The sequence below is a fragment of the Pedobacter cryoconitis genome (genome assembly GCF_014200605.1).
Classification (GTDB): domain Bacteria; phylum Bacteroidota; class Bacteroidia; order Sphingobacteriales; family Sphingobacteriaceae; genus Pedobacter; species Pedobacter cryoconitis_B.
The window spans coordinates 230687-288357 of record NZ_JACHCE010000006.1; the positions used below are offsets into that span (position 1 = coordinate 230687).

The 57671-nt window shown below is 37.3% G+C and carries 57 protein-coding genes and 1 riboswitch (2 of these 58 running past the window's edge); of the genes, 11 read left to right on the forward strand and 46 right to left on the reverse strand.

What is annotated here, in order from left to right:
• The 15 genes from HDE68_RS18575 to HDE68_RS18645 all read right to left on the reverse strand — a co-directional run.
• Positions 1–389 carry the start of a tetratricopeptide repeat protein gene (locus HDE68_RS18575; protein ID WP_183883726.1) on the reverse strand. 526 nt of this gene lie to the left of the window's left edge, so the window shows 389 of its 915 coding nt (coding positions 1–389); the start codon lies at positions 387–389; the stop codon falls past the left edge of the window.
• A 38-nt stretch (positions 390–427) separates the two neighbouring features.
• Entirely contained in the window at positions 428–634 is a 207-nt protein-coding gene (xseB, locus tag HDE68_RS18580) for an exodeoxyribonuclease VII small subunit (protein ID WP_183883727.1), read from the reverse strand.
• Positions 612–1985 carry an exodeoxyribonuclease VII large subunit gene (gene xseA / locus HDE68_RS18585; RefSeq protein WP_221300798.1) on the reverse strand — a complete coding sequence of 458 codons (1374 nt, stop codon included), beginning with the start codon at positions 1983–1985 and terminating at the stop codon, positions 612–614. The genes xseB and xseA overlap by 23 nt, the downstream gene beginning before the upstream one ends.
• Positions 1986–2090: 105 nt before the next feature.
• Complete coding sequence (locus HDE68_RS18590; protein ID WP_183883728.1) at positions 2091–3029, reverse strand: phosphatase PAP2 family protein; 939 nt, start codon at positions 3027–3029, stop codon at positions 2091–2093.
• On the reverse strand, positions 3004–3651 hold the full coding sequence (locus HDE68_RS18595; protein ID WP_183883729.1) for a sterol desaturase family protein: 648 nt from the start codon (positions 3649–3651) through the stop codon (positions 3004–3006). The genes HDE68_RS18590 and HDE68_RS18595 overlap by 26 nt, the downstream gene beginning before the upstream one ends.
• 99 nt (positions 3652–3750) lie before the next feature.
• Positions 3751–5076 (reverse strand): DUF4833 domain-containing protein, encoded by a 1326-nt coding sequence (locus tag HDE68_RS18600; RefSeq protein ID WP_183883730.1) that lies wholly within the window; start codon positions 5074–5076, stop codon positions 3751–3753.
• Between the two features lie 20 nt (positions 5077–5096).
• Complete coding sequence (locus HDE68_RS18605) at positions 5097–7658, reverse strand: DUF5686 and carboxypeptidase-like regulatory domain-containing protein (protein ID WP_183883731.1); 2562 nt, start codon at positions 7656–7658, stop codon at positions 5097–5099.
• Between the two features lie 5 nt (positions 7659–7663).
• The gene (locus HDE68_RS18610) at positions 7664–8035 is read right to left on the reverse strand and encodes a GtrA family protein (protein ID WP_183883732.1); all 372 of its coding nucleotides are present in this window, start codon (positions 8033–8035) and stop codon (positions 7664–7666) included.
• Positions 8036–8037: 2 nt separating this feature from the next.
• On the reverse strand, positions 8038–8490 hold the full coding sequence (locus HDE68_RS18615) for a phosphatidylglycerophosphatase A (RefSeq protein ID WP_183883733.1): 453 nt from the start codon (positions 8488–8490) through the stop codon (positions 8038–8040).
• 26 nt (positions 8491–8516) lie between these two features.
• Complete coding sequence (locus tag HDE68_RS18620; protein ID WP_183883734.1) at positions 8517–9506, reverse strand: NAD-dependent epimerase/dehydratase family protein; 990 nt, start codon at positions 9504–9506, stop codon at positions 8517–8519.
• A 239-nt stretch (positions 9507–9745) separates the two neighbouring features.
• On the reverse strand, positions 9746–10951 hold the full coding sequence (gene spt / locus HDE68_RS18625; protein ID WP_183883735.1) for a serine palmitoyltransferase: 1206 nt from the start codon (positions 10949–10951) through the stop codon (positions 9746–9748).
• 291 nt (positions 10952–11242) lie between these two features.
• Positions 11243–11839, reverse strand: a complete 597-nt coding sequence (locus tag HDE68_RS18630) for a TetR/AcrR family transcriptional regulator (protein WP_183883736.1) — start codon at positions 11837–11839, stop codon at positions 11243–11245.
• A gap of 151 nt (positions 11840–11990) precedes the next feature.
• Positions 11991–12338 carry a helix-turn-helix domain-containing protein gene (locus tag HDE68_RS18635; RefSeq protein WP_183883737.1) on the reverse strand — a complete coding sequence of 116 codons (348 nt, stop codon included), beginning with the start codon at positions 12336–12338 and terminating at the stop codon, positions 11991–11993.
• Positions 12339–12624: 286 nt separating this feature from the next.
• Entirely contained in the window at positions 12625–13953 is a 1329-nt protein-coding gene (locus HDE68_RS18640; RefSeq protein WP_183883738.1) for a hypothetical protein, read from the reverse strand.
• A complete protein-coding gene (locus HDE68_RS18645; RefSeq protein WP_183883739.1) occupies positions 13940–14500 on the reverse strand; it encodes an RNA polymerase sigma factor in 561 nt (186 codons plus the stop codon). The genes HDE68_RS18640 and HDE68_RS18645 overlap by 14 nt, the downstream gene beginning before the upstream one ends.
• Positions 14501–14787: 287 nt before the next feature.
• Here HDE68_RS18645 and HDE68_RS18650 point away from each other — a divergent pair, with 287 nt between their 5' ends.
• The gene (locus HDE68_RS18650; protein ID WP_183883740.1) at positions 14788–15504 is read left to right on the forward strand and encodes a DUF4397 domain-containing protein; all 717 of its coding nucleotides are present in this window, start codon (positions 14788–14790) and stop codon (positions 15502–15504) included.
• Positions 15505–15562: 58 nt separating this feature from the next.
• Here HDE68_RS18650 and HDE68_RS18655 read toward each other — a convergent pair whose 3' ends face one another.
• On the reverse strand, positions 15563–15772 hold the full coding sequence (locus tag HDE68_RS18655; RefSeq protein WP_183883741.1) for a hypothetical protein: 210 nt from the start codon (positions 15770–15772) through the stop codon (positions 15563–15565).
• Positions 15773–15843: 71 nt separating this feature from the next.
• Positions 15844–17262 carry a glycoside hydrolase family 125 protein gene (locus tag HDE68_RS18660; RefSeq protein WP_183883742.1) on the reverse strand — a complete coding sequence of 473 codons (1419 nt, stop codon included), beginning with the start codon at positions 17260–17262 and terminating at the stop codon, positions 15844–15846.
• 191 nt (positions 17263–17453) lie between these two features.
• Between HDE68_RS18660 and HDE68_RS18665 the strand changes: the two genes are divergently transcribed.
• Positions 17454–18674: a dicarboxylate/amino acid:cation symporter gene (locus HDE68_RS18665; protein WP_183883743.1), complete on the forward strand. Its 1221-nt coding sequence runs from the start codon at positions 17454–17456 to the stop codon at positions 18672–18674.
• Here the strand turns inward: HDE68_RS18665 and HDE68_RS18670 are convergent.
• Positions 18661–19473, reverse strand: coding sequence for a hypothetical protein (locus HDE68_RS18670; RefSeq protein WP_183883744.1), 813 nt, complete (start codon positions 19471–19473; stop codon positions 18661–18663). The genes HDE68_RS18665 and HDE68_RS18670 overlap by 14 nt on opposite strands.
• 366 nt (positions 19474–19839) lie before the next feature.
• Between HDE68_RS18670 and HDE68_RS18675 the strand changes: the two genes are divergently transcribed.
• The gene (locus HDE68_RS18675) at positions 19840–20655 is read left to right on the forward strand and encodes an MOSC domain-containing protein (protein ID WP_183883745.1); all 816 of its coding nucleotides are present in this window, start codon (positions 19840–19842) and stop codon (positions 20653–20655) included.
• Here the strand turns inward: HDE68_RS18675 and HDE68_RS18680 are convergent.
• From HDE68_RS18680 to HDE68_RS18740, 13 genes are all read right to left on the reverse strand, one after another.
• Positions 20609–21160 (reverse strand): histidine phosphatase family protein, encoded by a 552-nt coding sequence (locus tag HDE68_RS18680; protein WP_183883746.1) that lies wholly within the window; start codon positions 21158–21160, stop codon positions 20609–20611. The two genes, HDE68_RS18675 and HDE68_RS18680, sit on opposite strands and share 47 nt — an antisense overlap.
• Positions 21145–21942, reverse strand: a complete 798-nt coding sequence (locus HDE68_RS18685) for an adenosylcobinamide-GDP ribazoletransferase (RefSeq protein WP_183883747.1) — start codon at positions 21940–21942, stop codon at positions 21145–21147. The genes HDE68_RS18680 and HDE68_RS18685 overlap by 16 nt, the downstream gene beginning before the upstream one ends.
• Entirely contained in the window at positions 21942–22946 is a 1005-nt protein-coding gene (cobT, locus tag HDE68_RS18690; RefSeq protein ID WP_183883748.1) for a nicotinate-nucleotide--dimethylbenzimidazole phosphoribosyltransferase, read from the reverse strand. The genes HDE68_RS18685 and cobT overlap by 1 nt, the downstream gene beginning before the upstream one ends.
• A gap of 35 nt (positions 22947–22981) precedes the next feature.
• The gene (locus HDE68_RS18695; RefSeq protein ID WP_183883749.1) at positions 22982–23488 is read right to left on the reverse strand and encodes a bifunctional adenosylcobinamide kinase/adenosylcobinamide-phosphate guanylyltransferase; all 507 of its coding nucleotides are present in this window, start codon (positions 23486–23488) and stop codon (positions 22982–22984) included.
• Positions 23489–23490: 2 nt separating this feature from the next.
• On the reverse strand, positions 23491–24084 hold the full coding sequence (locus tag HDE68_RS18700) for a cob(I)yrinic acid a,c-diamide adenosyltransferase (RefSeq protein ID WP_183883750.1): 594 nt from the start codon (positions 24082–24084) through the stop codon (positions 23491–23493).
• A 193-nt stretch (positions 24085–24277) separates the two neighbouring features.
• Positions 24278–26467 (reverse strand): TonB-dependent receptor, encoded by a 2190-nt coding sequence (locus HDE68_RS18705; RefSeq protein ID WP_183883751.1) that lies wholly within the window; start codon positions 26465–26467, stop codon positions 24278–24280.
• Between the two features lie 42 nt (positions 26468–26509).
• On the reverse strand, positions 26510–27517 hold the full coding sequence (locus HDE68_RS18710) for an ABC transporter ATP-binding protein (protein WP_183883752.1): 1008 nt from the start codon (positions 27515–27517) through the stop codon (positions 26510–26512).
• The gene (locus HDE68_RS18715) at positions 27517–28545 is read right to left on the reverse strand and encodes an iron ABC transporter permease (protein ID WP_183883753.1); all 1029 of its coding nucleotides are present in this window, start codon (positions 28543–28545) and stop codon (positions 27517–27519) included. Before HDE68_RS18715 ends, HDE68_RS18710 begins: the two co-directional genes overlap by 1 nt.
• 12 nt (positions 28546–28557) lie before the next feature.
• Complete coding sequence (locus HDE68_RS18720; protein WP_183883754.1) at positions 28558–29727, reverse strand: ABC transporter substrate-binding protein; 1170 nt, start codon at positions 29725–29727, stop codon at positions 28558–28560.
• 26 nt (positions 29728–29753) lie between these two features.
• Positions 29754–29938, reverse strand: a riboswitch (cobalamin riboswitch).
• A gap of 26 nt (positions 29939–29964) precedes the next feature.
• Positions 29965–30501 carry an AAA family ATPase gene (locus tag HDE68_RS18725; protein WP_183883755.1) on the reverse strand — a complete coding sequence of 179 codons (537 nt, stop codon included), beginning with the start codon at positions 30499–30501 and terminating at the stop codon, positions 29965–29967.
• 37 nt (positions 30502–30538) lie between these two features.
• Positions 30539–31474, reverse strand: coding sequence for an adenosylcobinamide-phosphate synthase CbiB (cbiB, locus tag HDE68_RS18730; protein WP_183883756.1), 936 nt, complete (start codon positions 31472–31474; stop codon positions 30539–30541).
• Entirely contained in the window at positions 31459–32472 is a 1014-nt protein-coding gene (locus HDE68_RS18735) for a pyridoxal phosphate-dependent aminotransferase (RefSeq protein WP_183883757.1), read from the reverse strand. The genes cbiB and HDE68_RS18735 overlap by 16 nt, the downstream gene beginning before the upstream one ends.
• A 4-nt stretch (positions 32473–32476) precedes the next feature.
• Positions 32477–33955, reverse strand: a complete 1479-nt coding sequence (locus HDE68_RS18740; RefSeq protein ID WP_221300799.1) for a cobyric acid synthase — start codon at positions 33953–33955, stop codon at positions 32477–32479.
• A gap of 177 nt (positions 33956–34132) precedes the next feature.
• Between HDE68_RS18740 and HDE68_RS18745 the strand changes: the two genes are divergently transcribed.
• Entirely contained in the window at positions 34133–35623 is a 1491-nt protein-coding gene (locus tag HDE68_RS18745; protein WP_183883758.1) for a glycoside hydrolase, read from the forward strand.
• 37 nt (positions 35624–35660) lie between these two features.
• Here HDE68_RS18745 and HDE68_RS18750 read toward each other — a convergent pair whose 3' ends face one another.
• Positions 35661–36023, reverse strand: coding sequence for a type II toxin-antitoxin system HigA family antitoxin (locus tag HDE68_RS18750; protein ID WP_183883759.1), 363 nt, complete (start codon positions 36021–36023; stop codon positions 35661–35663).
• Between the two features lie 304 nt (positions 36024–36327).
• Here HDE68_RS18750 and HDE68_RS18755 point away from each other — a divergent pair, with 304 nt between their 5' ends.
• Together HDE68_RS18755 and HDE68_RS18760 are read left to right on the forward strand one after the other, a co-directional pair.
• Entirely contained in the window at positions 36328–36846 is a 519-nt protein-coding gene (locus tag HDE68_RS18755) for a GNAT family N-acetyltransferase (protein ID WP_183883760.1), read from the forward strand.
• 97 nt (positions 36847–36943) lie between these two features.
• A complete protein-coding gene (locus HDE68_RS18760) occupies positions 36944–38176 on the forward strand; it encodes a peroxiredoxin family protein (RefSeq protein ID WP_183883761.1) in 1233 nt (410 codons plus the stop codon).
• A 113-nt stretch (positions 38177–38289) separates the two neighbouring features.
• Here HDE68_RS18760 and HDE68_RS18765 read toward each other — a convergent pair whose 3' ends face one another.
• Positions 38290–39483, reverse strand: a complete 1194-nt coding sequence (locus HDE68_RS18765; protein WP_183883762.1) for an inositol-3-phosphate synthase — start codon at positions 39481–39483, stop codon at positions 38290–38292.
• 387 nt (positions 39484–39870) lie between these two features.
• Between HDE68_RS18765 and HDE68_RS18770 the strand changes: the two genes are divergently transcribed.
• Positions 39871–40245, forward strand: coding sequence for a VOC family protein (locus tag HDE68_RS18770; RefSeq protein WP_183883763.1), 375 nt, complete (start codon positions 39871–39873; stop codon positions 40243–40245).
• A gap of 35 nt (positions 40246–40280) precedes the next feature.
• On the opposite strand, the gene HDE68_RS18775 is transcribed toward HDE68_RS18770, so the two are convergent.
• Positions 40281–40862 (reverse strand): DUF4136 domain-containing protein, encoded by a 582-nt coding sequence (locus HDE68_RS18775; RefSeq protein ID WP_183883811.1) that lies wholly within the window; start codon positions 40860–40862, stop codon positions 40281–40283.
• 361 nt (positions 40863–41223) lie between these two features.
• Between HDE68_RS18775 and HDE68_RS18780 the strand changes: the two genes are divergently transcribed.
• Positions 41224–41910: a DUF4397 domain-containing protein gene (locus HDE68_RS18780; RefSeq protein WP_183883764.1), complete on the forward strand. Its 687-nt coding sequence runs from the start codon at positions 41224–41226 to the stop codon at positions 41908–41910.
• Positions 41911–41999: 89 nt separating this feature from the next.
• On the opposite strand, the gene HDE68_RS18785 is transcribed toward HDE68_RS18780, so the two are convergent.
• The 7 genes from HDE68_RS18785 to HDE68_RS18815 all read right to left on the reverse strand — a co-directional run bounded on the left by HDE68_RS18785 (position 42000) and on the right by HDE68_RS18815 (position 49292).
• The gene (locus HDE68_RS18785) at positions 42000–44306 is read right to left on the reverse strand and encodes a TonB-dependent receptor domain-containing protein (protein WP_183883765.1); all 2307 of its coding nucleotides are present in this window, start codon (positions 44304–44306) and stop codon (positions 42000–42002) included.
• A gap of 156 nt (positions 44307–44462) precedes the next feature.
• Positions 44463–44831 (reverse strand): hypothetical protein, encoded by a 369-nt coding sequence (locus HDE68_RS18790; RefSeq protein ID WP_183883766.1) that lies wholly within the window; start codon positions 44829–44831, stop codon positions 44463–44465.
• 18 nt (positions 44832–44849) lie between these two features.
• On the reverse strand, positions 44850–45635 hold the full coding sequence (locus HDE68_RS18795; RefSeq protein WP_183883767.1) for an SDR family oxidoreductase: 786 nt from the start codon (positions 45633–45635) through the stop codon (positions 44850–44852).
• Between the two features lie 25 nt (positions 45636–45660).
• Positions 45661–46512: a fumarylacetoacetate hydrolase family protein gene (locus HDE68_RS18800; protein ID WP_183883768.1), complete on the reverse strand. Its 852-nt coding sequence runs from the start codon at positions 46510–46512 to the stop codon at positions 45661–45663.
• 8 nt (positions 46513–46520) lie between these two features.
• A complete protein-coding gene (locus HDE68_RS18805) occupies positions 46521–47285 on the reverse strand; it encodes an SDR family NAD(P)-dependent oxidoreductase (protein ID WP_183883769.1) in 765 nt (254 codons plus the stop codon).
• An 8-nt stretch (positions 47286–47293) separates the two neighbouring features.
• Complete coding sequence (locus HDE68_RS18810; protein ID WP_183883770.1) at positions 47294–48958, reverse strand: UxaA family hydrolase; 1665 nt, start codon at positions 48956–48958, stop codon at positions 47294–47296.
• Between the two features lies 1 nt (position 48959).
• The gene (locus HDE68_RS18815) at positions 48960–49292 is read right to left on the reverse strand and encodes an L-rhamnose mutarotase (protein ID WP_183883771.1); all 333 of its coding nucleotides are present in this window, start codon (positions 49290–49292) and stop codon (positions 48960–48962) included.
• A 606-nt stretch (positions 49293–49898) separates the two neighbouring features.
• Here HDE68_RS18815 and HDE68_RS26720 point away from each other — a divergent pair.
• Positions 49899–50336, forward strand: coding sequence for a helix-turn-helix domain-containing protein (locus tag HDE68_RS26720; protein ID WP_411267946.1), 438 nt, complete (start codon positions 49899–49901; stop codon positions 50334–50336).
• Here the strand turns inward: HDE68_RS26720 and HDE68_RS18825 are convergent.
• Positions 50320–51009 carry a lipid-binding SYLF domain-containing protein gene (locus HDE68_RS18825; protein ID WP_183883773.1) on the reverse strand — a complete coding sequence of 230 codons (690 nt, stop codon included), beginning with the start codon at positions 51007–51009 and terminating at the stop codon, positions 50320–50322. The genes HDE68_RS26720 and HDE68_RS18825 overlap by 17 nt on opposite strands.
• A 431-nt stretch (positions 51010–51440) precedes the next feature.
• Here HDE68_RS18825 and HDE68_RS18830 point away from each other — a divergent pair, with 431 nt between their 5' ends.
• Positions 51441–52508: a sensor histidine kinase gene (locus HDE68_RS18830; protein ID WP_183883774.1), complete on the forward strand. Its 1068-nt coding sequence runs from the start codon at positions 51441–51443 to the stop codon at positions 52506–52508.
• Between the two features lie 5 nt (positions 52509–52513).
• The gene (locus HDE68_RS18835) at positions 52514–53236 is read left to right on the forward strand and encodes a LytR/AlgR family response regulator transcription factor (protein ID WP_183883775.1); all 723 of its coding nucleotides are present in this window, start codon (positions 52514–52516) and stop codon (positions 53234–53236) included.
• Here the strand turns inward: HDE68_RS18835 and HDE68_RS18840 are convergent.
• The 4 genes from HDE68_RS18840 to HDE68_RS18855 form a co-directional block, all read right to left on the reverse strand.
• Positions 53220–56213: a lantibiotic dehydratase gene (locus HDE68_RS18840; protein ID WP_183883776.1), complete on the reverse strand. Its 2994-nt coding sequence runs from the start codon at positions 56211–56213 to the stop codon at positions 53220–53222. The two genes, HDE68_RS18835 and HDE68_RS18840, sit on opposite strands and share 17 nt — an antisense overlap.
• 186 nt (positions 56214–56399) lie before the next feature.
• Positions 56400–57035 carry a helix-turn-helix transcriptional regulator gene (locus HDE68_RS18845; RefSeq protein ID WP_183883777.1) on the reverse strand — a complete coding sequence of 212 codons (636 nt, stop codon included), beginning with the start codon at positions 57033–57035 and terminating at the stop codon, positions 56400–56402.
• Positions 57035–57346 (reverse strand): SUF system Fe-S cluster assembly protein, encoded by a 312-nt coding sequence (locus HDE68_RS18850; protein WP_183883778.1) that lies wholly within the window; start codon positions 57344–57346, stop codon positions 57035–57037. The genes HDE68_RS18845 and HDE68_RS18850 overlap by 1 nt, the downstream gene beginning before the upstream one ends.
• Before the next feature lie 11 nt (positions 57347–57357).
• On the reverse strand, positions 57358–57671 hold the 3' portion of the coding sequence (locus HDE68_RS18855; protein WP_183883779.1) for a SufE family protein. 106 nt of this gene lie beyond the right edge of the window; 314 of the gene's 420 nt are visible here — the last part of the coding sequence; its start codon lies off the right edge, out of view; its stop codon occupies positions 57358–57360.

Below are 57671 nucleotides of genomic sequence, written 5' to 3' on the forward strand. Positions count from 1 at the left end.
AAAATACTGTTTTTACCCAAACCATGAGCAATTTTAAAATACGCCCTGGCTTTATCCAGCTCACCCATAGCATAGTAAATACTGCCAGTGGTAATAAAATGGCCAAAACTTTTAATAGTTTCAGTTTTCATTTTTTCCTGAAGATATTCAGTTTCTTTTAAAAAATGAGGCAATGCCTTTTCAACCTGACCGGTCTGCTCATAAAAAGAGAAAATGCTATCCAGCAATATGCCACCAACACTACAATTCTCTTTAGGATGAGGGATGGATCCATCAATTTCCAATAAAAGCTGCTCAGCTTCTTCTAAATTTTGTGACTCTGTCAGTGTATAAACCTGATCAATCTGATCAAAAAATACTTCTTCTTCTTCCGGACTATAAACTAACATGGCTGATTTTTTTTAAATTAAACGGTATACGAAGGTAGTTATAAGGGTTGGTTTTCCATCTGCTTTATAATTTTGTTGACTTCGGTCTCTGTAGACCGCAATTTAGTCTGACAAAAAGCAATCAGCTCAGAAGCCCGTTTTACTCTTTCGGCAAGTACATCAACAGAAACAGCTTCAGTTTCTATTTCCTGAGCGATTTGGGTCAGCTCCAGATATGCTGCCTCATAATTCAAATTCTTTTCCATTGCGGGGTATTTTAGATAAAACTTTTGTGTTAATTTCCGTCGAAGCCAGGCTTACAGTCAACTCTGTACCAGGCAGAATAGCATCAGCATCACTTACAATTAAACCATTCACCTTAACAATTGCAAAACCTTTATTCAGAATATTCTGCGGGCTCATCATCCTGACCACCGATTCAAAATGACCAATATAACGTATATGATTTGTAAAATACATACGGTTAAAAGATTTGAAATTTGCCAGTACATTTTTCAGGTCTTTACTTCTGTTAGAAATGATAATCTTAGGGTTGGTAAGTATCATACCTGATAAGTTCAGTATGTTCCTGTGTTTTTCATGCAGCATATTCTTAGCTGAATTAATGATAACCTGATTCAAGCGGGTCATCTGCTCCTTATGCTGGTTCATCATTTGAAAAGTCCGGATAACCAAATGCTGCTGGATTGATAAAACAGATTCCTCAAAATTTCTGTTATGGGCAATCAGCATTTCTGCTGCCTTAGTTGGAGTTTTTGTAGAAGTATGTGCCATTAAATCGGCGATAGTTTCATTTTTCTGATGTCCTATACCGGTGATCACTGGTATGGGGAATTTAGCGATCGCGCGATTCAGCTCATAATTATCAAAAATAAGGAAATCAGTCTGTGCGCCACCTCCCCTGATAATCACCAGTGCATCATAAGTTTTGCCCGATCCAAATACCTGGATAAGCTTAGCTAAAAACTGTCCGGCATTTCCCTCCCCCTGAACCAGGGCAAAATAATCATCAATCTCAAAACGATAACCAAAAGTGTTATTTTCAAGTGTATGTTTAAAATCGTGATAACCTGCAGAAGTATCAGAAGAGATTACTGCTATTCGTTGCAATACGCTGTTTAAAGCCAGTTCGTTGTTTCGGGTATGGTATTTTCCATCTATAAACCTGATAAAAGAAGGATTCTCTCTCACCAGTCTGTCCAATGTTTCCTTCCGCTGCTGTTCAAACCGCCCCAGCGTAAAATTAGTATCAATATCCAGCAGGTTTAACTGTAAACCAAACGATGGATTATATTGTACAGCAACCTGAATTAATACATTGATATCATTCTTAAATTGCTGTCCTGTGGCTTTCTCGAAGTTTGAAATATTTACTGAAGCATTTCCCCAGGCTCTCCCTCCTATTTTTGCCAGAATTTTTGCAGAAGATTTATCTTTTTCTACTAATTCAAAATAATGAAAATTACTCTGCGGCTTATATGTATAATTAGTGATATCAGCAATTACCCAAAAAGTCTTTGATCCGAAAACACTATGAATAGTATCATGGATCTGACGGGTAAGTTCCGATAATTTTATAGAAGGTATAGCTGCCAAAATTTCTTATGTTTAAATAAGAGAATGCTTAATTTTTTTACAGACTCTTAAGTAAAATTATACATTTTGAAGCAGAATCAATCTTCAAATCAGGAATACAGCTAACTAAATGACTACAGTGTACATTTTTTCAAGAAATACCTTTAATACACTATGTTTAGCCAGCCAGTTAAAAAGACTGATTCCAACAGCTGCACAGGTAATTCCGGATAATACATCCAATACATAGTGATGGCTTGTATAGACTGCTGTAAACCAAATACCCAGTGTTACAATACCAAAGAAAATATTGACAAGCCCTAATCTGTTTTTTAACCCATAATACAGTACAATTACCGGATAAGAAGAATGTAAAGAAGGCATTGCAGCAAAAACATTAGATCCGTTACTATAAATCGATTTGAAGATAGGTGCATTAAAGAAACGGTCAAATTTAACCAATCCGGCAGTATTTCCGGCTGTATGTGCCTCAAATACAAACCCGTGATACTGGACATACCAGGGTGGTGCAGCAGGATAAAGATAATAGATTACAAAACCGATCAGGTTGACCAGAACAAACGTTACCAGAAACTGGATAAATTGTTTTCTATTTGCAAAAAAGAGATAACCAGCAAATATCATAGGCACAGGTATCCACATAAGGTAAAATATTCCACCTATAACGTCCAGTGCTGTATTACCATGTATTCTCCAGTATTCATTCGGTGTCAATACACGACCATCAGAAAAAATCCCAAAAACATGTTTTTCTAGATTATATAATTCTGCAATGTGTACTCTATTGAAGGCATAATTAGGAAATGCCTTCATATAATCAAAAATTATCCAGTAAACTATAAAGATGGAGAATCCAAGGATAAACTTTCTTGTTATTGTAGAGGCGTAATATAAAGAGTTGAAAATTACCAGTAGTACAACTTGCTGGCTCTTAAATCCAATTAAGAAATAAGAGATCAGCAAATAAGCAAGAGAAATCAAAGTAGTCGCAATGATGTCTCTTACCGAAAAAAATGGTTTATTCAGCCGTATCTGGTCTGTCATTTACTTTTTTTATAAAATCTGATCCCAAAACTTTATCCCAGATTGCAGAGCTTACGCCATACCCTTTGGTAGAATCAGAATAATGATGTAACATATGGTGTTGCTTTAGTTTTTTCCAGAACGGGCTTTTAAAATTTGCATGATGTAAAGCATAATGCACCATATCATAAAATAAATATCCTATCAGAAACCCTGCAAAGAAAGCAAAAATAGTACCAGCAGGCAAGATATAAAGAAATAAAAAGTACAGGGCCAGAGCCATAGGAATACTTGCCGACGGCGGCATTACCAATCTCTTCGCATCATTAGGATAATCATGATGAACACCATGAAAAATGAAATGTATCCTTTTACCAATTTTTGAACTTGGATAAAAATGAAAAATATAACGGTGCATAATATATTCCGTTATCGTCCATATAAACAAACCAAGAACAAGCCATCCTGCAAATCCTAAGAAACTCATTTGTATATCTACAAAAGCTTTCCATATTAAAAATGCAATAACAGGTATAAAAACTATAAGTGGCACATAGAAATCAACTTTTGATAATTTTTCTAATAAACCACTCTTGAACATCCTGATAGATTCAGAGGAGTTCGATATAAAATTCTTTTTCATGAGAGTATTTTTTGTTTAAAAAAACTGTTATGAAGCTATCATAATCTTATATTCTATGAAAATATAAGATAAGATCATCATGGCTTCATGAGCGTATACTTAAATTTTAATCCGTTCGGTAATTAACGTGTTGTTTGAAGTATTCAAACCCTTAATTTCGACATACTTTACATTGGGCAACCAGAACGATCCGCCTTCTATCCGCAAAAATATGCGTTCTACCTGAATTTTCTTATTATTCACTGTCACATAAACATGATATTTTTTATCATCTTCATCTTTCGACAAATACAAAGGCAATTTCTTATGAGAAACAAAGCGCAATTCAAACTGATCGTTAGGTAATGCTTTCGACTCTATTCCGTAAGCAAATTTGCGTTGAATATATCCCAGCTCTTTTCTTGATTCATCTTCTGTGTAACGAATCCAGTAAACATGAACAGGATTATCTTTATCTACCTGACCTTTGGCATTTACATTTAACTCACAAATGATTGTATTGGTATTAGGGTCACGCTGTACATAAAAAAGTTGGTTTGCTATGCCTTTTGGAACAGGGAATTTTATCGGCGAAGGATTACTTACATCCTGCGTTTGTGCAGCAGCAGTAGTTGCCGATCCAAAACTGAATAAAGCAGTCAATAGAAACAATCCGGTGATAACAATTGTTAAAGGGTTGTTTTTATCAGCGCTTAAAGCTTCTTCTTTTTTCTCATTAAGTTCTTGTGCGTCTAATGCTTTCTTAGCATCCCTTAATCTGTTTATAGCTGTAATATTGGTCATAAAAGCCATTACTGTAATAGGGATTGTAAAAATAGAGATTGTCTCAAAAATATGGAAAGAGATACCTGGTACATAGACCTTATAATCACCACCAATATAGTGTCCCGCAATACCTGCCGCCATTGCACAGATACCAATAGTGACAACCCGTTCAGGCCGTTGCATTAATCCCCCTTTACTCTGAACACCTAATCCCTCTGCTCTGGCACGCGTATAACTTACCATCATAGAACCAATCAAAGCAATGAAAGCGAATAATGAGCTTAAGAAATAATGATGAGAAACCAGGTAATAACAAATACCAAGAAACATAATCAGCTCACTGTAACGATCCAGTACTGAATCATAAAGGGCACCAAATCTTGAACTCATATTCCCCAGACGGGCAACCTGACCATCAAGCATATCAAATAGTCCGGCAAAGAGGACAAGAGCCCCACTCCAGCCTACAAATGAAAGGTCTCCCCTGTTACTGCGTTCTGCACCGAAAACAAAAATAACAGCAACCCCAACATTTAATAAAAGACCAATAGTAGTCACAGCGTTGGGTGTCAGGCCCATTCGGATCAGCCCTTTTACAAAAGGGTTAATGACCTTATAAATCGTTTGCTGTAAACGATCACGAAATGATAATGCTTGCATAAATACTTCTTTATTCTTTTTTAAAAATCAAATTTAACCCTTGCCCTTATTCCCCACTGCGAAACTACCGGATTATCCAGGTAATTGAAACGCTTCACCAAATCTACACGCAATAGTTTAAAAATATTACCAATCCCCACACTACCTTCCATATATGGCTGGCTGCCTAATACAAAAGTAGTTTGCTCACCTGCTGCGTTTCTAGGGAATTGCAGCAATGAGGCATCATAATTTGGATTATTCTGATCCCTTAAGCCGCCCCATAAAGCTTTGAAAGATACGGATTCTCTAAGTTTAAGCTTCTTGATCAATGGTATCTTATTAAAAAAGAACCCATTAAAATTATGATCAATATTGATACTTGCATAATGATCACTCACAAACTCCAGGAAGTTCATTAAGTTATAAGAATTCAGCTGATAAGCATAAGTCTGATTCGCTCTGTGTATATCCAGCAAAGGGAAAGGGACCTTACCAAAAATATATCCGCCTTCTACAGTCACATCGGTATAACCTAACTGAGAAACATAGAAACGTTTATCAATACTTCCCATCAGATTCTGATAATTATATTGTCCGCCAAACACTCCTTTCAAACCAGCTGTATATCTCAGGTTAAAGATCGGATATTTATCAAAAATAGGTACCCTGTATATTTTACCCTGGTAAAATTTCTCATTTGGTGCATAACGCAGATTCACACTTAATTCAGAAGTATTAATCAGATCAACCGGATTAACTGTATTGTTTAATGTATTATTAAAAAACAGCGTACCACCCGGACGCTGTGTCCATTTACGGAATGATACCGCATAAGAAAAGTGGTTCTCAAATTCTTTTACATAATCAATTTTATAAAAGTCATTATACAAAAGCATATCATTCTCACCACGTTTGAATGACAGCAGGAAGTTATCTTCCTGAACAAACTGAAGTTCCTGACCTGGAATCTTAGTATCTCTCTGGAAACTTCCTCTGATATAATTCTGAGGGAAAGCATAGATAGATTTATTATTCAATGAATAAGTTCCGCTTAAGAAATACTTCCATTTCTCATCCTTAAATCCATAAGCAGCATAAGTTTCAAAATAATATCTTTTGCTTAAAGCCGGAGTTGTACGTCCGCCTAAACGCAGACGGAATCCTTCAACATTGTTAAAACTATAAAATGTATTTACTGGTCCTGCTTCAAATGGTCCGAAATCTTTGTACCCTGCAAACAACAGTGTAACCATATCCATTGTCCTTTTAAAAGAAGGGATCGTTTGTAAAGTATCAATATTCTTATAGATTCTCAGTTTTGAGCGTACTGATGTATCCTGTCTCTGCTCATTCCAAAACTGATCTGAACGCAAACCAGCCTGTGGTGTCGTCACTAAAGACGGACCTGCATAAGTCGTATCACCTTGTGGTTTATTGATTTGATAATCGTTGATGACAACCGTACGCTGACCTGTAAAACCACCTCCCTTATTTTTATTGATACCAAAATCAACGATCAGGTTAGTTTTTGACAAATGGTATCTGCCATCTTCATTCTTTGCAAAATCAAGCTTGGCTTCCAAAGCTCTTACAAAATTCAGGTTAATATTTTTATTTACAGTCAAAAAGGCATCCTGAACGGCATAGTTACCATCCATAGTAATATACATTTTCCCTTCAAACAAAAGATCAGTATTATTTCTTGGGATAAAAGAAAGCTCAATCAGATTTGGTGTATGGGTTTTAATCGTATCTGTAATGAAAAACTTATAAAATGTAGGAGATGCATCTGCAATAGGACTCAAAAACTGATTACTCATTAAAGAGATATTTCCGTCATAGATGTTAATATCCGCATACATTCTTTCAAAGTATTTGGTTAATCCTTCAGTATCTATGAATTTACTATCATAGTTAACGTGTTTATCACCAACTACTATAGTCTTCTTTTTACCTGGATTTTTCTGGAGATAGTTTTGCGTAACCTTTTCTTCCATATATACAGGCAACAATAATTTACCACCGATTTTTGTAGAATCCTGCTGTTCAAAAAGGAATTGATAATTTCTGAATATTCTTTTGTTTTTAAATTTATCTGATAGATTACTCAATGAAAAAACCAGTTGTTCATATTGCTTATATTCAACATGATCATAGCTTTTACTCTGATTTTTATTTTTGTTCTCAATAACTTTTCTAATCAGTTCAACCGCAGGATTGTTCTTATTTCTATACGCTGGCCTTTTATTGGAACTAATGACTACTTCTGTCAGACTCTGTGATTCAGACTGCAAACGTATATTGACAACCTGTGTTTCTCCTGGCTTAACAGTCGCATAATTACTTTTATACCCTACATAGCTAAACTGCAGCTGGTCATGCACCTCACTGGTCGAAATACTGTATTTACCATCAGCATCAGTTTTAGTAATAATGTTAGTACCCTTGAAAAGAACGGTTACATAAGGTATAGGATCTTTGTCCGCGGCATCTGTAACCACACCGCTGATCACAGTATGCTGCTGAGCTGATGCTTTAACGGCAAAAAAAGGTAGTGCTAAAGCACAGATGAGTATGATTGTTTGAATGCGAGTTCTCATAAAAATTATATAAATACAAACTTCTTTTGCATCAGAAAGTTATAACCAATTCCAACTGTACAAGAGACTATGATTTTTGATAAAATGTAATTAACATGTAGATAATGGGTAACCAGGTAGACCCCTGCTGTTGTTAACAGCAAATTTCCTACCCAAACTATAATATATTTAAAGATTTGATGATTGATATTTCTCTCCTTTGCACCAAACACCCAATTACGGCCCATCATAAAGTTGACCATTCCGCCTGCTGTCGTACCTATCACACTTCCAAGCACATACCACACATGAAACACCTGCGTACAGACTAATGTGGTAAGAAAGTCAATAATTGAGGCCGACAATGAAGCAACCTGAGCCTTTACAAAAGTCGCCATAATTAACGTATAATAAATCTTACAATAACCTGCAACACGATGTTTGCATATATACCCGCAAGCATATCATCAAACATCACTCCCCAACCCCCTGGTAAATTCTCCAGGCGTCTGATAAAAAGTGGTTTTACAATGTCAAAAAAACGAAAAAGAATCAATCCTATGAGGATATTTACCGGAGTAACCGGAATCCACAAAAGTGTGATACACATTCCCACTACCTCATCAATTACTACCCGGTTATGGTCTTTACCCCATATTGCCTCAACGATATTCCCAGACCAGATTCCCAGTGCAGTGAGTAAAACAGTAATAATTACAGCAGGAATAAAATTAAATCCATCAGGATGCACAAAATACCAGACCAGGCAGGTAGCCACAGCAGCAGCAGTTCCTGCTCCTTTGCCGATGTACCCGATACCCAGGCTTGTGGATGTGATTTTATGAAATAACATTTTCCTTTATAATTATTGCTTGCTATTTATAGCCATTTATTATTCCTGTACCAGTTAACCGTTTCTAATAATCCGTTTTCCAGATTATAAGCAGGTTTAAAGCCAAGGTCTGTTTTTAGTTTTTCAATACTGCATGCCCAGTTAATGGCAGTCAGCTCATTCATCTTTTCTTTATTTAGTGCAGGTGCTGCTGCAGAGTTTTTATAAATCCTCTCCATCAGAGCCGCTAATACTGCAACTGCTGAAACAGGCAAATGGAATTTCCATGTCCGTTTATGCATTGCTTTCTTTACTCCTTCTGCAAGGGCATACCTGTCATAGATACCACCATCAGACACATTATAATGCCTATTTGTTACTTCAGAAAACAATGCGTCAATAATAATTTTAGCCAGATCTTTCACATAAATGAAACTGATTTGCTGTTTAAAACTACCAATATGAGGCTCTAGTCCTTTATTAATGGTTTGCAGTAAAATAAAGATATCTTTTTCACGGGGTCCGTAGACAGCAGTAGGACGTATAACAATAAGTGGTAAATGATTTATTTCCGCTAAATATTGTTCTGCCAATAACTTACTTGCCCCATAATTGGTTACAGGGTGAGCCGGAGAATTATCTTCAATCAGACCGGATAAATCGTTTAAAGGTCCTAAAGCGGCAAGACTGCTGACAAAAATGAATTTTTCCAAACTGATGTTTGCTTCAACAGCTGCTAATGCAAGATTCCTGGTATATTCAGCATTAATCTTATTGTACTCTTCCTGGGTTTTAGCTTTGGTAATACCAGAAGCATGTATAATATAATTATACTGCTTCTCTTCCAGCTCCTTTTTTAGTAAATCAATATTACTGAAATCAGGATTAGTATATTGTATATCAAATTCTTCAAGATGTTTAATATTGCTGCTGGGTCTCACTGCCGCAAACACCTCTAAACCAGAGGATATAGCTGCTGTAATCAAATGATATCCAACAAAACCACTCGCCCCTGTTATTAATACACGCTTTTTCATCAGTATATTAATTGCTTGTTAATGGCGATGAAGCTATCATGTGCTACCTGGTTTCTATTCATTTCAGTTTGTGTTATACTGCACATGATGGTTTTATATCGTTTTTTTAAATAACTGCAGGGTGACGCGCTCACAGCAAAGGTGCTTGTCAGAGACAAGCTTATGTTCCTGAGTTATAAATAAATCAGGAACATAACTAAAATCCTTTTTGCCACAAGCAGCAACAATATAATTCATATCTAGATACTAACCTTAACCGGGGTTAGCTGAACTTCTTTAAAAGCAGCATAAAGTTTATCCACCGCTTCCTCAATTTGAGCAAATGTATGCGTAGCCATCAAAGAGAATCTGATTAAAGAAGAATCTGATGGTACAGCTGGTGAAACAACAGGATTAACAAATATCCCGTTCCTGTGTAAGATATTAGTGATCAGGAATGTTTTATCGTTATCTCTGATATAAACAGGAATGATTGGACTATCTGTATGTCCTATATCAAATCCGGCATCTAAAAGTAGTTTTTTTGCATAGTTCGTGTTATCCCAAAGTTTATCAATACGTTCTGGTTCTGATTCTATAATATCCAGGGCTGCGATTACACTGGCAACTGCAGATGGAGGCATACTTGCACTGAACATTAATGAACGTGCCCTGTGTTTAATGTATTCTATTGTTTCTTCTGTTCCCGCAATAAATCCGCCTAAAGAGGCAAGTGATTTACTGAAGGTACCCATGATCAGATCCACATCATTTGTCAGATTAAAGTGAGAAGCTACACCCGAACCGTTAAATCCGATCACCCCTAAACTGTGTGCATCATCCATCATAATGTTCGCTCCGAACTCATCTGCAAGCTGTACAATTTCCGGAAGTTTAACAATGTCCCCTTCCATACTGAAAATACCATCTGCAACGATCAGCTTTGCTGAATCTTCTGGTAACCTGCTTAATTTCTTACGCAGATCTTCCATATCGTTGTGTGCATATTTTATAGTACGTGAAAACGAAAGACGACTACCATCTATGATAGAAGCATGATCATACTCATCAAGAATCAAATAATCGTTTCTTTCCAGTAAGCAGGAAATAACCCCAAGGTTAACCTGGAAACCTGTACTGAATAATACAGCCGCCTCTTTACCTACATATGCAGCAAGTCTTCTCTCCAGTTCAAGATGAATATCAAGTGTTCCGTTCAAAAACCTTGATCCGGCACAACCTGTCCCGTATTTATCAACAGCAAGTTTCGCAGCTTCTTTAATCTTCGGATGATTAGTTAACCCTAAATAAGAATTTGATCCAAACATCAAAACTTTTTTCCCTTCAATGATGACCTCAGTGTCCTGTGCCGACTCTATCGATCTGAAATAAGGGTATAATCCTTTTTCCTTAATTGCATTAGCATCTTTAAACGCTGCAATCCTATCGCCCAATTTTTTACGCATGCCTGAATTGTATAATGTTTACTTCAGATAGATTCATAGATTTATTTTATTCATAAACAGCTTAATACTGAAAATACCGCAATGAAACATGATCTAATATATTAAAAATATGTTAATTTTAAGATAGACAAAAGTAAATTATTCTTAGACCATAACCGTATTTTAGTCTATAATATTATTGTCAAATAAATAATTCAACCTTTTATATCTTATTTTATTGTTTAAATCTTTCTTATATTTCCAGTTAAAATATTGAAATATAGTTCAGATTAATTGTCAGTCTACCTTCTTTTACGGTTTGCCTTTACCTATCCCAATAATCAGCATATCAATCATTTCATCAAAATATTCATGCGTCCGCTGCTCTGAGAGCTCAATAGATAAAGGGAAATGAAGTCCACGAAAAACAGTCACCATTACAAACGATATTTTGTTCATTCGCTCCAGTGTCATTTCTTTAAATTCACCTGACTGGCTCCCGCCAATAAGGATTTCAGTAATCATGTCTATCTGAATCTGCTCATATCTGGATTTAATACAAATCAGCATTCTCATGCTATCAACTACATCATCAAATAATACCTCCCTAAAGCTATGAAAACCTATTATGGAGGTGATTTGTGCTTGCAAATAAGCTTTTAACTTATCTTTTGCAGTTAATGAAATATTTACAGCTTCACGAATACGCTTAACCACGTTCTTCATTTCGTCTTCTACAACCGCCTCGAAAATCTCAATTTTGCTTGGAAAATAATAATAGAGCGTACTCTTTCCTTTACCAGCAGCAGTTGCTATTTCTTCCATAGTTGTTTTTTTCAAACCATGTTTACCGAATAACTTCTTTGCTCCTGATAATATCTCCTCTATTACAATCTCATCCTTTTCCATTCAAAACTACTAATAAATAATTAGACCGAAATTCAATTATGGTCCAAAAGTATTGCAAATATTTCATTCCACAATTTTTAAGTATCAAATCAGACATTGAAATGATACTTATATTAAATTAAAAACAAGAAAAGCTAAGCTGATAATTGGTTTATTTTGATTGTCCTGGCTTAGTTCTCAGGTCTTCTTTATCATAAAGATCAATCAATTTCCCTTGCAAACGGATTACGCTTGATTCCAGTTCAAGAACTTTTTGCTTTAAACGTTCGTTCTCTTCGCCTACTTCACTTTTATCATCTTCACCAGTATTTAACAGCTGTCTGATATCTAAACCATGCACGCTGGCTATCTGATGAATTCTGCTGAAATTTGGATCTGTAATTCCTGTTTCCAATTTAGAGTATGCAGGAATAGATACTTTTAATAATTCAGCCATAGTTTTTTGATTAAGGCCTTTTTTTTGACGGAGAATTTTGAACTTCTGTCCCAGTGTTTTCATTATTATTTTTTTTAGTGGTGAGTGTGTTTAGAAATAAAATTAGAAATTATTTAATACAAATTTTACGTCATTAACTAATTTTTTAAGCTAAAACATTATAGCTTTTTACAGATAATGACAAATAAATACATCTGTTAGAAAAAAAGGTTGTTTTTTGCAGATTGCTTAAAAACATTAAATTCCAGAAAGAAAATCAAGTTTTCACAAACCAAAAATATCTGACAGCGCATATATCCCGCAACAATCCTCAAACATCAAGCCATAAAAAACAAAATTAAGAGGATTATCAGAATGAGAGTTGAAATTTTATACCGCTGTTTGTCAATTTCAAATCTTCGGACGAAAGTTTTCCAACTGGTATTTTAACAAATGGCTCGATACGGATTTTGTATTTATTGAAAAGATTTTGCTGACGACCTATAGAGAAATTAAAGAAACCAATATAACTATTTCCTTTTAAATGCTTTTCAGAAACCGGTTCATCCACCTGTTCCACAGACACCGCTTTAAAAGTAGAAGGATGACCTGTTTCCGGATCGAAGCTTGCTTTATCTACAGAAGCGTTCTGCTCAAAAGTGTTACTGCGTCTTTCACTGACTACATTGAAGTATGATACTCCTGCACTCGTATAATAATTTTTGTTCAACCTGTAAACCAAGGCAATAGGAATATCTATCGCTTTAAGATTGGCATCTACAGCTAACACTTTTTTCTCAGAAAAAGCACTAACTCCTGCTATACCTGCTCCTCCCTGGGGAGGAACAATGCCTCCTGCTTCCAATTGAAAATAAGAAATTCCTGTGCTTAGTGAGAACTTATCTGAGAGCCTGTAAGCAGTGGTCACGCCTGCCCCGATATTCACATTAGCACTCGTTGCTGCAGGCATGACTTCCAGACCAAAATCCCAATTAGAACCAGATTCTTTCTTTTTCAAAACTTTACCTGCATTCTTTGATTCTGCCATAAGGAATTCGGCAGTAGTCAGCCGCTCACGTTTAACATGGGCAACTGTATCTTTATTGCCAGTTCCGGCAACAGGTTTTACAACCTCTGGCTCTATAATAGATTTACTATTTGCTTTAGCATATTGTCCCTGGGAACCTTTCTGCTGTATATTTTGTACATTTAATGCCAATTCTGTGCCTTTCTGTTTTGCCCTATCAGAAACAATTGTATCAGGAATAGAAAAACCGGTATTTAAAGGAGATGCTATCCTTTTATCTTTTACAGCAACTGCCGCATCAGCCAAACCTGATTTCAATTCTCCGGAAAAACTATTACTGATTTTTCCTGACGTGATTGCAGCAGCTGTATGATCATCAGATATATTACTGCCTGCATCAGCAGCCGGACTGTCAGTACCGCTTTTAACAACAGGTTTTACCACCGCAACCGTATTGTTTTTTTCCTGGCGGAATATTTTTTGAAATACAACCGGAAGTACTGAGGCCATTAACAGAAAAACAGCAGCAATTCTGATCCAGTTTGAGAAAAACGGATATTTTTTCTTTTTTGTTTTTGAAAATGATTCCCATTCTCCCGGCACATAGGTTTCCTGATAATCTTCGAAAAGATCAGCAATCTCCTTTATCAATTCTTTCTTAGAATGTTCCATCAGTGATTTCAATACTTTTTTTATAGAGTTCCCGTAGCTTCTGCTTTGCCCTTGTGAGATAAGTCCGGCTTGAGCTAACCGGTATGGTTAATAAAGAAGAGATTTCATCATGACTGAAACCTTCAATCTCATAAAGATTAAACACAGTACGGTGTAAATCAGGAATACTGTGCAGTAGTTTTAAAATATCCTCAGCAAATAATTTTTCCTCTACTTCAACATACCCTGCTGTCCCTTCTTCATATTCATCTATATAGGTCAGCGCAGATTTATTTGCCCTGATTTTATCCAGTGCCGTACGAACGGTAATTTTAGCGAGCCACGCCTTAAAGGTTTTCTGAAAATCTATCAGATTATGGTCATGCCTGAAGTCATACATTGTTTTAAATGCCTTCATAAAACTATCATTTACCACCTCCTTTGCAGCATTTCTATCTTTAAAATAACGGGTTGATATCCCCATAAGATAACCCCAGTAATGGACATAAATACGTTCTTGTATGCGCTCATCACGCGCAGCAAGGCCCGCAATGATCTCCTGGAACATTGTATCTTTATTATCCACGCTTCGCTAAACCTATCTTGTAAGTCAATATATCTATTTTACCCCCTGCTTAACCGCAGATTACAACCTTATCTATCATTTAACAGAACCGGATTAACAGCATAAACGCTTCTCGCCGGAATAACGCTACAGTACTTTTCATTTAAATTCATAAATATCGGATTTTTCCTGAAATTTCAAATTTATCTAAAAACGTTGTAGCGTTATCGTAATCCGCCACGTTTTACCTTCAAAAAACAACTAATAATTTTTATAAAAACAATTAAGACATGAAATCAAATCGTACTTTATTCCCGAAAAACATTAAAAGCTCTATAGCACTTATCGCGTTGATTGGTACTGCGCTTTCATTCACTTCGTGTAAAAAGAGTGATCCTATTCAAAGAGATGCTTCTGCATTATCAATTACCAATGCTTCACCACTAAGAGATTCTGTTGATTTTTATCAGGGCAGCCAAAGACTTAACAGCGCACCTTTACTTTATGGAATAACCTACAATTATTTAGCATTTACCCCAGGAACAATAAATGTTGGAGTATCAAGACCAAATAATCCGAAAACATTTTATAATACAAATATCACGTTAACAAACGCTATGTACCAGTCACTATATATTATCAATAAAGGTGACTCTACTTCTTTCCTGCTTTTAAAGGATAACTTTATAGCACCTGCGGCAGGACAAGGTAAAATTCGTTTTGTCAATCTTTCTTCAGATTCACCAGCTTATGACCTGGTATTGGAAGGAGATACTACTGCTTTCAAAAACAGAGCTTTCAAAGAATTTACCGAATTTAAAAGTATTAAACCAGCTAAATACAAAGTATCACTGGTTAACACAACAACTAAAGCAGTTGCAGCTACACTTACAGATGTTGAAATCGCAGCTGGAAATTTCTATACTATCTATGCTAAAGGTTTATTAGGCTCAACTGTTGACGCCAAAAAGATCAGCCTGAAATCAAGCTTACACAGACTTCAGTAATTAAAATTAATCCGCTAAAATATAAACCATCTGAGCTTTTAAATTCAGGTGGTTTTTTTTATCTGCTACCCTGACGTAAAATAAATGCACCAAGCATTAATGCAACGGCAACACCTGATATACCAGGGAACAAAATAAAAAGATAAAGTATAGCACTTATACCTGCGACAGCAAGAATAAACAATAACCCCTTCACAGGAGTTTCCATTTTAAAAGCAGCTATAATTGTAAACAAGTAGAATGTGGCAGCGAGGATCGGTAAGAACATTTACAAATATGCCAACCTAATGTTAAGTTAATGTTAAGCGTTCTTCATAATTTCATTTCAATGACATTATTTTATGCCAGCAAATAAGGTCTTTCCTGATATGTTTTCCATAAAAGCTCTGCGAACAGACTATTTGCCCTTGCATAAGGTGAGCCAGTGAATTGTTTTGGATTATCAGGATCGAAGGATTCATGTAAGAATCCTGTTTCTCCATGACATTTCTGCAGCATTTTCAAACAAAGTTTAATTTCTTCGTCATCAGTACTGGTAAGTGCCCTTGCAATGATACTCATTGGCCAGATCATATGTTTGGTAATACGCGGACTCCCTATTCCTTCAGCGAGCTTACCTTTATAAAAAAACGGATTATCTTCAGAATGAATCATTTTTCTTGTATTCAGATATACTTCATCTGTCATAGATAAAGCACCCAGATAAGGTAAAGACAGCAAGCTAGGAATATTTGCATCATCCATCAGGTTATAGCTTCCCATTCCATTAATCTCATAGGCATATATTTTACCGTAAACAGCATGGTCTACAATTGCATATTTTTGTAATGCCTGTCTGACTTCTAACGCCAGTGCATCCATATCTTTAGCAACCTGCTCATCGGCTTTAATTACCCTGAATAATTCAGCGGCCTGACGCAGGCTCACCACCGCAAAAAAGTTAGAAGGAACAAGAAAAGAGAAAACAGTTGCATCCTCACTCGGCCTGAAAGCAGAACAGATTAGCCCTACCGGTTTCACAGGATAACCAAAACCTTCCATAGGCAAACTATCTGTTGCCCATAAAGTAGTACGTTGAAAATGATAAGGACCATTATTCTCTTTGCGCTGCTGCTCTTTAAAAGTCTTTAAGATTGTCCTTATTGCGTCCTGCCATTTTGCATCAAAGAAACTTGTATCTTTAGTTTGCTGCCAGTACCGATAAGATAAACGTATTGGATAACAAAGTGAATCCAGTTCCCATTTACGCTCATGAACTCCAGGCAGCATAGTTGTCAGGTCATCTTTCATCGCTCCTACTTTAGCAGGGTCATTATAAAAAGAACTCGCATAAGGATCTTTAAGAATATAGCTTACCTGCCTGCTGATGACTCCGCCAACCAGGTTCCTCAGCCCTTTATCTCTTCTTAAAAATGGCAGATAAGCCCACATATGGACACTGCTATCTCTCAGCCACATCGCATCGATGTCCCCGGTATTGATATAGGTATCAGATTTTCCATTGAGCTCAGAATAGCTAACCAGATTATCAAGTGCATTTGGAAAGCAATTATTGAATAACCAGGCCAGTTCTTTATTTTTCACTTTATCGGTAAACTCAGTAATCGCATTTTCAACTGCTTTACTTGTAAAACGACGTAGTTCTATTGGTTTTCTCACTACAGGAAATTCTGGTTCGGCAGCGAATGACAATAGCTTACCCGACATCATTGCAGCCGTCAAAAGCCCGGCTTTCTGCACAAAAGATCTTCTTCTCATTTAATATACATATCAGTTCAACTCAGCACTCTGTGAAATCAACAAACAAATGCCTCTATTGTTAAAAGAATCCAATATTATATATTTTTTTTAGATTTCTTCCCCTGTTTATGCATATATTAAATGAAGGACAAGATAAATGTCTAGTATTTTAATAGTTCTTTTATTTCAATAAAAACTATATTAGCCCCATGGACAGCTTCTACAAAAATTATAAAGGGATAATCTGGCTGATAGCTGGCATCATAGCAGGAAGTATAGCTGGTTTAATATTTGGCGAGCGTGTCAAAGTGCTTAAACCAATAGGAGAAATCTTCCTTAATCTTTTGTTCACAGCTGTTATCCCCCTAGTATTTTTCTCTATTTCTTCAGCAATCGGAAGCCTGAAAGAAACGAATAAACTAAGTAAAATGATGGCTGTCATGGTTTTGGTATTTCTCTCTACTATACTAATCTCTGCATCGCTGACAATCCTTGCCGTTAAAATATTCCCTGTTCACGAACATATGACCAACACTCCGTTAACAGAAACCATAGTTAAGAAGCCATTTGGAGACCAGATTACACAACTGCTTACAACCAGTGAATTCTTTGAGCTTCTTTCCAGAAAAAGTATGCTGGCTATGATTATATTTTCCGTACTTACCGGTTTCGCAACACTCCGTTCAGGTGAATATGGAGCAGCATTTTCAAATTTTCTGAATGCTGGCAATGAAGTTTTCAAAAATGTATTTATCATTATCATGAAACTGGCACCTGTAGGATTAGGCGCTTATTTTGCCTATCAGGTGGGCGTTTTTGGTCCGCAGCTATTTGGCAATTACGCCAGATCTCTGGGATTGTATTATGGAACAGGAGCTTTCTATTTCGTTTTTATTTTTACCTTTTACGCTTTTATAGCAGGTGGTGTGAAAGGCATAAAAAAATACTGGAACAACAATATTATTCCATCAGCCACTGCAATAGGTACCTGTAGCAGCATTGCGAATATACCTGCTAATTTAGATGCCGCGGAAAAAATTGGTATTCCTGGTTATATAGCTAATGTAACAATTCCATTGGGTGCAACTCTGCATAAAGACGGATCAAGTATTTCATCCATCATTAAAATGGCCGTTGTATTTGCCATGTTCGGCAAAGGCTTTGATAATATGGAAACGATAATGATTGCTCTGGGTATGACTGTATTGGTCAGTATTGTCGAAGGGGGTATTCCTAATGGGGGTTATGTAGGTGAATTACTTTTTATTTCCGCTTATGGTTTTCCTCCCGAAGCTTTGCCACCGGCGATGATCATCGGAACATTAGTAGATCCGATGGCCACCTTATTAAATTCAACCGGCGATACCGTAGCTGCAATGTTAGTTGCAAGATTTACGGAAGGTAAAAAATGGCTTTCTACAAAGGCATAAAACCATTTTCGATATTATCATCATGTAATCCGATTACAGAATAGTGTCTTGGCAGATACCATGTAACCGTTTGCATCATATTTCTATAGTGAGTTTCTGTTTCAAAACGATCCGGAGTAATATTAAAAGCCAGATCCTGCTTCAATTCCTCTCCAATCTTGCGTGCCATCAACAGGACTTTAGGCCCTTCTATACCATTCAGTTCAAAGAAGTCCTTTAATAATTTTCTGGTTTCAGATGGAAGTATAGTTTCTGCAGGTTGTCCGACCATAATTTCTTCACCCTCAGCAACTACTTCTTCGGTACTGCTGCTAATGCTGAACTGACTGTCTTCTGCTGTGAAGAAACTACCATTCAAATGATAGTTTAAGAGATCTCCATAAGATAATACCCAGTCTGGCTGCCCTTCTCCAGGATTAATTACCACACCGTATCCTCTTTCCAGCAGGAAATCACTAATCATTCTTTCAATATAAAAAGATTGGTACTCTTCACCTGGTTCAGGAACAAATAATTGAAAATAAGGGAAACCATCTGGCCCGGCTATAATCTGTGGTGTACCGCATCGCAGACTCGCAAGAGGCAAATCAGCCAGAAAGCGGCTTACCCAGTCTTCGTCCCTTTGCTCCATTGGTACAGCTAAAAGTACAGAAAGCATCTGTGTTTTTTCTAAATCTCCAAGATACTCTTCAGGCACCTTTTGTTTTTCTGATTTAACAACAGACTCTGTTCCAACAACTTTCCCAGTTTCCGTTTCCTTTGCTGCATCAGTCTTTTTGAAAATATCGAATAATCCCATGTAATATAAAATTGCTAACCCGTCAGGTGTATCCTTTAAGCGCAACCCAAATTTAACAAAATATAGATAAATAGGGCGCTAATTGTACATATTGTATCAATATCCTGGTTCTCTTCAGAATAAAATTCTTTAAAAGTGCCATTCAGATCTTCATTAGATTTTGGAAAGCCGATTGAGTATTAGCGTATAAGCAGGAGATAAATCCGTATCAGCAAAGAAATAGCAGCTTGTTTATGATCTGAATGGCATAACTAATTTACAGGTAAATCCGCTTCTAAAACAGGGCCAGCTGACTCAAAATCAATCAGGCAGGATTATAGCAATTTTTCAGGAAAGCCGTATGTGTTTATTTATTAACTTTGGATTATGAGTAAATTCTTTTTATCAGAGCTCCATATTTATCCCATAAAATCTCTTGCAGGTATTAGTCTGACAGAATCACTTATCGAAGAAAAGGGTCTGAAATATGACCGGAGATGGATGCTGATTGACAATGAAGGCACGTTTATCAGTCAGCGTAAATATCCAGGATTAGCTTTACTCCAAATCAGTTTGGGAGAAGAAGAAATGACAATTACCCATAAAAACAATCCTCTGCAAACCATTTCTTTTTCTTACGGGACCAATACAGGTCAGCACATTGCCGTCAGCGTCTGGGGTACAGCATGCACTGGCATCGAAGTCAGTATAGCTGTCAGCAAATGGTTTTCGGAATTTCTAAAGACAGATGCCCGTTTAGTGCAGATGCCAGAATCCGAAAGAAGGCTTGTTGATCCCCGGTATGCAACAAATAATGAAATAGTAAGTTTTGCAGATGGCTATCCCTGCCTGATTATTAGCCAGGCCTCATTAGATGGACTAAACGACCGTCTTAACGATAGGGTGCCAATGGATCGTTTCCGGCCTAATTTTGTCTTTACCGGAGGAGAACCTCATATAGAAGATAACTTTGACACCTTTTCTATTGGGGACTTATCTTTTAAAGCAGTAAAACCATGTTCCAGATGTGTGATGATTACTGTAGATCAGCAGAAAGCCACCAAAAGTGCCGAGCCTCTGAAAACTCTTGCAGGCTACCGCACTATAAACAAGAAAATAATGTTTGGCCAAAACCTTGTCCATAAAGGCTCCGGTACTATCCGTGTTGGTGATCAGCTTGAGGTGAAGGAATGGAAAGTTTAAAAACTTCTGCCATACCAATCTTCAATGCAAAAGAATCCTTTAACGTTATCTGATTATAATGTGCCAGAATTATGCGTATGACACCGCCATGGGTTACGATCCCCACATTTTTGTAAGGCTGCTTTAAAAGCTCTTCTAAAAACAATAAAACTCTTTTTTGCATCTCCAGCATAGTCTCCCCGTTAGGCGGAGCCCCATTCACAAAATCTTTCATCCAGAGCTCACATTCATCCCGGTCTACGGTATCCCAGGTATCACCTTCCCAATCTCCAAAATTCAATTCATATAATGCTTCACTTTCCTGGTAAACAGGAGAAATTTCAGCAGCCAGCACTTTACACCTGAAAGAAGGACTTGAATATACAATAACCAGATCTGAAGGGATCTGTTCCATAATATGATCTTTCTCTTTCGTAAAACTATCAGCAAGCGGGACATCCAATCTGCCATAGATCAACCCTTTTTTAATTAAAGGGGTAGTATGCCTGATCAGATAAATTTCCATATCAGAATATAAGATAAATAAATTATCACCTCAGTAAGCTGCTGTACGGCTCCCAGACAATCTCCCGTATATCCACCTATCCATTTCTTAAAATAGGCGCCCAGATATAAACTAAAAAGTAATACAGGAACAATAATCATTAATAAAACTGGTTGTGCCAGATAGACTGTCAAAGCGACCAGGGGTATTAAAGTAAAAATACCCGCTGCAATAAGGTTTACCTGCCTGCCCTTTTCTACTGCCCCGCTGGCTTTACTTTCTTCAATACGTGCATAGCTATGGTTAAAAACTACCGTTATTGCTGCAAAGCGGCTTAGTGAATGCGCTACAATAAACAAACCAATGGTTGTTATCGTATTGGCATAAATGAATGTTTCTGTAAATAACTGCAGTAATGCTGCAAACTTAAGTCCCATCAGCAAAAGAAGCCCGACTACACCATAGGTACCAAGACGGCTGTCTTTCATAATCAGCAGGATCTTTTCTTTTGCCCATCCGCCTCCAAAACCATCACAGACATCAGCAAAACCATCCTCGTGAAAAGCACCGGTTAATAATACCGAAGCCACCATCGCTAACAGCACAGCAATAGTTTCACCAAATAAATAAGCAGTACCCATAAAAACAATGGCAGTAATCATCCCAACAATCCAGCCTACTACAGGCAAATACCGAATTGAATCAGGCAAACTATGTGCATTATTCTGATGTATAGAAGCAGGTGCAGGTAATCTTGAATAAAATGATAATGCTGTAAAGAAAAGCTTTAATTCTTTGTTCATCAGGATTTATTAGTTATTTCGGCACTTTGAAAACTTGCCATCTCATTCAGAAAGTTTACCGCACTTTTTAACAAAGGGTAAGCTAATGCACAACCTGTCCCTTCCCCCAGCCTGAGATGAAGTCCCAGCAATGGTTTTGCATCCAGGTATGACAACAAATAACGATGCCCTTTTTCTTCCGACTCATGGCAGAATACAGCGTTATTTTTTATACGCTGATCAATACCATAAGCACATAGATAAGCTACTGTTGCAATGAACCCATCTACCATAATTATCATTTTTCTTTTTGCCGCAGCCAGCATGGCACCAGTCATTTCAAGCAACTCAAATCCACCAAAGTGTGCCATTAATTCATAAATATCACTGTCCCCTTTATAATTCGCAATTGCCTGTTCCAGTATTTGTTGCTTTTTAAGCAGCTGTATATCATTCAAACCTGTTCCTCTGCCTATACAATCAGCAATTGGCAAATCACAAAGTAAACTCATTAATACCGCAGCACTTGAAGTGTTACCTATCCCCATCTCTCCAAAACCAATTACATTACAGCCCTTTGCAGCAATTTCTACTACAACTTCTTCGCCTTTTAACAAACAGAGCTTTGCCTGTGCTATAGTCATTGCCGGCCCATCCAGAAATGAAGCCGTGCCTTTAGCAATTTTTCCATCGCCTAATGGCAAGCCATCTTCAAAATCATAATTTACTCCCGCATCCACAACTTGAAGATTGATTGCATGCTGTCTGCAAAAAACATTAATAGCAGCCCCGCCGTTGAGGAAATTCAAAACCATTTGCCGGGTTACTTCCTGAGGAAAAGCACTCACCCCTTCGCGGGCAATTCCATGATCTGCTGCAAAAACTACCAGATGAGGATTGATTAATTGCGGATTTGTTGTTTCCAGTATTTCTCCTATCTGCAAAGCAAGATCTTCCAGCATACCTAAAGATCCGGGCGGTTTAGTTTTATTATCAATTAATACTTTTAAATCTTCAGTGATCATATCCTGCTATCAAATTAATACGCTATAATAAATTATCATTTCTTCAGAAACAAAGGAAGTCCAGAGACCATAAATATTGCTTCATCTGCTTTAGAAGCAGTATATTGATTGGCCCAGCCTTGCAAATCAACAAATTTCCTTCCTACAGGTGTATCTGCATGCAGCCCCATTCCCAGCTCATTGGAAATAATGATAAAAGTACCTGGAATTTTGATAAGCTGATCTATCTCTTCTTTAAAATCAGCTAAAGCCAGTTCTATATCATTATCCCTGTCCATAAAGAGATTTGTTAACCACAAGGTTACACAATCAATTACTACATAACGCCCCTGTATGGGTAAAAGATGAAGATGACGATAAGCCTCAAAATTTGTCCACTCCGCCCCACGATCATGCTGATGTCTGATTACTCTTTCCTTGAAATCTTCGTCCCATATTTTGGCCGTAGCCACATAAACCGGATCATTACAAAGCTCTTTCGCACGTTGCTGTGCATAACCACTTTTACCGCTTCTTACTCCCCCTGTGATAAAAATCAGCATATTTATGGCTTTACTACCGGATCTGCATTTTTAAACCTTTTATAAAGAAACAACTGCCATTTCTCTTCTGCAACACCTGCTTTATCCATTTCTGCCCTTGAAAGGGTAAAAAATAAATCAGATAAACGATTAATATATGCTGGTATGGTCTCATCCACTTCATCTGCCTTAATTAAACTGACCAATCTTCTTTCACCTCTGCGCATTTGTGTTCTTACCATATGGCAAAGTGCAGAAATTTCATTTCCGCCTGGCAGAATAAAGTAGTCAGAAGGATGGGTCATTGCATTTTCAAGTTCATCAATCCAGCTTTCGCAAAATACAGGGCCATCAACAGGCATCGGATTAGTATTAATCTTCACTGTATCAGAAGGACGTGCCAGGTGTGACATCATATCCATCAGATCTTTCTGAATTTTATGCAGGTTACTTTGCCATTCATGTGTATGTCCTAACTTCACCCTCAGCATCCCTATGGTAGAATTCACTTCATCGAGCGTACCGATACATTCTACCCGCACATCATCCTTAGACACGCGTTTACCCCCAAAAAGACCTGTAGTTCCTTTATCTCCTTTTTTAGTATATATCTTCATTTGAATAATTTTAAATAAGGCTTTACAGCCGATATTTTGGTTTGACCGGCAACAACACAATTTTAACAAATAAATTTAAAGGATGTTTAAATAGCAAGCTTAATATTCTCCGGTATAAACTGAACAAACGTATATTGCCCCTCAAATACGCCTGAATTTGAGGGGCAATACAACTAATATCCTTTCACATTTTTTAGAAACTAATATTATATCTCAGAGAGAAATTTCTTCCTGCAAGATTAAAACCACGTTTCTCATAGTAATTTTCGTCCGTGATGTTATTCATCAGGAAAGTAACTGTATGTCTTTTTTTATAAGTATAACTTGCTGCAAAATCAGCTACCATAAAATCAGGATAAACAATCTCAGGATATTTAGGATCATTAAAATCCGTATCCTTACGTTTACCTGCATACCTGGCACTTAATCTTAAGTCAAGCCCTTTCAGGTTATTAAATTCAAAACCATAACTGGAAGTAAAGTCTGGCACATTATAAATGTCCTTAACAGATTCACTACCGTCTGCTAAAATAGTAACTTCTTTAGCTTTGGCCGATTTAGTCGCATTACCAAAAACTTTTAAAGAATAATTTTTTGCAGCTAATGTTCCGAAATCCCAGGCAAGCTCAGCTTCAAAACCATCAATATTTGCTTTATTAGCATTCACATATGTCATACGGGTGCCGATAGGAAAACCGCCCGGCGTAGTTTCTGTTGGAACAGGTACACTCGTTTTAGTCGTAATCCTATCTTTCACATAGGTATTATAATAAGTAAAATCGGCAGTCAGTCCCCATTCAGGTTTGCTGAATCTTAAGCCTGCATCCCACGAGATACTGTTCTCATTTTTCAAATCCGGATTTCCCTGGATAACACTTGCTTTGCCATTAGTGATTTTTTCAGAGTAACCAGCTACATTATAAGCATCGGGTGTTACAAAGGCACGACCTGTGGTTGCATGTACAGTAAATAGCTTACTAATGGCATATTGAGCAGCTAAACTCGGACTAAAAAAAGGATTAGTCTTTTTACCGCCAGTATAAGTAGTCAACAAAGGAGTCTGCATTACATTGTAAGTAATCAGATCTAAACGTACACCTGGATTAACAACCAGTTTATTATCCAGAAAGTTAAGTTGTCCCTGGATATACCCCGCAGCAGAAGAAAGGCTGTAATTAGGAGAATATGGAGCTGATTCAGAACCATCAGGATTAAACGATTGTGAACGTGTAGATGCGTAACTGTAATCTACACCGAAAATCAAGGTATGTTTACCCAGCTGGTAAGCATCTTTTGCCTGTATTCCCTTCCAGCTTGTAGAACTTTTATAAGAAGCATAAGGCGCAAGCAGACCATTCACAGAAAGCAGGGTATTGTTTAAATTGTTCTCTTGTGAGGTATATCCCTTTAAAGTTAAATGATGCTGATCTACATCACCTGAAAGTGTAGCTTCTTCATTATGACGCTCAATATCTTTTGTACTTGGCTGTCCGTTTCCGTAAAATATATCGCTTGGCGATTCTACATTTTTTGCAGCAAAACGTTCGCCTCTTACATCAAGCCTCCAGTTTGCATCGAACTGGTAGCCCAATCTCAAACTTCCTGTATTGTAGTTAAGCTTTGTATAATCTCGTCTTAAGCCATCAGAACGCTTATCGTCCATTTCAACTGGTCCGTCAGTATAGTTATAAAGCGCAGTGTTGGCACCAAGCATTTTTCTAAACAGATTGCCCTTACCTAACTTCATATTTTTAGCCCTGTCGAAATTCAGGAAAGACAAATCGAAGTCTAGTTTTTTACTAATATTCCCACCAGCAGAAGCGCCCAGCTGTGTTGTTTCATAAGATCCATATTCTGCAAACACATTTCCATGAATGTCACCTGAGGATTTTTTAGTGATAATATTTACAACCCCACCCATTGCTGATGCACCATATAAGGCAGAAGCAGGTCCTTTAAGCACTTCAATACGCTCAATATCAGAAGGATTAATCGTTGAAATACTTACCGTACCAGCCGGACGGCCATCAACCAGTAAAAGCGACCGTTGGTTTAACCCGCTTGCCTGTGGCCTAAAGCCACGAATGCCAATACCAGAAGACAAGCCCGGGTATTGGATAATACTTACAGATGAGTTTTTCTTTAAAAGATCAGTCACTTCCAGAGAGGGGGTCATATCTATTACCGCTTTAGTAATTACTGTCATACTCTGCGGTACATTACTTCTTTTAACTTCAGTTCTTGAAGAAGTGATAACCACTTCGTCCAGTGCATTAGTTCTAATAGAATCAGCTTTTTTTTCCTGTGCTATAGCCGGACAGCTGAGTAAAACCGTACCTATGAGCAGGTTTTTAAATGATAATAAAGGTAAATTTTTATGCATATAATTTAATATTGGTGTGCAATCGGATAGTGGATCGGAATATTAAAGTGTATCGAGAAATTCTCGCAAAGAAGTATAGATAGTCGTTTTGTTATTTTGTTGTATTGTCCAAAGAGAATCAGGTCCTTCACCGGAAACTGAAACTGAAAGCTCATTTTCATCTGATAAGGATATATTAAAGCCATTTCTGACTAATGCTTTTTTAGTCCAGAAAGCGGCAATGCCCTCCCCTGTGACTTTGATATTTCGTTTTCCGGTATAATGAATATTGAAAGTCCCGCTGGCAGCATCAAATGCTATCCCATCTTTATCAAAAGCCTGTTGAAATGAACCATTTAAAACCAGCTCCTCTGGCAATCCGGCATCCAGATGCCCGCCATTACTCATTAACCAGATCTGGTCAGCTACCTGCAAAGCTAAATCAAGTTCATGCGTAGAAAGTAAAATGGCTTTGTTTGTTTCCTTAGCCAGCTGATGCAGTAAACGCATCAGTTGAATACGGCTTGGTAAATCAAGGTGAGCGGTGGGTTCATCCAGAATAATTAAAGGGGTATCCTGCGCCATTGCTCTTGCAAGCATTACTTTCTGACATTCCCCATCACTCAGGCTATCCATTTTCCTGCCTAAAAATGCCGCGGTATGCGTCGCTCTTATTGCCTGCTCAATAATCAGTTTATCCTGCTCAGTCAGGATACCCAGCCATCCTGAATAAGGATAGCGGCCAAGGGAAATCAGCGAGTAGACGTCCAGGTTACCTGACCTTACATTGTCTGTCAATACTAAACTTATTTTTCTGGCTACCTGTGCAGGTTTTAGTTTTTTAAGCGCTGCACCATCCAGTATAATTTCACCATTCAGCGGATGCTGTAATCCAGCTATAGTTCTGAGCAAAGTAGATTTACCACAACCATTCGGGCCCAGTAAACAAATAAGCTGTCCTGCATGAAGTTCTAAATCCAAAGGTCCTGCAATAACTTTCGTTTTGCCCTTCCCGGCCTGATAGCCAATCGTTAATCCTGAGGTATGAAGTAATGAAGTTTGTGCAGCCATTAGAATCCTCTTAATTTAGTTGGCCCTGCAATGATCCAGATAACCACAGGTGAGCCAACCAGCGCAGTGATTACGTTAATAGGCAAAACTGTTTGACTGCCAGGTAATTGCGCAACAATATCGCAGATCAGCATCAACACCGTACCAATCAGGCAGCATGCCGGGATAAGGATACGATGATTTGAGGTATTAAATAAAGCTCTTGCCAGATGTGGTACAGCTATCCCGATAAAACCTATCGGACCACAGAAGGCAGTAATCCCTCCGGCTAAAATACTTGTACTGCCAATAATCAGTATCCTTGCACGTTTTACGGTCAGTCCCATACTGCGTGCATAGTTATCACCCAATAATAAAGCATCAAGTAATTTTGAAGATAAGAATGAAATTAATAATCCGGCAAAAACAACAATCGCCAGGATACCGAGCTGTCCGCCTGTCACCCCTCCCAAAGAACCAAAGGTCCAGAGCAGATAATCTTTAATCAGTTCAGGAGAACTGAAATACTGCCAGATACTAATTACTGAAAGTGTGATATTACCAATCATAACACCCACAATCAGTACAATCACATTGTCTTTTAAGGACGAGGAAATAGATACAATAAGAATCATAATCAAAGCTGCACCGAGTGATGAAGCCACAATGATTAACCAGCTTCCTGAAATCCCAAGCTCCTTAATGGTATATAAACTGGTAATACTACCGGCTGATAACATCACAAGCGCCACTCCCAGGCTTGCCCCGGCTGTAATCCCTAAAACTGAAGGTCCGGCAAGCGGATTGCGGAAAAGTGTTTGCATTTGCAGACCGCTCACTGATAAGCCGCAGCCTACAATTATTGCTGTAAGTGCTTTTGGTAATCTGATTTTTTCGATGATATATACCCAGGTATCGTTCCCGGAATCAGAGGTAAATAACACTTTAATCACCTCCTTTAAAGGAATATGGACAGAACCCAGCGCTACATCAAGCAGAAAAGCCACCAATAATATGGAGAGCAATACTGAAACTTTTATTTTGTTCAATTTCTTAAAAAATTAGTTCAATTGCTTGTAATAAACGAGCTGATGATCCGGTAATAATTCTGGATGGAAGATTTTGATTAAATCCCCTAATACAGTTTGGGGGTTTACAGCACCCGATTCCCAATAATCATTGGAACCTATATCATTTACTTTTTTATTGAAATTAAAGATCTTTCCATCTTTGAAAGGCTTGAATGCTGTATAACGGGTGTCTATAGCCTTAATGTCATTTTTGCTGTCCACTGTTCCTACATTAATCCAGAAATCTGCCTGAAGCGCCACCGGTGCAACTGTTTCAAAATTTAGTGGTAAACTTCCTTTTCCGTGTACATTGGCCCACTTATAGTTTGTCCCTGCATCTTTCAGAAAATGAACCATATAGCTATCTCCATCTGGTACATACCAGGTTCCTTTATAAGGCATCCCACAAATCAGGGAAGGCTTAACAACCGCTTTTTTACCTATTTCTGCTAAACGGTGATATTCTTTTTCTACAACATCAAATTTAGCATTGACCAATGCCTCTTTGTCCATCAGTGCAGCCATCAGTTTAACCCATTCGGCACGGCCAAGCGGTGTAGTTTCCAGCCATTCTGAATTCAGCATTACAGGTACACCTGCACCAGTAAGTGTTTCATATTTACTAAATTTGGCATCCGGACTTCCCATTACCATCACCAGACCCGGTTTCATGCTGATGAGCATTTCATCATTCATCGTTCCATCAATCCCTACTTCTTTAACTTTCCCGGCAGCAATATTCTTTCTTACTGTTTCTGAACTTACATACTTCAGACTTCCCAATCCAGTTATTGCATTTGCAGATCCCGCAAAATCGGCCAGTGCGATATGCATAGATGACATGGCCACTAAACTTTTAACGGGGATTTCTATGAGCTGTGCCTTTTTATAACCTTCGGGGGCTTTTGCACCTCTGGCCAGTAAAACATACTGTACCGTGTCCGCGTGATTACCCATACCCGAGTAAATGCTGACTAGCTTATAATGCTCATAATAATCAATATTAAAGCCTTTAGCATACTTAATTTCTGCACTTCCGGTCTTTGCTGAAGTATGTTTTTGGCCAGACCGGTTCTGCTTGCATGAGGTAATCAGCAACAGGGAAACTATCAAACAGGGAAATATTCCGCCGAATGACAAATAATTTATTTTTCTCATCATAAAGTTTAGCCTTTCTTCCGAAAGCATTTAATAACTATTGATAAGGCAGGTCTTCTGACTTCCTCAAACTACTACCTTCCCTTCTTGATGAAAGTGGTTTTCACAGCAGTTCCCAAACGAGGTTTACAGCAGCGGAGACTGTTCCGGAATTACACCGGTATTCCCTTAAAGCATTTTATTTCTGTTCAATATTTTAAAAAATTCTCTTCAATAAAATGCAGCCTTAAGTGTGCAAACCTAGATAAAATCGAGGATAAATGCAATGCGCTCAGTAACTGAGTATTTTGGCACATCTATCAGTTCAAATCCGCATGCTTTATAAGTGTTCCGAATAGCCTCATTAATTAAAGTGGCTTCTTCGAAAGTTTGCCAGCGCTCACTATCATGAACATAAATTGCCTCCCACGGCGGAAGAATAAAAACCTGCTTATGATAAGGATGAAGCTCTAAGGCACTATAATACATATCTGGAACAGGAACTTCAGTGACATCCATATAAGCAATAATATCAGGAATACCACGATCAAAAAAAACAGGTTGATCCAGTGGTACATTTGTCCAGGAAACGATCATCTCTTCCAGTACTTTTGCAGAAAAGCAAGTGAGATCTATCCATGGTAAACAGAATGATCCCTTTGCTGTCTCCTGAATAATCATTTTTCTTGATACCTCTTCAGAACACCAGTATCCCTGCTGCTGCAAACCATGGATCAATGTTGATTTTCCAGAACCAGGACCTCCGCTAATAATATATTTTTTGGATGTATTCAGCATTGCAGAATAAGTTTGATTGATTTAAGAAGATATAATTTTATAACTGAAAGAAGTAAATGGTAATTGATAAAACCATAATCAGACATACCCCCTGGTTAATACTGCTTACCATTTTAAATTCTTCATGTTTGATTTCCCTGCTGTTACTCCCAATCAGTGGTTTATCAACCAGGATGCCATGGTAAACATTGGGGCCGCCAAACTGAACATCTAAAATCCCGGCCAATGCTGCCTCAGGATAACCTGCATTGGGACTTTTATGCTGATGGCCATATTTCATCACAAACTGCCACCCTTTCATACTAAAGGTAACCATGAGCATCAAAATGGTTGTAATACGGGCCGGAATAAAATTGACAACGTCATCCATACGGGCTGCAAATTTACCAAAATACTCATACTTATCGTTGTGGTAACCAACCATAGAATCCATCGTATTGATCATTTTGTAAGTAAGCATTCCTGGTACCCCTGCTACAAAATAGAAAAATAAAGGTGCGATCACACCATCACTCAGGTTTTCTGACATGGTTTCAAATACAGCCACACGAATCTGCTGTGCATCCAGATTTGAAGTATCACGCCCTACAATTCTGGATAAACGTACCCTGCCTGCTTCCAATCCTTTATACTTCAAAGCATCAAACACTTGTTTTCCTTCTGTAATCAGACTTTTATTGGCTAATGCATAATAAACAAATGCTGTTGCAAAAAGAAAATATACCGGTACGCTATGGCTTAGCATAAAGTGTATAGCACTGTAAAAGAACAAAAATGTTCCGGAACATAAGATTAGCGCCATAAACATGCCCTTAATAAATCTGAACCTGCCTTTGTTAAGATGCTTTTCAGCAAAAGAAATAAGATGGCCAAAAAATCTTACAGGATGCGGCAAACCTTCGGGATCACCAAATATCAGATCCAGCAAATAACCTGCAAGTAGAGGAATAACGATAATTATATAGGTTTCCATTTGGTTAAAGCATTGATCAGTAATTGATTTTTATTCTTACTCAAAGTCGCTATACGGATATGTTTGTCAGTAAGCCCTCTAAAATTATCCGCATTACGGATCAATATATTAAATTCTTTTAGTAAAAACTGTTTTAATGCTGCCGCAGTTTGCCAATTCGTCCTGGCCAGAAAAAAATGGGTATGGCTTGGATAAACAATAAGCCCGGAAGCCGAAAGTTTTTTGCTGAAATCGGCCTGATCAGCTAATAACTGCTGAAGAGGGATTTCTATAGTTTTCGCATGGTCAAAAATAAAATGTCCTGCTGCAATAGCCATTGTATTGACCGACCAGGGTAATTTAAAGGACCTTAACCGCTCAATTAAAACCGGGTTTGCAGCTAGGTAACCTAATCTCAAACCAGGAATCGCATAAGCTTTCGTCATAGAGCGTAAAACAATCAGGTTAGTATATTTTTCAATCAGGGCAATCACTGAAATTACAGAAAAAGTGAATTCAATAAAAGCTTCGTCCACAACAAATAAAATATTGGAATGTTTTTGGATTAATTGCTCCAGATCCGGGTATACTGCTCCTGTTGGATTATTAGGATTGCAGATAAACAGCAGCTCGGTACCGGGTGTTATTCCTGTTTGCAGTGCGGACCAATCCAGAAAACTAATTTCATGGCCGAACATTTTGCAGGCGTCTTCGTATTCTGCAAAGGCTGGAATAATAAGTGTTGTTTTTCTTTGCTGATAAGCCTGGGCAATCAGGTAAATACTTTCTGTACTTCCATTAGTGACCAGTATATTTTCAGCTTTAAAATTGCAGGATAAGGCTATTTTCTCTGTAAGACTTTCTGCAAGCACTTCAGGATAGCGCTGTACATTTTCCCATTGTGAAAAAAGATGTTCCTTCAAACCTTTCGGGGGCCCGCCATGCCATACATTTGTACTAAAATCGGCTGCTAATGTTTGCCCGTATAAATATCCATCATCTCCGTGTCCCTGAAACATTTGATTAGTCTTTAATATTCTGATATACCTGGTCAATATCCAGATTTTCTCTCAACAATACAGCTAATTTATCATATTGTGCACTGCGGAATTGAAGATAATCTACATATTCTATTTTCAGATCTGTGTATGGAGCGATCAAATCATTGATGACTACCTGATTATCTAAAATACCGTGTAAATAGGAGCCCCAGCATTTTTCTGACAATAAGTAACCATCAGTATGTTTTTCATCCAGAAATGCCACAGGTTGCACTGCTCCTCTGATCCGTGTTTCTCCCATATGTATTTCATATCCTATACAGTTTTCGGGAAAGTTTCTGTAGGTAAAATGGCATTGCCTGGTCGTTTTTTCACTTAACAGTGTAGTTTCAACCGGTAAAATACCAAGTCCGGCAACTTCTCCTTCAGCAGATTCTATCTGCAGCGGATCTTTGATAGTTTCCCCCATCATTTGATATCCCCCGCAAATACCGATTACGGTTTTACCACTTTGATGAGCTTTAGTAATTGCATCAGCAAGTCCATTATTTCTGATTTCAATCAGATCTTCTATTGTATTTTTACTGCCTGGCAGGATCACAATATCTGCCTGGGCGATACCTTGTTTTGTATGTGTATAATAAAGATTAACTCTGCTATCCTTATCCAGACAGTCAAAATCTGTAAAGTTAGACATCCTGCTCAGTAATACGACTGCAATATTGACTTTACCATTTACAGGCTGGTTACGTTTTAAACGGAGTGAAACAGCATCCTCTTCTTCAATAAAAATATCTTTGAAATAAGGGATTATTCCAATGACAGGCACTCCGCATAACCCCTCTATGATTTTTTTACCTTCTTGAAAAAGAGCTGAATCGCCACGAAATTTATTAATGATAATACCTTTGATACAAGCTTTTTCTTCAGGTTCCAGCAAGGCCATTGTCCCATAAAGACTGGCAAAAATCCCACCTTTATCAATATCTGTAATGAGATAAGTTGCAGCTCCGGCCGCTATTGCCATTCTCATATTGGTAATGTCACGCTTTTTAAGATTAAGCTCAGAGATACTCCCTGCCCCTTCCATCACAATCGGAGAATAACGGGAAGCTAACCTCTTCCAGGCGCGTTTAACTTCTTCAAAAAGTTCGGTACGGTCATTTGATAAAAAATATTCTTTCGCACTTTGATTTCCTATAGATTTCCCATTCAGGATAACTTGTGAAGTCTGATCATTTGTAGGTTTAAGCAATACAGGGTTCATATCTGTATGGCATGGGATACCGGCCGCTTCTGCCTGTACGGCCTGTGCACGGCCAATTTCCAGCCCTTCGGGTGTTGCATAACTATTTAACGACATATTCTGTGCTTTAAAAGGCGCTGGTGAATAGCCATCCTGTTTAAAGATCCGGCAGAATCCGGCAGTAATCACACTTTTACCGACATCAGATGAGGTTCCAACGAACATAACGGGCCTGAGTTTCTTTTGAATTTCCATGGAATACAAGCTTACATAATTTATCAGAGCTTAACAATTTCATGAACTATTTCTTAAGGAATAGTTATATCCCGATCAGATTAAATCCGATTCCTTTCTATTATCTTAATATTCAATTAACAGAAAGCGCTGATACTTGATAAATAATTATTTAACCATAAAACCAAATATATTCCAATGAAAAAATCAGCTTTATTTCTGATAATGCCTGCGTTAATGGTATTATCCTGTAAAAAGGAAAATGTTCCGCTTCAGCAAAAACTCAGCAATGTAAAAAGTGATGCAGTAGAAATTGCAAAGGATACAGCAAACATTACACTCTCCTGGAACAAAACTTATCAGAAAATTGAAGGTTTTGGCGCTTTTGGAGGCCGGATTACTCCTTTCTTTGAATCTCCTAAGAGAGATAGTATTATGAATTATCTCTGGGGAGAAACGGGTTTACAAATGACCATTATCCGCGGAAAAATTATCCGCAGTTATCCTTTTGATAAACAGAGTGGTGTGGTAACCATTAAACCTGCCGGTTCGGACATTGATATGGATGTAAATGGGGCCGGCTATAAAAAGCTGACTGATGATCAAAAAGAACAGATCGGGCAGCTCTGGATCTTAAAAAAAGCCAAAGAACGTTATCAGTTGCCCATTATGTTTGCCAGCGCATGGACACCTCCCCTTTATATGAAAACAAACCCCGACAGTGAAAGCGGTAAAAACTTTAACGGACTTAATTTCAAATGCTGTTCAACTGATTTTGCCCGTTATATTTCCGGGTTCACTAAAGCTTATCAAAACGAAGGAGTCAATTTTTATGCAGTTTCACCAACCAATGAACCAGAAAATATCTTCTCTGACTGGGATGCCTCTTACTGGGATTCCAAACATCTTGGTGAGTTTGTTACCAGTAATTTACGCCCGGCTTTAAATGCTGCCGGATTAACGTCTACAAAAATCATCTCCTCTGAGAATGCTGCCTGGGGAACTGCCAATTCTTTCTTATCAGGAATGGATAAGAGTAATGTCGATATTTTAGCAGGACATGGTTATGTAGAAATCGGCGACCTGATTTTTGGAAAACGCGGGCTAAATCAGGACCCAAAACCATGGACTTTCAGCACAGGGAATAAATCTGTCTGGTTAACTGAAACATCAGATGATGGTGGTACTTATGATGGAACAATTACTGGCGGCCTGAAACTGGCTACGAGTATGCATAAATTTCTGGCAGAATGTAATGTCAATGCCTTTGTTTACTGGCTTGGTATGCTGGCGATCAAAAATAATGAATCTTTAATCGGGACTAATAGCAATGGAAACCTGGAATTCCCTAAAACGTATGATATCATGGGACAGTTTTCAAGGGCTATTCGTCCGGGTTACATTCGTTTTGATTCAAAACTGCAAAACAATTCGACATTGAAAGTATCGGCTTATAAAGATCCGGTAACAGGCAAATTCAGTTTAATCGCCATCAATCCGGGTCAGAAAACTGTGGTTTGTAAAATCAACTTAGATGGATTCAGTGCAGGTATACTTAATTCTTACCAGACAACAGAAAGCAGTGCAAGATGGCAGAATAGTGCACCTGTAACTCCAAAAGTAAATGGGGTCTTTGAAGTACTGGTTCCTGCTTCGGGTGTAATCACTTTTACCGGTACTAAAGGATAGATTTAACAGCTTTATGCGTGGATTATCACGCATAAAGCTAATATGTTTTGGGTAAAAATATGTCAGCAGGTATTCCCAGAAAAACCCGAAGTGCCTTAGCCATTTTCAGGGTTACTTCTCTTTTTCCTGACAGCACAAGGGATACATGTCCCTTGGATCCAATTATAGGCTCCAGATCTTTCGCTTTCAACCCTTTTTCTTCCATTTTTAATTTAATTACTTCAATAGGGTCTAATGCGGGGATCAGAACATGTCTTTCTTCATAATCTCTGACCAGCAGCAACAGTAACTCAAGTTCATCAAAATCAGGAGTACCTGGTGCTGAATGAAAAATATGAATAGTCCTGTCAAGTGCTGTATTGTATTCTTCTTCGGTTTTTAAAACTTTGTAATGGCTCATAATTGACGTTTTAATAAAATATTTATAGCTCAATATGTTTTATTTCGGTTGCATTTATCTTATCATATTCCTGATGCGGTCCGAACCAGATATTTACAAATACAGCAAGAATGTTTGCAATTTGAAAACTCATCTCTTAATATCAGGTGATAAAAAATATGTTTTATCCAATATTTGAAATTAAAGAGCTTTATTTGTGTGCCAGACATCATCCTGTTTTTTTTATTCAAAACAAAATTAATTCTTCTTTAAAGAACATTGGTAAAATAAAATCACTATTTTACTGGCACAGCTTATAACATTTATGCAAATCAAGAAGATAGACACCAAAAGACTTTATTTAATCCCATTTACAATTTGCATTTGCCAGGAATTACTCCATCATAATTTTACGATTTTAAAACGTATGGACATTAATCCGGGTGAGCATTGGCCGGATGAAGATATGCTGGAAACCCTGCCCAGAATAATTGACAAACTTAAACTGGTAGACTCACCTTCTGGTTTTGAATCCTGGATAATTATTGAAAAGAAAACAAATCTGATTATTGGAGATACCGGATTTAAAGGATTACCGGATATAAATGGCTGCGCAGATATTGGCTATGGAATTATAGCCCGTGCCAGACGTCAGGGTTATGCCACTGAAGCTGTGAACGCTTTAATAGACCGGGCATTCCAAAAACCTGAATTGAACTTAATAACGGCAAGTTGTGAGCGCACAAATACAGGGTCTGCAAAGGTTTTACAAGGACTTGGTTTTAGCTTTAAAGGTACAAATGAAGGAATGTTTCAATGGGAGCTACCCCGTATGGCCTTATAATTTGACGATCTTGTTACTCTACAAAATCAGTAGAATTTAATTACATATAGTATATTCGCATCATTATTACAAATAACCGTTCAAAATTGATAAGCATATGTATAAAAAAACTCTTGGTATAGGTTTGTTAGCACTTTTATCTGTTGGCGCAACAGCACAGACTTCTCTTCAGCAGGGAGCCTGGCGTGCTGCACTTCAAAGAAATGATGGAAATAGTATTATTTTCAACCTGGATATTCAGCAGCAGAAAGGAAAAACAGTATTCTATATCGTGAATCATCCTGAAAAAATGCGCGCTGATGATGTAACTATCGTTAAAGATTCAGTATTTATTAATATGCCTTTTTTTGAATCTGCATTCAGATTGAAGATTATATCAAAAGATAGTCTTTCGGGAACCTGGATCAGAAAAACTACATCAAAAGATATTGTTATGCCTTTTACCGCAACCACCAAACAGGCTTATCGTTTTCCGGCTGTAAATGGTGACGCTGCAGCAAGTGCAGATGGCAAATGGAAAATTGACTTTACAAAAGGAACTGGTTCTGAACGCGAAGCTATCGGTCAGTTCTCACAAAAAGGAAACCAGGTTACAGGCTCCATACTTACCCCTTCTGGTGACTACCGTTACCTTTCTGGCATAGTTACCGGCGATTCATTGCAATTATCTACTTTCGATGGCATTCATGCTATTGTATTTACCGGAAAGATCAATAAAGGGAATATCACTGATGGGAACGTATACAGTGGGCCGGTTTCCAAAGAAAAATGGACAGCCGTAAAAGATGACAATGCTGCGCTATCAACAGAACAGTTCACAAAACTTAAAGATGGTGAAGATGGCACCCTGAATTTCAGTTTCCCTGACATTGATGGAAAACAGGTTTCGATTAAAGATAAGCGATTTAAAAACAAAGTCGTGATCATACAGTTAATGGGCTCATGGTGCCCTAATTGCATGGACGAAACAGCTTTTCTAAGCGAATATTACAACAAGAACAAACAAAAGGGCATAGAAATAGTTGGGCTTGCTTACGAGTACTCTACAGACGTTAAACGTTCAGCTGCCAGTATACGTAAGTTTCAAAAGAGATTTGATGTAAAATATCCTTTACTGATTACTCCTGCTACAGTTTCTGATCCTTCACGTACAGAAAAGACTCTTCCGCAGCTAACAGCAATTAAAGTATTCCCAACTACACTGATTCTTGATAAAAGTGGAAAAGTAACAGAAATTACAACTGATTTTTACGGACCGGGTACAGGTGATTATTATACCAGGTACAAAGCAGCTTTTGAAAAGAAAATTGATGAATTACTGGCAAAATAATTCAGCCAGCATATAATTGCATAAAAAAACGCCCGGGTCATATGGCCCGGGCGTTTTTTATGCAGTTATAACTGAATATATTCATAATTATCAGTGCTGCTAAGCGCTGGTAATTATTTTTTCAATTGTTTTTTTGTAGTTGCTGTCAATTCACGTTTCGCTAATGCATGACATTCATAGATGGCATCACTGAACATCATCTGCTCTGGCGGAGTTTTCTGAGTAGAAGCTGAAGGTCCTCTAAGGGCACCTACAAGTCCTAATTCTCTCGCTACGTAAACATATCTGATAGCATCAATAACTACACCAGCAGAGTTAGGTGAATCCTGAACTGAAAGCTGCGCATCAAAGATTACCGGAGCACCCATAAATCCTTCTAATTCAAGACGGAAGTTAGCTACTTTGTTATCTCCATAGTAAGCGATATATTCTGAAGGGCCTGCATGAAGGAAACTATCTTCAGTGGAGATACCTCTGATATCATTTTGTGCACGGATTACATTTTCTTTAGAGATCTTTTTAGATTTCAGACGATTTTTGTCTTCCATGTTAAGGAAATCTGTGTTTCCGCCAACATTTCTCTGAATATGCGCTTTTACATGATGACCTCTTTCAAAAGCTAATTCCTGAAGCATCTGAGAAACGATACTTGCGCCAAACTGGCTACGCATATCATCTCCGATAATCGGGATACCAGCATCTATAAATCTTTGCTCCCATGCAGGGTCTGAAGCAATAAATACAGGAATACAGTTAACTAAAGAAATACCTAATTCGATGCAGATTTCTGCATAAAATTCTGTAGCCAGCTGTGAGCCTACAGGAAGGTAGTTGATTAATACTTCAACTTCGTGTTTACGCAATTGCGCAACGATTTCGGCACGAAGTGTATCTACCTGAGCCTTATCATAAGTAACGCTGTCAATCAGAATATCTGTATTTTTTAATTCATCTTTGATTACGAACCTGTTAGCTTCAGGATAAGCAGCCATTTGCGGAGATACACCATCAATAACAGGTGATCTGTATATTGGAGCCTCTGACTCTATATCTGCATTAAGTACAATTGTACAATTTGGTTTGGCAAAAATAGCGTCCTTTAAAGGATGACCGATTTTTCTTTCGTCAATATCGAATCCACAAACGAATTCAATATTTGCCGCTTTATATCCACCAATATCATTAGCCATCAATCCTGATGTCTTTTCAGCATGTTTAGTGTAAAATTCCACGCCTTGTACTAATGAGCTGGCGCAATTACCTACGCCTAAAATTGCAACTCTGATTTTCTTTCCTTGGTTATGCATTGTTTGAACTTGGGTTATTCTATATTTATCAGACGGAGAGCTTAAAGGCAGAATTCATCCATCTAAATCTCCGCAAAAATAGAAATCCGATTATTATTTCTAGTATAGTTTTGGGCAATATAGAGATTATTATCATAAGATGATTAAATTTTACATTCTGACAACTTTAAGAACATAGTCAGTTTTTTATAAAATTACCATATCAGGGATTCTTATATGTTATCACAATTATTCGTTCTATCATTAAATTAATCTTTTTTAGCTGTATATTAACCCCTGAAAAATGTCCCCGCAACTAAGAAATGTTATAAAAACTTCTTGCTAAATTATTTGTTAAGAATCTCGTGCTGGTCAATAACAAGCCGATATAACAAAAACATTATGTCCATGAATAACTATAAGGATCAACACACGATACTTCCCTATCTGATGCTTGAAAATGCAGTAGAATTTATTGAATTCGTTAAAACAGTTTTCAATGCTGAAACCTGTTTATTAAGTATAGCTGCAGATAACAGAACCGTTTTATCAGCGGAGATCAAAATTGGGCATAGCACTTTATTATTGTCTGAGGCAGCTGATAAACATGGAAAGGCTGTTGGCAATCTTTTTATCTATGTAGGTAATGCTGAAGAAACATTTCAAAGAGCCATATTTCATGGCTCTTCTGTTATAAAAGAAGTATCTGATATGGATTATGGAAGATGCGGTGGTATACAGGATCCATTTGGCAATACCTGGTGGTTAACCACTGCTGAATAAAAATTCATATTAAATCATTTGTTTCTGAGATCCCTTTAAGGCAGTTTTTTAAAAATGTTAGCAATTACCTGAGGGATTTCGTTAATTGCTTTTTCTGGATTACCGACTTCTCCTTCTGCCCAGCCTCTCCAGATTACTTTCGATGTTTTACGATCGATAATATCAATCATAATACTGTTTGCTTTAACCCTTATACTTCTTTCTCTTTCTCCTACGTAAACCGGAAGAGGATTATAATAGGAATAGTAATAAACCCTTCTTCCACCATAATAGGAAACACGAGGAAGTATTCTTGACGGAGGGTTATAATAAACAGGGTCTGAATAATCCTTAATCTCTTTATTTACCACAGCTGTATATCTGAGCAATAAATCAGGATTATCGCTTTGAAGATTAAAACCTCTTTTGCCCATTTCCTGGCTCGCTGACTCTACAATTTTGTCAGTAGCTATATCATTATCATAAATAGAGGTTGATTTTGATTTACCTTCAGGTATCCAGGCGAAGGTTTTATATTTTGAAGGATCCAATGGTTTATGAGCCACTGAATAATAGTTGTATGAAGAGCATCCTGAAAGTGCAGCAACAACAAACAGTAATAAAATCAGCTTTTTCATTTTCGTTTATTTTTTGATTAAACTCAAATACCAATAATTGTATTCAGAATAATAGACAGGAAATAAATAGAAAAGTTTAATATAAAGCCTTGCCAATTCCTTTTGCAGAGACCTGAAGATTCATCATCTCTCTTTGAACAGACACGCTAAAATCGTATAGTATACTATACACTATTTTACTTAAGCTATAAGACAGCTACTCTGTACATTCTATTTCTCTTAAATACCATAATAAACTGATTTACTGTTAAATAAATTTCAAATACATCCATCACAGCATTCAAAGTCAGCTAACGGATTAGTTATTGCAAAGCATCAATAGTAACAAGAATGTTATAAATCTAACACATTATTTATCATTATGAAAACAAAATCATTTTTAAAAAACTTAGTTAAGGGGGCAGCCATTCTATCTGTGGCTGTATTTGTATCTTCCTGCAAAAAGAACGATGTTGACAGTTCCGGATCTGCAAATGTTAAAGTTGTAAATGCATCACAAACTTCACCTAACCAGGGATTTTATTTAGCCAACAAAACTGTTGTAAACGGAGGTTTGTCTTTTGCTAATTCATCAGCTTATATTACCACGAATTCAGGTAATAATCTTGTAGCAGAATTCAGAAGCGACGGATCTTCTACACCTTATGCAACAGGTAAATCAGACATTAAAAATGGTTCAAGCTACACTGTATTTTTAGCAGGTGACGGACAAGCTTCAAGAGTGAAAATTTATGAGGATGACAGAAGTGCACCTGCCAGTGGACAAGCTAAAGTAAGATTTATTCATTTAAGCGATGCTGCTCCCGTTAATATTGATATCAGACGTGCATCAGGTGAAAATCTGGCTGCAAATTTAGGGCGTGATGTTGCAACTAACTTTATGACTGTTGCTCCTGGAGTTCTTTCACTTAACGTTTATGCCGCAGGACAGTCTACAAGTCTGGGCAGCTTTAATTTATCAGCATTTGCAGCTGATAAAACTTATACCGTATATATCACAGGTTCTACTGCAAATTCAATTTCAGTACGCCAGATCACACAAGAATAATTTTTCTTTTGATTAACAAAAAGCCGGTTTCTTTAAAGAACCGGCTTTTTATGTTTAAACTGATATTCCAGACTATCAGTAAAGAATCTTTAGAAAAAGTATTTTACTGATAATCCTGCAAATCCATTTCTCTTAGGCGAAGGATTAAAATACGCAGGCTGGGCACCACCATATCCAACTGCATTTAAAGATAAAATCGAGCTGTAGGATTCATTGAAAAGATTGTCAATTCCACCATAAACGTTGACTTCGAAAGCTTTTCCCAATCTCTTTTTATACCCTGTTTTAATACTGACAACCTGATATGATGCATTATAATCAGTGTTTTTATCATTTAACGGCATTTTATCATTATAGTAGTAATTCAGATAACTATACAAACCAAATCTCGTTTCTAAGTCCAGTCCCGCACTAACTACCCAAGGTGAAATGCCTGTCAGTGCATTTCCATTATAAGAAGCCGTGACTGCATTATTTGCATCCAGAATCTGATAATCTTTGAATTTAAAAGCAGAATAAGTCAATGCAACAAATGGTCTCAGACTAGTTATTGCCTGATTGTCATCTGGTTTTAAGGCTTGCCATGACAACGCCAGTTCAGCACCATTATGTGTAGTTTTTCCTGCATTATTATAAATAGTTATACTTTGTTGTACAGATTGGGCGATCAACTCCCCTTTCATATCCATTTTGAATAAAGAAAGATCATAGCTCAGGCGCGAATTCAGCAAATTACCTTTTGCATTGATTTCATAATTGATAGCTTTCTCTGCCTGTAAAGACGGATTGATCGATCCATCTACATTTTTAACCTCTGAACTTGACGGCGGAGAGAAACCTGTACTTACACTCGCATGCAAACTCAAAGCATCCGAGAAGTTATGACTTATGGCGATACGGGGAGTCGCCTGTGGTTTAAAATCCTTTATTCCACTTTGTGAAGGAATAAGGTAATTAGAAACATCATATTTCAAACTGTTATAACTCACTCCCAAAGTCAATAAAGTACGTGCCCCCAATTGTGTCTCTGATTGATAAAACAAAGAGTAAAGTGTATTCCTGTAATCTATATTGCCATTTAATGCGCCTTCTGTACCCTTGTTGTTTACATATTGTGTCCCTTTAGTGAGTCCTTCGTTAAATTCAGCACCAACAATAAATTTAGTTGGCAATTCAGAAAACGCCGGATTATACGTAAAACTTGTTCTTCCACCATAACTCTGATAATAATTTCTTATATAAGCATAAGGTAACGGGTGGTTTAAATCATAGGAGTAGGTGAATACGCTGGTACTATTAGACAATTGATCATTAATTTGATATTGTTGTCCCAATCCTACCCTTGTCCAGGTCTGATAACGGCCAGCCTGTTTATCCAGGTTACTTGCGTTAGCCTGTAAAGGGTTAGCAGCGACCTGATCAGCAGTCAGCGATCCTGGAATCAGAGAATATTGTGTCGTGCGGTTAAGTAAAAGGGTAATAATACGCTTGTTACTTGGAAACAGCTGGAAGTTACCGGAAAGAAATCTGCGCATATCATCGCTATGTTCTCTATAGCCATCATACTCCTGCCAGCCATAAGAAACATAACTATTTATTTTATCTCCGCCACTGCGATAAGTAGCCGCCAACCGGTGTAAACCATAACTGCCTGCTAAAGCAGATGCTTCCAGACTTTGTTCCTGATAAGGGGAACGCTGCAGTTGAAAATTAATTACACCACCTGTTCCGGCTCCGTATATACTGGATGCAGGTCCCTTGATCACTTCGGCTCTACCGATACTATTCACATCCAAAGCTTCAATCCGGGTAGTTCCATCAGCTTCAGTAACCGGAATATCATTTAAATAAACTTTAATATCCCTTAATCCATAAGAAGACCTGACGCCGTTTCCACGAATAGAAATTCTGGCTTCAGACAAAGTGCTCTGGTCCATTCTTACCCCTGGTATAGAATTCAGCGCCGACTGAAAAGAAAGTCCGCTGCCACGATTGATATCATTACTGGTAATCATTCCGATAGATCCTGCAGTTTCTTTCTTGGTCCGGTTACCGGCAAAACCAGTTACACGCACTTCATTCAAACTGGATTCATCTGCATCCAGTTGAATATTTAGTGTTCCTTCTTTTTTACTGTAATCAACTTCCTGAGGTTTAAAACCAACAAGAATAAATTTATAATGCTGATTGGGGGTTGTATTTTCAATTTTAAAGTATCCATTTTTATCTGATACTGTAAGTAGTTTATTATCGGATGTTTTGATACTTACACCTGCAAGTGCCTGTTTAGTTTGAGAGTCATAAATATTACCTGTAACAGGTTGATTTTGCGCCTGGACGTTCTGCTGAAAAAAGGCAAGACCGGCAAGCAGCATCATAAATCTTAAAAGCTTCATTGTAAATTTTGAAATTATAATCCATATAAATATTGAATCAATTCCTCCCGGTCATGCTTAAACAGACCAAAAGAATTAATTCAGAGTTATACCGGGCATTAACAATGCCGGTTCAATAAGTGACTGTTTAGAATTTAAACAGATTTTAAGAATGGATTATACGCGGGGCGGCTGAAAGATATCAGCAGCATATGCCGGCAGAAGAAAAGGTAACTCAGGCTTATATATCCGTTCAACACGGACCATATAAGGATTAAATGATAGTTTCTCAACTACAACACCTAACTGGTACATGCTTCTTTGATTTTCATGTGCCCTGTTTCTTTCCTTTTGCTCTGCCTGTTTTAGTTTGCGCATCAGGTAACATTTACCATTGCAATGCATTTGCGGCTTGTCACGATTAATGCAGAGTTTGGAGACGATATAGCTCTCGTTCAGCTCAAACCCTGCACGCACAAAGACCTGGCTGAAATTAGCCGCCATTGTGAAGAAGATTAGGATATGTGCAAGAATGCTTCTGAACATTTTGCAAATATAGAAAATCTAAGTACTTATAGAACGGTCAAGATGAACATAACCACCATCTACATATAATAACTGTCCGGTGGTATGGCCTGACCTGGGAGACAACAGGAAAACCGTTGTATTTGCAATCTCTGCAGCAGTCGTCATGCGTTGTTCAAAAGGGATTTTTGCAGTAATATCTTTCAGCTTTTTTTCTGGTTCTGGCAGTGAGCTGATCCAGGTTTGATACAAAGGGGTATAACATTCTGCTACAATTACCGCATTTACACGAATGCTGTAAGGCAGCAATTCAACAGCCCATTCCCTGGTGAGCGCATTCCTGGCGCCATTTGAAGCAGCATAGGCCGAAGTACCTCCCTGCCCGGTATCAGCTACTTTTGAACCAATATTCACAATAGCCCCCCTGCTCTTTTTCAAATACGGCAAGGCATGATGAGCCATTAAATAATAATGAATCACATTTTTATGCAGGCTGTCTACAAAAGACTGGTAATTACCGTTCTCCAGCCCCACCCCATCATTTACCCCTGCATTATTTACCAGTCCGTCTATCCTGCCGAATATCCCGATAATAGTATTTATAGTTTGCGCTGCACTTTTTGGATCTGTCAGTTCGGCTACGACCTGAAAGGCTTGTTTACCTTCAAGGGTAATTTCGTTGACGAGTTTAAGGTTATCGGCTTCTTTCCTGCCTACAATAACAGGAATGGCACCTTCATCTGCCAGCTGGCGGACAATTCCTTCGCCAATTCCTTTTGCTCCGCCTGTCACAATAACTATTTTATCTTTTAATTGCAGATCCATTATCGAGTTTTAAATAATATTAACTTTAAACATAAGCTTTAACTTCCTGTCTGGAAACCCCAAGACCATCAATACCTAATTCTACCACATCCCCTGCTTTCAGATAAATTGGTGGTTTAAAACCAAGTCCTACCCCTGCCGGAGTTCCTGTAGAAATCACATCCCCTGGTAAGAGTGTCATAAACTGACTTACATAGGAAATTACAAAAGGTATATTGAAAATAAAGTTCGAAGTATTACCATCCTGCATCGTTTTACCATTTACTTTAAGCCAAAGACGTAATTTATTCAGGTCACCTAATTCATCAGGAGTAGCTAAAAATGGACCTAAAGGAGCAAAAGTATCACAACCTTTTCCTTTGTCCCAGGTTCCGCCTCTTTCGATTTGAAACTCACGCTCTGAAACATCATTGTGAAGCGCATAACCAGCGACATACTCCAATGCTGCTGACTCTTCAACATAAGATGCTCTTTTACCAATCACCACTGCTAACTCTACTTCCCAATCCGTTTTCTCAGAGTTCTTCGGGGTAATAATATTGTCATTCGGACCCACTAAGGCAGTGGTCGATTTCATAAAGATAATGGGTTCAGCCGGTAGTGGTGCATTCGTTTCTTTAGCATGGTCTGCATAATTTAAACCAATACATATAATTTTAGATGGACGTGCAATTGGTGAGCCCAAACGTTCAGTGTCCGGTATTAAGGTCAGTTTACCTGCATTTGCATGTACAAATTCAGCTAATGCTGCCAAACCATTATTCTCAAAAAAATCTTCATTATAATCTCTGCCAAAAGCAGACGTATCGTACTTAATATCATTGATAATCACACCGGTTTTTTCACGGCCAGCTGCGCCCCATCTTATTAATTTCATAAATATCTTTAGTTGTTAAGTTTAATAAATCCTCCGTCAATCGGATAATCATTTCCAGTAATAAACCCTGATTCTTCTGCACAGAGATACAAGGCCAGTGCAGCCACTTCTTCAGGTTTACCCATTCGTCCTATAGGCTGACTTTGCGAGAGCCTGGCAAATACTTCTTCTTCTTGTCCAGCGTAGTTTTTAGCAATAAAACCATCTACAAAAGGGGTATGAACCCTGGCAGGAGAAATACTGTTACAACGGATACCATCTTCCAGATAATCACGCGCTACAGACATCGTCATGGCATAAATAGCACCTTTACTCATGGAATAAGCAAACCTGTCTGCTATCCCTACAACAGCTGCTATAGATGCCATATTCAAAATCACCGGACTTTCACTTTTCTTTAAAAATGGAATAGCAGCAAATAAGGTATTATAAGCCCCCTTTACATTCACTGCAAATACTTTATCAAAATCCTCTTCACTGGTGGTATCAGCCTTACCAATGTGCGCAATACCAGCATTGTTAACCAGAATATCAGCAGCTCCAATCTGATAAAAAATATCCAGCACCTGATTTTGATTACTCACATCACAACCATGAGCATAGGCTTTACCATTATTTTTTTGAATTTCTATAACTGTTTCCTCAGCTGCATCAGCATTGAGTTCTATAATATGTACATCCGCACCCTGTCTGGCAAATAGTATAGAAATAGCTTTTCCTATACCACTTCCTCCGCCAGTAACAATGGCTATTTTTCCTTCTAAACTAAACATATATTAAATTATAATGAAACACCTCTTTTCCATGGAATAAAATCATCCTGCCCTAATTCTACAGCTTTAGGCTTAATTATACCACTGGCTACGTCAATCACATAATTAAGGATTCTTTCACCAGCTTGCTGAATACTTTCTGTTCCTTCAATGATAGTTCCGCAGTTAATATCGATAATATCAGGCATCTTATTGAATAAGGCAGTATTTGTAGAGATTTTAATTACTGGCGCCACCGGATTTCCGGTTGGCGTTCCCAAACCCGTTGTAAAAAGAACAATGTTCGCACCTGAACCTACTTCGGCAGTTGTACTTTCTACATCACTGCCCGGAGTGCATAACAGGTTCAGACCAGGTTTTGTAACTTTCTGCGGATAATCAAGTACGGCAGTAACAGGTGAATTTCCTCCTTTTTTTGCCGCACCCGCAGACTTTATAGCATCCGTAATTAAACCATCTTTAATATTCCCTGGAGATGGATTTGCATAAAACCCCGAACCTGTCGCTTCTGCAAGGGCATTGTAAGTGCTCATCAAACTCATGAAACGGTTAGCAGTCTCTGTGTCTATACAGCGGTCACTCAATTCTTGTTCAACACCACATAACTCCGGAAACTCTGCTAAGATAACACTCCCTCCCAGGGTAACCAGCAGATCTGAAAGATGCCCCAATGCAGGATTAGCTGAAATCCCTGAAAATCCATCAGAGCCACCACATTCTAAACCTATACAGAGTTTTGATAAAGGTGCTGGTGCTCTTTCTTTTTGATTAGCAGTCATCAGGCCGGTAAAGGTCTGTTTTAATGCTTCCTGCAATAGTTTACTTTCGGTGCCCAGTTTTTGCTGTTCCAGAACGACTAATGGTTTGCTAAATTCCGGATCTCTTTTTTTAATTTCAGTTTCAAGAATACTGATCTGTGCATGCTGACAGCCCAAACTCAGGACTGTTGCTCCAGCTACATTTGGATGTGTAATATATCCGGCTAATAAACCACATAAGGCATCAGAATCCATTCTCGTTCCTCCACAGCCCATATCATGGTTCAGGAATTTAATACCGTCTATATTTGGAAATAATTTATTAGTGGGAGCTATGGAAGCAGAATGCTGTAAATCTGCCTGTAAAATATCTTCTACACTTTTACCTGTTTGATATAAGGCTATTAAACCATCCACTTCGTTTTCATAGCTTTTAGCTTTTTTAAAGCCCAGCTTTCCGGTTAATGCTTCTTTAAGGACTTCTACATTCCGGTTTTCACAAAATACCAGCGGAATAACAATCCAGTAATTGGCAGTTCCGACAGCACCATCTGCTCTATGGAACCCCATAAAAGTCCGATCTCTGAAAGATCTGGTATCGGGCTTTTGCCAGGCTGTTTTTCTTTCTCCTAACTGATAACCTTCAGCAGCATGTTTTACATTATTGACTGTTATTGCATGTCCCGCAGGAATCGCTTCACTCGCTTTACCCACCAGCACGCCATACATGAAAATGCTGTTCCCTTCAGACAGGTCATGTATGGTAAATTTGTGCTTGGCGGCTATCGGTGTGATTATATCAAACGTTTGTTCGTTAAACTTCACTTTAAATCCCGCCGGCAAGTCGACCAGAGCTACCAATACATTATCCATCTGATGAATTTGTATAAAGTAAGTTGTTTCTGATTGCGGCATATTATTCAAGTTCAAAAATCTGATTCATTAACATCCATTTTTCTCCGGGTTTAGCTCCAGGTAGGGCCTGTTGGTATTTCCACATCAGCTTTTCCCATTCCTGTACCCTTTCATCAGCAGCATCCATTGCTGCCTTATATTCGAAACTGAAAGTATCGTTTACTTCCATTCTCATCACCAGGCGGTTTGAAAAACGATAAATCTGCATCTTTTCAATACCAGATTTTTTGATACTGGCATAGATTTCAGGCCATATTTTTTGATGACATTTTTCGTATTCCCTGATGAGTTCAGGATCATTAATCAGATCAAGCGTTAAACAATACGTTCTCATTTATCTCTTTTCTATTTTTAGATAGTGCTGTGTTTTTGTATATTCAAAGGAAAGTAATTTTGATTTTATTTATTTTATCATTTGAACGAAAGATTAAATGATTTTGGCATATTTACCTTTTATCAGCCATCATTTGTAACAAAAAAAATGAAACCTCAACTTTTAAAAGCATCACCAAACCCAATTCATTCATTTAATGCAAGACAGGACAATGTACCTTATATCAATAACCGCTGGCACTATCACTCTGAAGTAGAATTGATACATTTCAAAAAAGGTAACGGCACACAATTTATCGGTGACAGCATTAAGCGTTTCCGTTCTGGTGATGTCATACTAATCGGTGCACATCTGCCGCATTACTGGAGATTTGATGATGTTTATTTTGATGAAAAGGAAAATACCAGTGCAGATGTACGTGTTATACACTTCAATGAAAATTTCTGGGGAGATGTTTTTCTCAATCTGCCGGAAAACAAACTGATTAAAACCACATTGGAAAAAGCAAGACGGGGAATTCAGATTGGCGGGCAAATTAAAAATAATATAGGAGAATTGCTGGAACAGCTTTTACAAGCCGAAGGTTCCAGAAAAATTATGTTGCTGATGGAGGCATTAACAAGTATTGGCAATTGTACAAAAACCAGGCTCCTTTCTTCGATCGGCTTTAAACATAACTTTGAAGATTCAGAAAATGACAGGATTCATGCGATCTATGAATTTTCACTTGCTAATTTTAAGCGCAAGATACAGACTCAGGAAGTAGCAGATATTGCACATGTAAGTGTAAACTATTTTTGCAGATATTTTAAGTCAAGAACAAGAAAGACCTATTCTCAGTTCATTAATGAAATAAGAATAGGTCATGCTTGTAAATTACTGATCGAAAATAAGATCAATGTGAAACAGATCTGTTATGAAAGTGGCTTTTATAATTTCGCCAGTTTTCATAAATATTTTAAATCAATTACGGGCAAAAGTCCGCTCAGCTATCAGCGTGAGTTTTTTAATGACCGGAAAGAAACGATTATTTCTCCTGCATAGTTGTCAAAGTAGATTTCAATGTTTTTACTATAGCTGAAGAATTGTCAGGTGCAGCAAAGATTTTATGTGCAGACGCTGCTTTTCCATAAAACTCAGTATTAGCCTCGGCATCTATAGCCAGAGAAGCTCCATTTAAAGAAATCCCTGCAAACAGTCCTTTGCTACGGGAATAAGAATAGACCTCAGCTTCAAGCTTATAGTCCGTATTAGCAGTTGAATTCCTGCCTACAGGGCCTGCAGCGACAGAAAGATCACCACCAAGCGTAAAACTGCTCTTTTTAATATCAGTTAAACTGGTACTATGTTTAAAAACAAGAACAAGATCAACTGACTGTACTCCTATTTGTGCCCCAATGCTACCTCCGGTAATGGTTACAAAGACAGGATTACTCCATGTTCCGTCTGCTCTTTTTACCATAGCAACCCCCTTTCCTCTCTTAGCACCGATCACAAAACCTGCATTGATTAATTTGGGAACGACAATAATCCCTTGTGTAACAGCGAGTAATTCTGATGGAATAGACTCCTTCATTTTACTAAAGTCTGTAAGTACAGTTGTTGCAGCTTCGACTTTTTTTTCTTCCTTTTCCTGTGCATTAACCGAAGCGCTTAAAAATAAACCTGCACATAATAGAAGTGCAATTTTGAATTTCGGTAATTTTATCCTTTTCATAATAGTCCTGGTTTTATTTGAATCCATAATTAACTATAAATAGTTAATCAAATTCGAAGCCAAGATTGTTAAAAAATAAAGAGCATCACTAATTCTGGATTAATGATGCTCCTTTTTTAAGGATAATCTTATTAAAAGTAAAGGATAAGAATTAAATTCCTGTCAAATACGTCTAATTGAAGAAAGGAATAATTACAATAGTCTCAGGAGATATAGTAGCTTCAGGAAAGTCTAATACACTCTTTTTCACTGTTGGTATTTGATATAATGGAGTTAATTCTAACTTCAAAAGATTTTGTTTGATTTTTTTCATAACACTGCTGGGTTGATTTTCATCAATAGTAAGAGTATCTTCTCATAATGAAAAAGTTATTACACGAACTAACATAATATCGAGGTAAATACACATATAATCTCTTATATTTGAAATAATGATTAACGCATTAAACTCAAAAAAGTTCAAATTTTACCGTGCCCATGTCTTTGTGTGGACACTATTTATAGCTTATGAGCTTCTTCTTATATTTTTGCTGCACCTGCATTCTTCTTCAATAATAGAGTATATTTATTACTATGCTCTTTACATCATTCTTTTTTATACAAATTCATATGTAGTATGGCCACAAATATATAAAAAGCCAATATACATTGGGGCAATATTAATCTTGCTGGAGCTAATTGGTTATATGCTGCTTAGATATTTTTTTACCGGATTTTCTCTTGCTTTTAATGTTCCAACACTTTTGTCGTCTACAATCAATTTAGATTCAATTGCCAGAACTGTTTATCGGTTTCTTTACCTTTTCGGACTAAGTTCTGCTTATTGGTTCGCTTTAAACATTATTACTCAGAGAAAAGAGATCACTGATTTAGAAAAAAGCAAATTACTCTCCCAACTCCATCACCAACAATTAGAGAAACAGCTTATAGATTCTGAAGTAGCCTATTTAAAATCACAGATCAATCCGCATTTCTTATTTAACACTTTAAATTTCCTGCATAATACAGCTATTACAACAGCTCCGCAATTAACCAGGCCAATACTTTTATTATCTGATATTATGCGTTATGCATTAACTGAAATACCTCAAAATGGCAAAGTTGAACTCTCAGATGAAATAGAACAGATCGCCTCTTTTATTGATTTAAATCAATTTAGGTTTGATCATAATTTACAGCTATCTTTCACCATTACAGGCAATACCGGTAATTTAAGAATACTTCCTTTAATCCTGCTAACACCTGTAGAAAATATTTTTAAATATGCTGATCTTAAAAATGTTGAACATCCAGTAAAAATTAATCTCGATATTAATGAAAACAAACTGCAATTTACTATCTACAATAGAAAAATAAGAACTAGAAAACCTATTCCAAGTCACGGTATAGGCCTTAAAAATTTAAAACTGAGGCTTGATTCATATTATTCAGATGCCCATGAGATTCAAATAATAGAAACAGCAGATGATTATACGTTCAAGCTTCATATAACTTTATAACCTTTATGTATAAATGTTTTATAATAGATGATGAGTCACATGCCATCGAAACTTTAAAAAAATATGCAGCAGACAGTGCACATTTAGAGGTTATTTCCTCTTCGCAAAATCCACTTGAAGCCATTAAATATATTAATGAAAATAAAGATATAGATATTACCTTTCTTGATATTGATATGCCTGAAATGTCTGGCCTGGATGTAGCTGATTTAATTTACAAAAACACAGCCATTATCTTTACAACCGGTCATGCAGGTTATGCTGTACAGGGTTTCGAAAAAAATATTTCGGATTTCCTGCTAAAACCTATTTCCTTTGAGAAATTTTTAAAATCAGTAACAAAGGTTATTGATAAAATAGAAGGGCAGAAACCACAAACCTTACCTAAAAATGAAAGTTATTTTTTCGTAAATCCAGGTATAAAGGGTAAAATGCTTAAAGTTAATTATGATGATGTAGAGTATATTGAAGGGTTAAACAACTATATTGTTATCCATACCCCTCAAAACAATCACATTATATACCTGACAATGAAGGAGATTGAGGCTGGATTGCCAACTATTAATTTTATCAGAATACATAAGTCCTATATCATCAATATTGATAAAGTAACGATGATGGAAGGGAACAAAATAATGATTGATAAAATGATTTTACCGATAGGTTCATCATTTAAAGACCAGCTTTTGAAAAAAGTAAATAGTAATATAATTAAAACTCATCGTTAGTTGTATAATTAAGATAAGCCTGATGTTTTTTCATAAAGTGATAGGCAAGATATTCATAAGATCTTGGATCAGTTTCAAATATTCTATTTATATGCATATGTATCAAACTTGAAATCAAATTATATTTATCAATAAGTTTCCAATTTGATATTTTTTCATGAAGTAAAATAAGTAATTGATTAAAATAAGGATAAGCTTTATTCTTTCTCTGAACAGAAAATTGTTCATTTTCAATTAGTTCAGACTGAAAATTCCTGTATCTAAAATCCATCTTACGAATAATCTCTTTATCACTATCATTAAATTCCGCTGAAAAACCGGCAAGGATAGAACCAAGAAATTCAATTCTTTCCTTTTTATCCTTAATTAAACACTTTACCATGAACAGTGTAGAATGCACGGCAAAATTTAATTTGAATCTCACTTCCGACCCACCTGTCTGAATAGCATCAAGGATAAAATCACTATCCAAATAAAACAATGATTCTATATCATCTATTAATTCTGCCGAATATCTTTCAAGTTCTCTTTGATATGTATCCATTAAAATCGCCTGTATTTTCCCGGATTGATGTAATGGCTTTAACTTTGCACTTAGTTCAGTAAATAAATTTTGAGCTGATTCTTTCGCTGTAAAAAATCTTAACCTGATATGATGATCTGGATCATTATATCTAATGAAAAACCATTTAAATTCTGGGTTGTTCTCTTTATATTTACGGATAATCGGTAAAATATGATGAATCAGGATACTATCCATGAATGAATTATGTGCATATAGCTTAAAGTACAGCCACTCATCTCCCAAAAAAAATGAGCGCTTGACTTTTAACTTTTTAGTATTCCCTATTATACCTGATATAGAGTCAGGCAGAGCATATGATTTAGATTTATTTACCACACATGCTATGAATTGGCTTGCGTAAGGTCTTTTCTCAAAATCATGCAAGTCTGCATACTTAGGAAAAACATATTCCCTTAGCGTTATTGATTTCTTATTTCTGATACATCTCTTAAACATATCGATATCATCTGTACTGGCTGTGTTAAAAACAAGAAAATTATCCCTTTCATACCAGCTAAAATAAACAGGCAATAGTAGCTCTTGTTGCACATCCTTAAAATTCCCTTCTACTATTCTCTTAATTTTAGTCTCATCAAGAATCCATCTCGCAGCAGACAAGACAGCTTTGTCAAGTTGTACACGTGGATAATAATCCAAACCTGGAAAAAATTGTTCCAAAGAAAAGCCCAAATTGGTTTTAATTCCCTGGTGCTGTAAATCGCAGAGAAACCTAAAAGCAGGAATAGTTGTCAGTTGAACATTATAAACTGAGGAAAGTCTTGGTATCACGTATTTATTGAGTTTAACTGACCTCAACATAATAGTATTCCCATTCATAGAAATCATTAGATCATTTAATTTGATCGTACTTTCTTCAGAACGGGCTGAATGTGTCAGTATAGGTATTTCATAAGGATAAAAATGCCCTCTTTGTTTTATATTTGAAGCTTTATTAGGGGGTGAAAAAGAAATTTCAGCAAAAATAAAATCATTATTTACAGCCATTTCCTGTTCACAGATATTCTTAAGCTGTTTTTCAATTAACCCATTAGGAGCACCAAATCTCGCTCCTAATTCTATACCTGATGCACCACTAATCTGATCTATCCACAATTCCTGATCAACATTTTTATATAAAATAGACATCCCGGGCGGTAACATAGATTTACTTTCAGGTAGTGAATTAATATCTTCAGGGGTAAGTATAATTTTGTCTGATCCTGATTTAGAAAGATTAGTCCATTTCTTAAAAATCATCTTTTCTGCCTCTCCCCATTTCATTCTGCTTTCTGGCTCCTGAGGTTTTCTCAAATCATCTATAAATCCATTATTCTGATTATCAAAAGCAGCTGTTAAATTATCATATCCAATGCCAATTCCCGGATCCATTACCTCCATTAATGGAACTTCACGTCTTTCATATTTCTTTTTAAAGGCTATCTTAAATTCTTTCATTACCTCCCCGCTCCTATCAACTGTCAATTTATCCAGACTTTTGATCAATGAAATAAATTCAGGATGCACTTCACTATTTAATCCTCCTGTAACTTCACGCTGGTACAAACTATAAGGGGGCCTGTACTCATTCCTTCCACTAATTTCTTCAATGTGTGCAAGAATTGAAGACAATGCATCACTTTGATCATTAATCGGGGCAGAAAATGTTTTTAAGGCATCAAGATTAAGATTAGGGTATTCTTTCAATACAGTCAGGCATCGTTCATTATATAATACGCCAGTAACATTAGGCATCAGTTCCGAAACAATTACTTGCCCTTTTACCAAATGATTAAAATAATCTTCCGCACCAGCATCCTCTCCATATTGTTTGACCAGGTAATTAAGGATAGCACCTTTTGTTTGTCCCTGATCAATAAACCTCAATAGTTTCTTTAAACCAGGAATTACTTTTAAATGTACAATAACATGTTTATCCTGCTCAGAATATGCCTGACTGACAAAATACAACTCTCCTGCCGTAGTGTACATAGAGTTATTCGTATAATATCGGACATTCGACAATTCTTCTAATTTTAATGTATCAATATAGTTAAGAATTGATACAAAATCAGGAATTGCAGTCAGCTGTCCTTTACCATTTAAACGTAGTGGATTTTCTTGCTGGAAGGTCCATCCTGCAAGAGAAAACGATGAAAAGAGACCATATGGCAATGGCCGGAAGCACATTCGGTTCAGATACTTCCACAGCGTTATTTTAGCATGCTCATCCAATTGATCATAATCAAAACACTTTTTTTTAAGCTCCAGATATAATGTCTGACTTGCAAAAAACAAACTCGCTTTGAAGAAGTCTGTTTTTAATACTTTTTGTAAAAACAATAAACTAAAATTCTGGTAACTATAAGCAGGTGATCGGACAAGTAAAAATGAGTCAACAGCAAAATCTGGCATTTTGAGCAATAAATATATTTGGTATAAAACAATTCCCCTAACGGTGAAATTTATAAAAAAAAATCAACCTCATCGCAGGTCTATATGCAACTTTGTCCGAAAACGAATAACAAAAATAGCTAACACACTGATAAACAAATCAATAATATTATTAATAAATATTATAGAATACAATTATTAAAAAGATTATAATTTAACAGCAGAGATGCGGTAAGCACATCTTCTGCCTCCGTCAACGATATACTCTATACGTTTGATAGGTATGTTTTCACCAATAACAGTTTGCAGTGTTTTGAATTCTGCATTGCAGATCGCCGGATTAGCATGAGCAGCAGCACCTATCGGGCAATGATTTTCTATAAAAATAAACCCTTCATCATCTTTGATGACCTGGGCCATGTATCCTTCTTTTGTGCGGATAGAAACAAAATCGTTGATCCTCTTTTCAAGATCAACCACTCCTTCCAGTTCTTTCAGATATTTATCAGTTCCTTTCTCACCATTAGCAGTAATCAATTGTGAGACTGCACCTTCGCCCAGAAGCTCTTTCATGACTTCCATCAGCTTCACAGTAAGTGCAGCATGTGTATCAGGGAAGCGGGATTGTCCCATACTGGTGAGGGACCATAACTGCTGTGGCCGGCCTCTCCCTGTTACAGTTTTGCTGGAAGTTACCAGGCCTTCTTTTTCTAAACGGAGCATTTGGAAACGTGCACCCTCAACTGTCACCTTAAATTCACGGGCAAGCGACAACAGAGACTGTGGCCCGCTGGTTTTCAGCAGATTCACAGCACCTTCCCTAAATGGCGTTTTATTTTCCATTACAACCAGCCCAATTCTAATTTAGCTTCATCACTCATCATATCTCTATCCCATGGCGGATCGAAAGTAAGACGTACTTCTACCTCATTAACACCCTCAACAGCTTTCACCTTAGTCTCTACTTCACCCAGAATTTCACCTGCAGCCGGGCAGGCAGGTGCAGTAAGTGTCATATAGATATGTACATTATTATCTTCCATCATATCAATCTTATAGATCAGGCCCAGTTCATAAATATTAACTGGTATCTCCGGATCATAGATCGTATGTAATGCCTCCTCTATTTTATCTCTTAACAATGGTTCATTCATAACAACTCGTTTTAGTCCTGTGTCTTAAAGGCCAGGGCGTACATTTTCATTTGTTTTAACATGGACAGCAACCCATTGGAACGGTTAGGTGACAAGTGGTTCTGTAGCCCTATCGTATTGATAAAGTATAAATCAGCATCAATTATTTCCTGCGGGGTATGCCCCGATAAGACCCTGATCATCATGCTGATTAATCCTTTTGTAATAATTGCATCACTATCGGCAGTAAACCAGATCTTACCGTCTTTATATTCAGGCTGAAGCCATACACTTGACTGGCAGCCCTTGATCAGGTTTTCAGGCACTTTATATTGCGCATCAATCA

What these genes read in the sequence shown, in the direction of transcription:
- HDE68_RS18665 (WP_183883743.1), top strand. Translation starts at nt 17,454, where the DNA reads ATGGACAGCTTCTACAAAAATTATAAAGGGATAATCTGGCTGATAGCT.
- HDE68_RS18835 (WP_183883775.1), top strand. Translation starts at nt 52,514, where the DNA reads ATGTATAAATGTTTTATAATAGATGATGAGTCACATGCCATCGAAACT.
- HDE68_RS18765 (WP_183883762.1), bottom strand. Translation starts at nt 39,483, where the DNA reads ATGCATAACCAAGGAAAGAAAATCAGAGTTGCAATTTTAGGCGTAGGT.
- HDE68_RS18850 (WP_183883778.1), bottom strand. Translation starts at nt 57,346, where the DNA reads ATGAATGAACCATTGTTAAGAGATAAAATAGAGGAGGCATTACATACG.
- HDE68_RS18740 (WP_221300799.1), bottom strand. Translation starts at nt 33,955, where the DNA reads ATGGAAATTCAAAAGAAACTCAGGCCCGTTATGTTCGTTGGAACCTCA.
- HDE68_RS18670 (WP_183883744.1), bottom strand. Translation starts at nt 19,473, where the DNA reads ATGGGATTATTCGATATTTTCAAAAAGACTGATGCAGCAAAGGAAACG.
- HDE68_RS18755 (WP_183883760.1), top strand. Translation starts at nt 36,328, where the DNA reads ATGCAAATCAAGAAGATAGACACCAAAAGACTTTATTTAATCCCATTT.
- HDE68_RS18680 (WP_183883746.1), bottom strand. Translation starts at nt 21,160, where the DNA reads ATGGAAATTTATCTGATCAGGCATACTACCCCTTTAATTAAAAAAGGG.
- HDE68_RS18700 (WP_183883750.1), bottom strand. Translation starts at nt 24,084, where the DNA reads ATGAAGATATATACTAAAAAAGGAGATAAAGGAACTACAGGTCTTTTT.
- HDE68_RS18645 (WP_183883739.1), bottom strand. Translation starts at nt 14,500, where the DNA reads ATGTTCCAGGAGATCATTGCGGGCCTTGCTGCGCGTGATGAGCGCATA.
- HDE68_RS18600 (WP_183883730.1), bottom strand. Translation starts at nt 5,076, where the DNA reads ATGCAAGCATTATCATTTCGTGATCGTTTACAGCAAACGATTTATAAG.
- HDE68_RS18800 (WP_183883768.1), bottom strand. Translation starts at nt 46,512, where the DNA reads ATGAAATTAATAAGATGGGGCGCAGCTGGCCGTGAAAAAACCGGTGTG.
- HDE68_RS18805 (WP_183883769.1), bottom strand. Translation starts at nt 47,285, where the DNA reads ATGTTTAGTTTAGAAGGAAAAATAGCCATTGTTACTGGCGGAGGAAGT.
- HDE68_RS18775 (WP_183883811.1), bottom strand. Translation starts at nt 40,862, where the DNA reads ATGAAAAAGCTGATTTTATTACTGTTTGTTGTTGCTGCACTTTCAGGA.
- HDE68_RS18705 (WP_183883751.1), bottom strand. Translation starts at nt 26,467, where the DNA reads ATGCATAAAAATTTACCTTTATTATCATTTAAAAACCTGCTCATAGGT.
- HDE68_RS18780 (WP_183883764.1), top strand. Translation starts at nt 41,224, where the DNA reads ATGAAAACAAAATCATTTTTAAAAAACTTAGTTAAGGGGGCAGCCATT.
- HDE68_RS18795 (WP_183883767.1), bottom strand. Translation starts at nt 45,635, where the DNA reads ATGGATCTGCAATTAAAAGATAAAATAGTTATTGTGACAGGCGGAGCA.
- HDE68_RS18675 (WP_183883745.1), top strand. Translation starts at nt 19,840, where the DNA reads ATGAGTAAATTCTTTTTATCAGAGCTCCATATTTATCCCATAAAATCT.
- cobT (WP_183883748.1), bottom strand. Translation starts at nt 22,946, where the DNA reads ATGATCACTGAAGATTTAAAAGTATTAATTGATAATAAAACTAAACCG.
- cbiB (WP_183883756.1), bottom strand. Translation starts at nt 31,474, where the DNA reads ATGGAAACCTATATAATTATCGTTATTCCTCTACTTGCAGGTTATTTG.
- HDE68_RS18610 (WP_183883732.1), bottom strand. Translation starts at nt 8,035, where the DNA reads ATGGCGACTTTTGTAAAGGCTCAGGTTGCTTCATTGTCGGCCTCAATT.
- HDE68_RS18630 (WP_183883736.1), bottom strand. Translation starts at nt 11,839, where the DNA reads ATGGAAAAGGATGAGATTGTAATAGAGGAGATATTATCAGGAGCAAAG.
- HDE68_RS18845 (WP_183883777.1), bottom strand. Translation starts at nt 57,035, where the DNA reads ATGGAAAATAAAACGCCATTTAGGGAAGGTGCTGTGAATCTGCTGAAA.
- HDE68_RS18605 (WP_183883731.1), bottom strand. Translation starts at nt 7,658, where the DNA reads ATGAGAACTCGCATTCAAACAATCATACTCATCTGTGCTTTAGCACTA.
- HDE68_RS18695 (WP_183883749.1), bottom strand. Translation starts at nt 23,488, where the DNA reads ATGCTGATTTTTATCACAGGGGGAGTAAGAAGCGGTAAAAGTGGTTAT.
- HDE68_RS18745 (WP_183883758.1), top strand. Translation starts at nt 34,133, where the DNA reads ATGAAAAAATCAGCTTTATTTCTGATAATGCCTGCGTTAATGGTATTA.
- HDE68_RS18825 (WP_183883773.1), bottom strand. Translation starts at nt 51,009, where the DNA reads ATGAAAAGGATAAAATTACCGAAATTCAAAATTGCACTTCTATTATGT.
- HDE68_RS18615 (WP_183883733.1), bottom strand. Translation starts at nt 8,490, where the DNA reads ATGTTATTTCATAAAATCACATCCACAAGCCTGGGTATCGGGTACATC.
- HDE68_RS18635 (WP_183883737.1), bottom strand. Translation starts at nt 12,338, where the DNA reads ATGAAAACACTGGGACAGAAGTTCAAAATTCTCCGTCAAAAAAAAGGC.
- HDE68_RS18650 (WP_183883740.1), top strand. Translation starts at nt 14,788, where the DNA reads ATGAAATCAAATCGTACTTTATTCCCGAAAAACATTAAAAGCTCTATA.
- HDE68_RS26720 (WP_411267946.1), top strand. Translation starts at nt 49,899, where the DNA reads ATGGAGGCATTAACAAGTATTGGCAATTGTACAAAAACCAGGCTCCTT.
- HDE68_RS18685 (WP_183883747.1), bottom strand. Translation starts at nt 21,942, where the DNA reads ATGAACAAAGAATTAAAGCTTTTCTTTACAGCATTATCATTTTATTCA.
- HDE68_RS18640 (WP_183883738.1), bottom strand. Translation starts at nt 13,953, where the DNA reads ATGGAACATTCTAAGAAAGAATTGATAAAGGAGATTGCTGATCTTTTC.
- HDE68_RS18590 (WP_183883728.1), bottom strand. Translation starts at nt 3,029, where the DNA reads ATGACAGACCAGATACGGCTGAATAAACCATTTTTTTCGGTAAGAGAC.
- HDE68_RS18725 (WP_183883755.1), bottom strand. Translation starts at nt 30,501, where the DNA reads ATGCTGAATACATCCAAAAAATATATTATTAGCGGAGGTCCTGGTTCT.
- HDE68_RS18790 (WP_183883766.1), bottom strand. Translation starts at nt 44,831, where the DNA reads ATGTTCAGAAGCATTCTTGCACATATCCTAATCTTCTTCACAATGGCG.
- xseB (WP_183883727.1), bottom strand. Translation starts at nt 634, where the DNA reads ATGGAAAAGAATTTGAATTATGAGGCAGCATATCTGGAGCTGACCCAA.
- HDE68_RS18710 (WP_183883752.1), bottom strand. Translation starts at nt 27,517, where the DNA reads ATGGCTGCACAAACTTCATTACTTCATACCTCAGGATTAACGATTGGC.
- HDE68_RS18815 (WP_183883771.1), bottom strand. Translation starts at nt 49,292, where the DNA reads ATGAGAACGTATTGTTTAACGCTTGATCTGATTAATGATCCTGAACTC.
- HDE68_RS18810 (WP_183883770.1), bottom strand. Translation starts at nt 48,958, where the DNA reads ATGCCGCAATCAGAAACAACTTACTTTATACAAATTCATCAGATGGAT.
- HDE68_RS18830 (WP_183883774.1), top strand. Translation starts at nt 51,441, where the DNA reads ATGATTAACGCATTAAACTCAAAAAAGTTCAAATTTTACCGTGCCCAT.
- HDE68_RS18655 (WP_183883741.1), bottom strand. Translation starts at nt 15,772, where the DNA reads ATGTTCTTACCGATCCTCGCTGCCACATTCTACTTGTTTACAATTATA.
- HDE68_RS18840 (WP_183883776.1), bottom strand. Translation starts at nt 56,213, where the DNA reads ATGCCAGATTTTGCTGTTGACTCATTTTTACTTGTCCGATCACCTGCT.
- HDE68_RS18735 (WP_183883757.1), bottom strand. Translation starts at nt 32,472, where the DNA reads ATGTTTCAGGGACACGGAGATGATGGATATTTATACGGGCAAACATTA.
- HDE68_RS18785 (WP_183883765.1), bottom strand. Translation starts at nt 44,306, where the DNA reads ATGAAGCTTTTAAGATTTATGATGCTGCTTGCCGGTCTTGCCTTTTTT.
- spt (WP_183883735.1), bottom strand. Translation starts at nt 10,951, where the DNA reads ATGCGTAAAAAATTGGGCGATAGGATTGCAGCGTTTAAAGATGCTAAT.
- HDE68_RS18770 (WP_183883763.1), top strand. Translation starts at nt 39,871, where the DNA reads ATGAATAACTATAAGGATCAACACACGATACTTCCCTATCTGATGCTT.
- HDE68_RS18660 (WP_183883742.1), bottom strand. Translation starts at nt 17,262, where the DNA reads ATGAGAAGAAGATCTTTTGTGCAGAAAGCCGGGCTTTTGACGGCTGCA.
- HDE68_RS18760 (WP_183883761.1), top strand. Translation starts at nt 36,944, where the DNA reads ATGTATAAAAAAACTCTTGGTATAGGTTTGTTAGCACTTTTATCTGTT.
- HDE68_RS18720 (WP_183883754.1), bottom strand. Translation starts at nt 29,727, where the DNA reads ATGATGAGAAAAATAAATTATTTGTCATTCGGCGGAATATTTCCCTGT.
- HDE68_RS18595 (WP_183883729.1), bottom strand. Translation starts at nt 3,651, where the DNA reads ATGAAAAAGAATTTTATATCGAACTCCTCTGAATCTATCAGGATGTTC.
- HDE68_RS18620 (WP_183883734.1), bottom strand. Translation starts at nt 9,506, where the DNA reads ATGAAAAAGCGTGTATTAATAACAGGGGCGAGTGGTTTTGTTGGATAT.
- HDE68_RS18750 (WP_183883759.1), bottom strand. Translation starts at nt 36,023, where the DNA reads ATGAGCCATTACAAAGTTTTAAAAACCGAAGAAGAATACAATACAGCA.